Raw genomic sequence first — 57,671 nt, 5'->3', positions numbered from 1 at the left:
TTTGATATTTTACCTGCTTAATGAAATTGTTTTAACCATATGCCTGAAGCTTAATGTTCCCCGCACCCACCAGTTGTTCCTGTTTTTGTTTGGAATTGCCATAACCACAGTTGTATTTACCTATTACCACGAATTTACACTGTTTTACCTGTTATGGGCGTTGCTGGTATTGATAAGGGCCTATAACTTCATATACTATAAAGAGCAACTTTTTGCCACCTCGTTTTTAGGGATTGTATTTGTTTGCGCCCTGATAGCAGCTATTAAGCTTAATCATTTTGAAGATTTAAAAGAGCATGAAACCAGGAAAGCGCTGGTACAAAAACTGGAGATTCCGGATGATGCTACTGCCGATTACATTTTTAAGAAGGTAGAAAATCAAATCATAACTGATACTGCCATAGTACGCTATTTTACCAACGGTCTGCACAATGGCGATTACCTTAAAACCCGTTTTCAAAAGCTTTATTTTGATGGGTACTTGTCAAAGTACGAGTTTAAGGTTCATGAATTTGATGCTAATGAAGAACCTACATCGGCCGATAAAAATTATTCGCTGAGTGTATTTAAAGATCTGGTACTATACAGTTCGTTTAAGGTATCCGACTATTTTTACCGCGAAAATGAATCGTTTGGCTATCAGAATTATTTTGCAATATTGCCGGTAAATACCAGTAATAAGCAATTGGGCACCATTGTAATTGAGCTCAAATCCAAGCCGCTTCAAGTATCCGGTACTTTTCCCGAACTGCTTATTGATGGTAACATAAGCCCCGAAGATGATTTTAAAGATTACTCATATGCTTTTTACAGCGATAATAAACTGCTGAGCCAGCGCGGTACTTACGTTTATTCGCTTGATAACAGTGAATTTAAAGGAGAGCTAAAAAAATACACTGAAAAAACCACCAAAAACCACAGCACCGCCTGGTACGAAAGCTTTACAACATACAATCACCTGGTATATAAGCCCAGCGAAAGGAACCTGATTGTTGTTAGCCGGGAGGAAAACTCACTTTATTATGCTGTTACCTCGCTTACCTTCTTTTTAGTTGTAATACTGATATTCAGTGCGGTTATTATCACTTTAAAATGGTCATGGGCCCGCATCAAGATTTTTAATATCGCCGAAGATGGGCTAAAGATAAACTTCAGGATAAATTTTGACAAGGTGTTGTACAAAACCCGCATCCAGATCTCGATGATACTGGCCGTGGTAGTTACCTTGGTGCTTGTTGGTTTTATTACCTTTTTATCCATCAGTAACCAGTACCACACCCAGCAGGAAAAAATGATCAGGGATAAAATAACCCGTATCGCATCGGCATTTGAAAACGGTCTTTTTACCCAATACGTTGAGCATATTAATGAAGAGAGCCAGGTTCATTTTAATGAGCTTGCTAATACTTACGCAACCGACCTTACCGTGTTTGATACCAATGGCGTTCCTCTGTTAACCACGCAGCCCAAAATTTATGAAAACGGCCTGGTAGCTAAACGGATGAACGCCCGTGCATTTATCTTTTTGAGTAAACTGCAAAAAACCGAATTTGTAAACGACGAAAAAATAGGCGAGTTGAGTTATAAAGCTGCCTATGCCCCAATAACACTTACATCATCAAACAAAACCGTAGCCTATATCCAACTGCCTTACTTTAGTAATGAAACGGATTACCGTGAGCGCATAAGCTCGTTACTTAACGTAATGATAAATGTTTACGCTATAGTATTCATTGCCATAGGCTTGTTTGCTATCATTATAGCCCGGCAGATAACTGCGCCGTTAAACTTTATACAGCAAAGTCTCAGCAAAACCATCTACGGTAAAAAGAACGAGCATATTAAATGGTCGCGCGATGATGAGATCGGGGCATTGGTTAAAGAGTATAATAAAATGATATCGGCGTTGGAGAACAGTGCGCAGCGCCTGGCGCAATCTGAACGTGAAAGCGCCTGGCGCGAAATGGCCAAGCAGGTTGCTCATGAAATTAAAAATCCGCTAACGCCTTTAAAACTGGGCTTGCAACTGCTTGATAAGTCGTGGAAAGATAAAGACCCTAGGTTTGATCAGAAGTTTGAACGTTTCAGCAAATCATTTGTTGAGCAGATTGAAAGCCTGTCGTCAATAGCTTCAGAGTTTTCGGCATTTGCCAAAATGCCCGATACCCGCATTGAGCAGCTCAATATTTTTGATGTGCTGAACCAGGCGGTTACCATTTTCAAGCAAATGGATAACGTGCAGATTACTTACCAGCAGCCCGAAAGCACTTTTACTATCAATGCCGATCGCGATCAGTTGTTGCGCTGTTTTAACAACCTGTTAAAAAATGCTATTGAAGCTACCCCTCCTGATAGGAAATGTATCATAGATATTAATTTCCTGGTAACCAGCAAAAACATACTGCTCACTATTAAAGATAATGGGAACGGGATCCCCGAAGACATGCGCGAAAAGATCTTTGAGCCAAACTTTACCACCAAAAGTTCCGGAACAGGTTTAGGTTTGGCATTCATCAAAAACTCCATCGAAAATGCCAATGGCAAAATATGGTTTGAAACAACAATGGGCATAGGCACCACATTTTATTTGAGCTTACCGGCTGCTTAAAGGCAAATAATAAGATGTTTGTTTCGATTTCATTTGGCCACCGGGGAAAAACCGTCGGAGGGCTGCTGTGTAACCATAAGTTTTAAATAAAAAATATTATTTCGATAGAGCATGGGCAGGGCTAAGCATTGGAGCGAAAGAGAAATCTTATACACCCTGTTAAGTCGCTTTACATAGTTTAGAGCCGGATGTATAAGATTTCTCCTCACCATCCGCACGTTCCCCAGCAGGTTCATTGAAATGATATCTTCTTTTAATTCATCATAATAATTAAAAGATGTGGGTACACGGTAGGCCGGGAGGGGGTATGATCGTAACTACTTATTGATCACTTTAAACCGTTGTTTTTCAGCTACAGCCATTAAGGGCCTGAAACCGGGCTCGGAAGTGCCTTCCTGGTTATAAAGCCAAAAAGGGTCTTCATTAAACCTCTTCCAGTCGGCTTCCATGGTTACTTTAAGTTGTGTATCGGCGGTAGTCCATGTTTCCGTTGGCTCTGTTGCCGGTTGCTTAATGTCCTGCAATTTCACACGCTGTTGTTTTGCATAAAGGTGCTTCAATAAATTATAGCAGGTTGTAAACTGGCCGGTTGCCACAACGGCTGCTTTGCTATTGTCTTTACGCTGATATTTATCGAACCAGAGGGTAGTAGCCATCATTCGGGCTTTTTCTGCAATACCGATCAGCGCAGCCGAAGGTGGGGCCCCTTTATCAAGTTGCTGTTCGGCGGCTTCATCATCCGGATTGGTTGTTTTCTGCTGTATAACAGGAATTACGATTGCGGCTTTTTGCTTTACCATGCTCAGGTCATAGATAGCGTTGCTGACAACCAGGTAATGCGTTGCCGGATCGGCATAAAGCTGGCTATAATAATGCGCCCTGATTTGTTTGAGGTAAATATCAGAGGTGATCATCAACACTGATTTTAAGCGGGCAGTAAGCATCTGGATAAGGGCACTCAGGCGGAGTTTTAAAAAATATTCCGCATAACTTAGCAGCATCAGGCTCCAGGTCGATCGTTCGCGGTTGGCACTTATACGGGTTATCAGGAGTCTGACCTGAATGGCAAGCCAGCTTACCAGTGCCAGTAATGATGGAATAAAAAGCAGGTACATCCACCGGTGCCAGCCTGCAAAGAGGGATATCAGGATCATTATAGGAAACAGGAGGCCCAGGATAAACAGCGACCAGGTAATACCGTTAATCGTGGCTTTGCCGGGGATGCTCTTTTTTTCCAGTGGAAGGGTATAGCTGTCAATCAAGTAGCTCGTTACATCGGTGATCAGCAACAGATCAAACGGAGGACGGGATTTTTCCTTGCGGCGCTGGTTGGCAAGCAGGATGCTGTCGATGGCCTGGTTATCGGCAATACCACCGTCCATCAGGCCGAAACGCTTGGGATTGTCTTTGAAATCGTCGTCCCCAAAAATGTCGTCTGGTTTTTCATCGGTAGTAAAAGGATTGTTCTTGAAGTTTATTGCCTCATTTAGCTCTTCTGGTTTGAGGCCGGCATGGGTAAAATCTTCCGGGAAGATCAGCGGCTCAAAACCACCGGGAAAACAAGAGGAGCTTGCCAGGATATCCGACAGCTTTAAACGCCAGGCCGCATCCAGATCATTGAAATAAATATAGCCGTTACCAACCTTCCCGTTATTAAGGGTCGGGTGCTGGGATTGAAAGCGAAAACTTAACCCGTTGGCAAATTCGGTAGAATTTACGCAGATCTCTTCAAGATGTGTTTTACCCAGGTGATCAGTATACAGCTTAAAATATTGATCGGGATAAAGTAATTCGTCATAGGCCATGGAAAAGGCATTGATCAGGTTCCGGCTTTTATCTGGTCGGGTTTGCCAGGCAGCGTCATGATTAAGGATCTCAAAGGCCCTTTTAATTACTTTTTCGCCGTCGATAGCATTTAATAGCCGATGATAGATGGTTGAAAAAGAATCGCCCCGGCATACTCCTGCACTGTAGGCAATATTGGTAATACTGCCGCCAGATGTTGAACTCATGAACGTTACGTTTTGTAACAGGGTGCTATTATCATACCCGGTATTGTTCAGATAAGATAAAGCACCAAGAGAAAATGCCGCTGCCCGGTACCCTCCGCCAGACATGGCCAATGCAATATTTTTCATAAAATGGGTTTAGGTATTCATTGTGTTAATTTATTGAAAATTAGTATATTAATATATAAAAATAAATTATTTATTTTTTTGTGTTATGCCGGATATGATCGCGCCGAAATTTTCTGAGTGCAGTACTTATTTAATAGATGTAATACTACTCAACCCTGTTAACACGGGGTTGAGTAGTATTACTGTCTCTGCCGGTGTCTGGGTTTTATCGGAGATAGGTTAATGTGCCAAAGCCCAGCTGATCATAGCCGCCACTTGTAGTGCCATAGTTGCCGCCGCCGCCTTCGGGACGCATGCTGGCAGCATAAGCGGCAATATTGGGAGAGCTTAGTCCGCGTAATTGTACATAATGTGCGTAGAGCAGCTCCCAGCTTGGCCGGCGGTCGCCGCGGCCCGACGCTGAGATAACCGTTTGCGATTGTGCTGTACAGTTGGTGCCATTACCCCAGTTATAAGTAGTAAAAGGAACCGTATTGTTCAGATTGTATGAGGCTACGTACTCACACATACCCTGAATGCGGGGGCGCACATCATTCCAGGGATTGTAAGCAAAAAGGTCCTGTCCCTGGTTAAAAGCCATTTGACAAATAGCTCCATAAAGAGATACATCCAAACAGCTGTGGCCCTGATCGCGGCCGCTTTCCTGACATTGGGCAATACCGCCCTGATCTGTATAAGCAAATGGTGCTACATGGCCGTAAGCACCATTGCCGGCCCCGCTTTTGAAATAGGCAATTGCTTCATTAAACTTAGCGGTGTCATCACATAATACACCAATAGCAAGTATGCTGGCCATATTGCAGGCATCCCAGTTAGCCCAGTAATTGGTAATGCAGGCACCGTTATGATTGGTAAGAAAATCATGATTTACCGGGTAAAACACGTTCAGCATCATATTCTTGAATTGGGTAAAATCGGCAGCTGCCCATCCGCTGTACGAACGCATAATTTCGGCTGCGTTTGCAAATTCATAGCCATAAATACCGGCTGCAAGAAAACGATCTGCCGAACCCTGAATGGAGGTTAGGGTGGAGGACCATGCATTCATGATCTGGACAGCTTTATCTGCGTTAGCCGTAGTGCCTGCTATTTTCCAACGCAGCGCATTTTGATAAGCTGCAGCGATATCATTATAAAGTTTTGAATAGTTTTCCGGCGATCCGCTGCCCCGGTAAACAATTGCCACAGGCCCTTTCATGGCATAGGTTGACGAAGAATGTGAATTGGCCACAAGTGTGTCCCAGCCTGATTTTTGCGGTTGCGTGTTTGAATTGACCTTACTGATCATCCTGGTGAAATCCGCAGCGTTGTGCAGCAGTCCCGGATGTGCAAAAGTGGTAGCCTGGGTAGCGAGGCGTGCCGTGCCCGCATTTGGTGAGCTAACCTGCAATTGTGACTGATTAATGTTGGTAGCACCCTTCCTGCATGAAAATAACGCGCAGGGAAGCATAGCCAGTACGGCTACGTAAAGTTTTGTTTTCATTTTAAGTAAATTATAGGTTTATAAATACTGACAGAGACAGTACACCTATAGACAATGTTGAAACTTATTGATACTCTGTTTACTATATATTTTAGGTGTCAAATCATTTGCAGTTACAGCCGCTTGTTACATAGTTAGAAAATACACTATCGCAAAAGTTTTAATCACAAATGATTTTTAATTTTTGATTAAAACATGCATTTTTAGCCTTGAGAACGATTTAGCCATTTTGCTTTTGATTTACATTTTAATGGCCGGTTGACATCTCACAAATTTCGCTCTTACCAGAAACCTAAAGATCATACCTGTAACACATGATTAAGATTAAACTGTTGAGCATCGGCTTAATTGCCCTTGCCGGTAACGTACTTGCCCAGGAAAAGGCCGTACCTACGCCGCATTGGCGACCTGCATACCATTTTACGCCACCGGCAAACTGGACTAACGATCCAAACGGCTTGGTATTTTTAAATGGGGAGTTTAATTTATATTATCAGCATAATCCATTTGAAAATAAATGGGGGCACATGAGCTGGGGGCATGCCACAAGTAAAGACCTTATTGCCTGGAAACATCTTCCTGTTGCCATTCCTGAGGTTATTACAAAAGATACCACTACCTGGATCTATTCGGGCTCTGTTGTATTGGATAAAAGCAATACCAGCGGGTTCGGCATCAATGGCAAACCGCCGCTGGTAGCCATTTTTACAGCCGATCAGCCTAAGCAGAAAAAGGAATCGCAGTTTATTGCATACAGCAACGATGGCGGCTTAAGCTATAAGCAATATCTGCACAACCCGGTTATTGATCTTAATATGCATGACTTTCGTGATCCTAACGTTTTCTGGTATCAGCCAACGCAGCAATGGATCATGACTGTATCGATGGTTGACGATCATATGGTTCGGTTTTACGGCTCAAAGAACTTAAAGGACTGGAATAAACTGAGCGACTTTGGCCCGGCAGGCTTTACAAAAAATGGCTGGGAATGCCCTTCGTTGTTGCCCCTTGTAGTTGACGGTAATCCTGCGAATATCAAATGGGTACTTTTTGTTTCTTCAGGGGGCGAGCATGGCCCGCTGATCCAATACTTTGTTGGTGATTTTGATGGTACTACATTCGAAAGTGTTAACGAAAGTAATAAAGTATTAAAAGTTGACTATGGTGATGCTTTTTATGCTGCGATAGCCTGGCGGGATGCCCCGGAAAATAAAAAGATACTTTTAGGGTGGCTGCAAAATGGCCGCCAGGAAACCTACCCATGGAAAGGGCAAATGTCTGTTCCGCATGATCTTTCGCTAAAAACTACAAACGATGGCTTGGTTCTTAATCAATTGCCTTCTGTATTTGTAACCGGGGCGCTGCATAAGTATGCTACAGGAAAGGTTATTGAGAAAAAGAATATCGATATAAACGGTGTCGGGTTAAAATTACCGGGAGATGGAAATGCTTATTGGATTGATGCGGAGTTTGACACCAGGAATGCCAAGAAGGTAGGTTTTAACGTTGCCGCAAAAGCCGGGACGGATAAAAAAGTAACAGTAGGTTATGATGCAGAAAAGCAACAGCTTTACGTCGACTGCACGGGTTCAGAAAAAAATAATAAGTCGCCGGAAAATTTGATACAAACGGCTCCCATGAAAGCGGTAAACGGCATTGTTAAAATTAAGGTATTACTTGACAGGTCATCATTGGAAGTGTTTGGTAACGATGGTGAAAAAGTGATCTCAACCATGATCTATCCTGATAAAGACGCTACTGGTTTAGCTTTGTTTTCGGAGGGTGCAGCTGTAGCAAAAAGTTTAAAGATGTGGAATTTGGATAGAGGAAATTAAACGGGAAAGGGGGGTAAGAAGGCCATTGCAGGATTATCTTATTGTTTAAGCGTTGCCAGTATACCCGCTGCATTCTTATTTTTAGGATCGATCTCCAGTGCCTTTGTATAGTTTTCTGCAGCGCGAACCCTGTCGCCTTTTTTGAAATAACATTCGCCGATTAGTTCATAGCCATATGACATATCCGCAGCTTTGCCATTTAAACCAACAGCAACCGTGAATACTTTAACCGCGTCATCCAATTTATTCCGTCGCTGCAAATATTTACCGGTGCTGATCAGGTCAGGAATCTCTGAGGAAAAATCATATTTATCCGGATGGTTGGCTTTCAGGTCCCGGTATAAAGCAAGCCCCTGATCAGGATCAGCGAGTACCTTAGTCCTTATTTCAAGGTAAAGTGATTTTTTCGGCACTATAACAGGTTCGCCTTTCAGGGCTGCTAATATAGCGAACTTAATCCCGTAAACTTTCATTTGCTGGTTGTTGGTCATCATCACAATGGTTACCTGATCTTTTAAGTTACTGTAGTAAAGGGCTTCGTAATTGTAGTTAGATCCCTGGTGCTGGTGCCATATTAACTCGCCATCCTCTATCCCTGATGTTCCCAGGCTGCTTTCGCCCCCCGGAAAGTTAATCGCCAGTTCATTTACCGATGCCTTGGAGATCACTTTATAACTGTTAATGCATTCGACCCATTTGTACAGGTCTGTTACAGGCAATCGAATCCAGCCGGTCATGTATGGGGGATAGGGTGTTGCGTGGTATTCGCTGTCAAATGCCTTTGCTACATCTTCTGAATTTAAGGAGTAATCAATTGCTGATGAGGTCATGCCACAGGGAATCAGGATATTATTTTTAATAAAATCCCGGTAAGGCATGCCGCTTAGTTTTTCGATGATGCGCATCTGCAGGAATACATTGTAATGGTTGTAGATGTATGCTGTGCCCGGTTCAAACCTAAGCGCTTTCAACGACATCAGGTTAGCCTGGATCACACTGTCAACCTCCGGTGAGCTGACTTCAAAGGGTGGGATACCGCTCGTATAATTGATCAGGTTCCTGACCTTGACTTTGGCCGACCAGGCGGGTAAATCCGGTAAAAATTTACTGATCGGATCATCCAGGCCAAGCAGGCCACGTTCCTTTAAGATCATGATCCCTACGCCGTTGAATTCTTTGCTTATCGAACCGATGTCAAAACGGATGTCGGGCGTAAGCATTTTTGTCCTGCTGCCATCGGCATATCCCCAGGAGCGCTGATAAATAACCTTGCCTTTTTGCGCCACCAGGATATTGCCATTGAATATACCCCGCTCATTAGCTGTGTGCATAATAGAGTCGATTTGTTTGTAGATACCGGACTGGGCCCGGGATAGTTTAACGCAAAAGCAAACAAGTAGTAGCAGGAGAATGTAGCGCATATCTGTTTTTACTACAAGACTTAAAACGAAGCAATTTGGTTACACACCCTTTAGAATTTTGATCGACTTAAATGAAGAATAAGAGATAAACAAAAAGCCGATTTTTCAGTCGGCTTTTTGTTTATCGGAATACGCAATACTACTTTTGTGATTCAAACGGTCTTTATGGTTGCTTTTTATTAACTGTCCATTCAGCCATCTGGAAATCACGGCTGCCATTATTAACCTTGATGCTTAGCCTGTAAAACTTGTAAGCCACATTATTATTAAAGTGGTACAGGATCCGCTGAAAGCGGTTGGCGAAAACTTCGTTGTTTTTGCTGTGCAGGTTTATCCAGCGTATGCCATCCTCGGAGCCCTGAAGGATCCATCCTTTCGGATCACGATCGGGCGAGTCATTTGCCGATGTCATGGTATATGCTCCTGCAACAGCGGGCGTTTTAAGCTCATATTTCATCACCAGGTCGCCGGAGAACCCCGATTGGAAAAATTTGGTATTCGGGTCGCCGTCAACCACTTTTAGTGAGCCCTCATTTGCATTTGGGCCGCCGCCATTATCACGTGATACGGTAAATGTACCGCCTATGGTAGCAAAATAGCTTTCACCAACTTTGGTGCGGTCAAAGTTTGGATCGGCAACGTTCAATATTATTTCGCGGGCAGCCGAATATCCCTGCGAATTTCTGGCTGTTAACGTTACATGATACAAACCATCAAAGGCATACCTGTGCTTAGGTGCTTTTTCGGCCGATGTGCTATCGTCGCCAAACTGCCATAGGATATCTTTGTAATTAATGGATGTACTGGTGAACTGATAACTCAAAAAATCAACACTATCTGTTCGTGCTACTGTAAAACCTGCAATGGGTTTGGGCTCATCCGGTTCGGGTTGCGGTGCAGGTTTATCTTTTTTACACCCGGCAAACAACAGGACTACTGTTGAGAATACCGATATAATATGCAAAATCTTTTTCATGTCCTTGTTTTCATTAATCTGTTAGTAGCTTAAGGGGCCGGAAATAGCTGGCTTTGCGGTATTATCCTTCTTCCATTGATACCGGCAGATGGTACCTCAAAAGTTAACCGGGCGCGCTGACCGCCTACATTCTCACGATGATCAGCTTCTATTTTATAGCGTTTTCCGCGCTCCAGGAATATTTTGGCTGTACGGCTGTCCTTATCCCACTCGGTGGTGAAATCATTGATAATGGCCTTGCCGTCTATATATAATCTTGATCCGTCGTCCCATTCATTTTGCCAGAATACGTACTCGCCTCGAACGGGGGCAAGAAACTCACCGGTCCACCTTGTTGAGAAATTATCATGACTAATACTTGGTATAGCAGCTTGCCAAACGCCATCATTAGGCCAGTCAATAGTGGGTTCTATTTGTACCAGATCAGGCTTCCTGCCATCAAAATCAAGCTGCTGATTATTGGAGAAATATTCTGCTTTTAAACCAGTTCCGTTGCCGGTTATGTACGAGTTATTATCAAGGTTAACCTCGGGTTGTACCAATACGATCAGTTTGCTGTTTGTTGGATGCAGGATGTGTTTTGACGGATTGACCAAACTTACTACAAAGCCAAAGCGTTTATTGGCAGCAATGTTTGCATCAAAAACCGGCCAGCCTATTGATAAACGAATAACCGCGGTACTGGCATTGGAGTTTACCCTGATCATGGTATCGATAGAAAACTGATCGGCGTTAAGCGCGATGGTGTTATCAGGCAGCACTTTTTTGCTTACCAGATCGGTTATCGTATCCATGTTCAATTTTACACTAACATTGAACGCTCCTGCCGGTACACCTGCCAGGTTTACAGTTAGCGGAATGGTGATACCTGCAGGCGATGTTGTATAGTTTTTTTGATAATCAACATCCATAATACCTCCGCCATTTAAAAGCGACACGTAATGGATATCGCTTTCTTTAATAAGCTTTTTGGTATCAAGCACCACCAGGATATTTGATTGTGATCCTTTGATCTGGTTGCCCTTGCCCGGATCGGTAAGTTTAAAGGCAAAGGCTACATTTTTGCCATAATTAGCTTCTATGGCTGATAACCTGATACTTGCAACTGATGTCGCGGTATCTGCCCCAAATGATACGTTGATAACACCGGGGTAATCAATTGCCCCGGCAGGCAGTACGACTGTATTTTTAAGGGTACCATTTGCTATCAATTGGGTTACGGTATCATTGTTAAACGTTATACCCACCTGAAATGCTTTAGTTGCCGGGCCTGATAAGGATATTTTAAATGGCACTTTAACTATTTCGTTACCGGTACTTACATCTCCTATATTGGCTCCCGCGCCGGAAATATTCCTGTCGGTATTTTGAATTGGTTTCAGATCGTCAAGAGCGTTGTTTTTGCAGGCGGCCGCTACCAGGATCATTAATCCGATAAGCAGAACATATCTGTATTTTTTCATCATCAAATAATTTAGTTTGTAATGGTTAACATCTATTGATCAAGCCAAACGCGGCCGTCAAGCCCCCAGGCCTGCCTATTAGGTATCCTGAACCAGTTTATGATCTGTGCCGGGATATCAGCCGTTTGCGGAACAAACTGGGCAAGCGCTCCTGCAGGCGGCGGACAGATCAGGTCATTAAAATCTTCCCACTGGTAATTGCCTTTTAATTTAAAGTCGCGGGCCTGCGGGCCTACGTCCCTGATCCTGTCGCCCTGGCCGTCTGTGCCCGGCCAGTAAGCCGCTAAGAAGGTGTAGTAAGGGTGGCCTTCGCTGATAGATGTTTCGCAGGCATAATTTCCTATCACAGCATCGGGCACATCAACCTTGAAAAATCTGATATCTGTTACATACACATCTGGCGTACCATGCCCGTTACCATTTAAATAACCCAGTTTTAGCTTGCTATTGTTGCTGAGACTCCCGGAGGCAGTTATTTCCAACTCATTATTAAAAACCCCGTCGGTGTAGGTTCTGATATATCGTTTGCCTGCCCGTATCTCACATTTAACAGAAAGGTTTTGCCATCTGCCTTTTTGAAGGTCGCCGCCGCGGCATTGATGATAATCATTATCCTTTGTGCCCCTATATTCAAAATACCAGTAAGCATCTTCGAGGTAAATTACCCAGCCAACTCCGGGATGACCTGCTGACCATTCCGGTCTTTTACCCAGGATACTTGGCCAAAAGAATTTATCCTCATTTTTCTTAACCTTTAGCTCAATGGTGAACTTAGTAGTGTCATCGATGTTAAAAATATCAGCGGTATCAATTTCGGCCCTTATACCAGTGTCTTTCAGACGCACCGTACGTCCCAAGTACCTGTTGCCGGTAAATGGTTTGCCTATTACCCTTTGTTTATATTTTGGATTGTAATAAATAGTAAATGTATTGGCGGCAGTATTGCTGAAAACGGTATTATCATTTTCATTAGCCGGGATATTAAATTTACCACCGCCGCTTGATGCAATCACCACCAGCCAGTCTTCATTGGCGTAGTTTTTCCTTTTTTTCAGGGCATTGACAATCTCGCCTACGTAGCCGTCAAACTTTTCAATGGAGGCTTTATACTGCGACGAAGAATTATCAAATCCATATTTGGCACCGGCTTCTTTGATATCATTAAAATGGCCAACTATCAATTGGGCCGTATCTGTATTCAGGTCATTAACTACAGCGGTTTTAATTTGCTCGTCTGTATCATATAACTCGCTCACAGCAGCACCCTGCGTTAACTTGTTTTTGAAAATAACTGATGAAGCAAATGAAACGATTTTGGCATTTGGTTTTTCTTCTTTTATCCTTTCAAAAAATACCGGGTAAGTTGCCAGGTTGTTCCCGGTAAAATCATCCGATAAGATCTTGTGTTTTTCTTTCTTCACACCGGTTAGCATATTGGCCCAGTTGCTTACATCACGGGTCGAATCCGGATCGCTCAAAGCAACCCAGCTGTAAATTGAATTGGGCAGTAAAGCTTTAATATTAGGCACATTAGCGCTATTGACCGATGAACCTCTTGCCCCGTCAACAATCAGGTACAAAACCTTACGTTCGCCGGATGTTGCTTTGGCTGTATCGGTATAATTTTTATCGGGCAGCGTGCGCACAAAATCCTTATTACATGATATTGTAGCAACAGCTAATGCACAGATAATTGAAAAGATGACCTGTTTGTATTTTTTCCTGTTCTGCATTTCTTTATAGATTATAGGGTCTCTTAAAAATTTATTCAATGGTTACGCGAATGATATTGCTGACCTGAATGTTATCAAAACGGTCAAAGCCGCCAATCAGCAATAAAGCCCGTTTGCCATCTGTCGATTTAGTTTCAATAATGTCAGACAGGGTACCTGAGAATGGCCCGGTGGTATTGTAATTACCGGCAAGTTCGCCTTTGGTATTCAGTACCATAAAGCCATTACGGGTAACATTGTCATATTTTTTAAAGCTGCCGCTAACTACCACCAGTCCGTCATTAAGCTGGCGGGCAAAACCGGGATAGCCTCCTTCAAATGTTTTAGCTACAAAAGTTTGATCAAGACTGCCATCCAGGTTAACCAGCGCTATGCTAATGGCCGTTTTGCCATTATATGTTCTGAAGATCCCTGTTATCAGATACTTTTTGGTTACCGGGTTGTATGTTAAGGACGAGATACTGTTATCGGTACCCGTACCTGTTTTAAAGGAGTCGTCAATAGTTCCATCGGCACTTAAGCGAACCAGGCGACCCGCGGCTTTGGAGTCAAAGGTGGTAAAGCTTCCAAAAAGCACCAGTTTTTCCAGCTGGTCAGCATCGGTATGCATGTAGGAGTCAACGGGGCCATTTGCCGAAGGCAGGCCTTTATTGGTTGCTATGTTGAAACGATACGTTTTATCCAGTGAGCCATCCAGGTTAAAACGGGCTACCTGCCTGATCTCCGTACTGTCCAGGATCACCGTATCACGGCTAAAATCATGATTATGTTCAGTATAAACCCTGCGTACATAGTATCTGAAACTTCCGGTTGCCAGTATTTTGTTCTGATGCTTATATACTTTACTTATATAGTCATTAGTGCCACCATTAAACCGTGGAAAGTATTTGGTTGTATCTGTTTGTGAGGGGCGCCTGTAGGTTTTCACGCCAATGGTATCAATACTGCCATCAACATTTAAAGTGGTGATGTTGCTGATGTTTTCTGTACGCTGATTGTAACCGCTGAAGCCACCCGCAATAACGTATTTTCCACCAAGTTCAATAACCCTTGATAATGATCCGTTTGCTGCTTTGCCTGTCCGGAAAGTGCGGTCAAACTCGCCATCGGCAGATGTTCTTACTATGCGGTTAAGTGGCGTGATGATACCCTTGTTATCATAGTTGGTAAACCAGCCCAGTACCAGGTTCCGGCCATCGGCAAGGGGATACACCTGGTTTACAAAGTTATTTGCTCCGGCTGTAGCCCTAAAGGAAGGATCGATATTAATTAAGCCCGACACTTTAAAAAGCGGTCCGAGTACTAATTGGTCATCAATGGCAATTGAGGTAATACCTGTACTCCCGAATGGGGGCACCTTAACTTTAATGGTTGATTCTGTTACTTCAATGACCTGACCGGGTTCGCCGTTAAACATGAACTTTATTTTATCTTTATAAGGGACCAAGCCTGTGGCTTTAAACGTTACCTCAGTACCTACCGCTCCGTTTGCCGGTGCAGGTATCGCGTCGCGGCTTAAGGTGACGCCCAATGGTGGCTTTCCATCCCCATAGGGATCAGAATAAATTGTTTTATCCTTCTTGCAAGCTTCTATTGTAAGTAAAAGCAGGATAAACGTGATGATATGGTTAATTCTTCTCATATTTCAATTCGTTACTATTGAAAGAATATTGTTAATAATGTTTTACTCGGAAGGGTGAAGACCTGCAAAGTATATTTCCTGGTAAAAGTCATCCTGGCTGAACCCAAAATAGGCTTCGTTATACTGCAGGGTATGCACTATACCATTCTTGGGTTTAATATCTGAAGAGGAGATTTTATTACGGAAAACCGCGTTTTGCGCATTATTAATGTCATAGATATAACTAATTTGCAGTGTACGCGGGCCAATATATTTGATGTTATTGGCGTCGCCATATATTACGCCAATGTTTACTACGTCGCCACTATAGGAATAATAAAGTGCTCCCGGATATTGATTTTGCAGGTCATTATCTATTTGCGGATAATCTTTAAGGCGGTTAATACCCTTGAACATATACCGTTGCAGGTATTTTTTCCATATGGCAGAGTCGATATCTGATAGCTTTTTCACAGTGTCACGCCCGGCATCAAACAAAAATTTATTTAAAGAGCCCCTGGTTTTGTTGTTGCCTATGGTTCTTTTGATAACATCATCATCGGGTGCAAAAAAGGTAAAGTCACTCTTGCGGAATGTTTCTTCCATACCGGCCAGCTTTACGATCTGGGCAATGGTATCAAACGGTACTGCTTTATCTTGTAAATATTGAAGCATATCGGCGGGGTAATCGGCATTAGCCTTACCGCCGTCTTTATAATACTCGTCGCGTTTACAGCCGGTAAGCACCAGTAATAACCCGGCTAAAACAATAATTATATTTTTCATATCTCTTATCATTACTTTTTAGGAATAGGTTAATTACCTCCGTTAACCCAGTACATGTTTAATGACATAAAGGGGTTATTAGCCAGCGCGTTACTACTGATTGGCCAGGTCCATGCTCCCCGGTTAAATTTGTCAAGTGTCAACACATTGTATGACCACTCGCTATTCATGATCCTGCGGGTACGTACCAGGTCAAAGTAATGGTGCCCTTCACCCATTAGTTCCCTTGATCTTTCCAGGAAAATGAAATCCTTCAGGTCCTGACCGCCGCCGCCTGCATAGCGTGATGCTTCGGCCCTGTCCCTCACTTTATTTACCAGGGCAATTGCCTGATCATCCTGCCCCAATTCGGCCAGCGCCTCTGCACATAGCAGTATTTCACCTGCATACCTGAATATCATGAAGGTGTTATCGGGGTTGGCATCTTCTTCGCCGGTTGCGAACGAGTTTTGGGCAAATTTTAGCATCATGAATTTTCCGTTATCAGCATAGATATCGGAGTTAAACCATATAGTAGCGCGCTTATCGGCAGTGCCCGGGTATAGTTTTTGCATGTACTCGGCCCTGAAATAGGCAAAGCTTATGCGGTGTGTATATTCAGGCCTTTTATAAGGATAGTGCAGAAACATATCGCCAATAGGAGCAACGTTGGTGTTCTGATCGCCATAGTTAATACTGCGGTAAAATTCAAACAAGCTCTCGTCCGACCGTCCTTTGATAACTGTAGCCCACTCGTTTATAGGTAGTAACCTGAAAGCATTGCTCTTAATCAATTCCTGCCCAAGATCTGCGGTTTCCTGGTAGTACTTGATTGCATTGGGTTTATCAAAGCCTGCATTCCACATGTTCATGTTCATGATAAGGGCAATAACGCTGCCTCTGTTAGCCCTTACGCCTTTTAAAGCCGGATCGGCATAAGTCCATGGTAAGCCGTCCTTGTATTTTTTAAGATCAGCAATGCATTTATTTAAGACTGATACCATGTTTTCGCGCGGTAAAGCTGTTGAATGATAGGCATCGGTATAATAGGGCACATCACCGTAAAGCCTTACCATAAAGAAGTATGCGAGTCCGCGTATAAAAGCAGCTTCACCTTCAAACTGCTTTTTTTCGCTTTCTGATACGCCGGGTACACCTGCTTCCAGTTTCGAAATAAGGATGTTGGCACTCTGTATTACCTGGTAATAGCCGGTCCAATCGGTGATGCGATAAAAGTTGTAAAAATTCCAGGGTGGGTTACCATTGATAAGCCCAAGCAGGTCATTCCTGCCTAACACCTCTACATATGCACGTGCCGGCCCATTATCTGCCTGAGGTTCAGATAAAACCTCGCCTGAGCGATATTCGCCCGTGGCGCCAATAAAATGTGTTTCGTTGATCTTGCCAAAAAATGTTCTTGACATATCATAAATATTGGCCACAACGTCATCTTTTGACTGGTAAAAGTTATTCCCTGTTAATTTATCAATGGGCTGTACGTTCAGAAACTTTTTACAGGATGGTAAACACAAGCTTGCTGCCGCTGCTAAAATGTATATAACACTTTTTTTCATGATCTTGAGTTTTATTTACTTGTATTGAGTTCGATATTTAAACCTAAATTATAAGTGCGCGGTACCGGGTACCCGCTTGATATATCCCGGCCCAGCGATGTTACGTTTTCGGGGTTGGGGCCATTGTATCCTGAAAATGTGATCAGGTTGTTGGTTGAGAAATAAACCCTTACGTTATTGAATCCGAACTGCCGTACAAACTTTCTGTCGAACATGTAGGATAGCGTAACGGTGTTGATCTTCAGGTATGATCCTTCTTCCTGCCATAAACTTTGATCGGAGCGAAGCGGCCTGATCTGGTTGAACCTTGAAAACGAATAGGGGTTAGGGTATTTGGATTGATCGCCTGGTTTTCGCCAAATATCCAGGTCATCCAGCGGAACCGCCGCCAGCAAGGCATAAGGGTCGCGCATGATGGATAAACGATCTGATAGCGCATTATTTAAGATTGTTCTCTTGGCTGTATAAGTGGCATAAATATTCAGTCCGAAATTTTTATAGTTGATATTGGTGGATACACCACCTGTAATTAAAGGCTGCGAGTTACCGGTTATTTCATAATCACGGTCATCAAGGATATAATCGCCGTTAACATCTTTAAACCTCGGGTCACCGCCCTTGAAAGCCAGCCCGCTGGTTTGATATTTTTTACCGGTTACAGGGTCTACAGGTACATCGGCATCGGTTGAATAAACACCCTGGTTAACCAGCAGATAGTTCGACAAGGTATTTTTACCCACCCTGAAAACGATGTGCTGATAGTTGTTGTAATCAAATTTGATATATTGTCCGTTATATTCGGCGGGTAACCTCAGCAGGTAATCGCGGTTAATAGCGCCATTAAATGAAACTGTCCAGTTAAAATCCTTGGCGGTTAGCGGCCTTACCGTTACCATCAGCTCATAGCCATAGTCGGCAATGGATACATCATTGCTTGATTTTTTCTGAAAACCGGTGCTGTTAGGTAAAAACCTGTCGAATAATAAATTATCAACCTTTTTGTAATAGGTGTCAAAGCTCAGGTCGACTTTACCCTGCAAAAGCGTCATGTCAAACCCAAGGTTGTATTGGGTGGTAGTGGTGGGTTTTAATGAAGGGTTTGGTACAAATTCATAGTTAATGCCGATAGTTGGATTGTTGTTGAAATTGCCATTCAGGTTGTACAAGCCGTAAATACTTTGCAAACTGCCGGTTGGTACAATGTTTTGCCCCCAGGTTAACCTTAAACCGCCTGATGTGAGCCAGTCCCAGTTTTTGAACCAGTTTTCCTTGTAGTAATTCCACCTGAAACCGGCGGCAGGGTTTTTAGAATACGGGTTCTCCAGGCCGTTGGAGGATGTACCATCCAAGCGGTAAGATAGCTCCAGAACATACTTCTTTTTATAATCGTAGTTAAAGGAACCAGCAAATGATGCAATAGTGGCATTTTTGTAGTTTGACAATACGCCCCCGCCCCTTGAATTATAAGAGTCGGACCCTACAGGCCCCTGCAACTGGTCATTAGGTATACGGGTTTGCCTGATGATGCCGCTTTGACCGCCCTGTTTATATATTTCATTAAAAGTATTAATGAATATGGTATGATCGGCACCGAATGTTTTGGCATAAGTAAGCGCGTTACGGTTATATAATGTGTAATTACGGCCTGCATAATCATAGATCTGCGCGAACTGGGCATTTGCGGCCGCGGGCGTAAATGTCGATTCGGCATCCGAAGTGTAATCGTAACTGATGCTTGAGGAAAGCGCCAGCCCCCGGATAAACTCATAGCGACCATCAATATTAGTACGAATATTTCTTGTGCTGTTGCTATTTTGTGTTTGCAGGGCCGATGTAACGCCATCAGGTGAAAGATAAAAGGAAGGGGGAGGCAACAGGGTGGAAGCCTGCCCGTTCGTGGCCACACCTTGTTGCAGCAAACCTACACCATTACCCTTAGCCTGGCTTCCCAACGAACCGAATAATGAGCCAAAGAACCTGAATTTATCATTCGGCTTAAACTCCATGTTCATATTCAGGTTATACCTGTCAAAACCAGTGTTTTTGATCACTCCCTTTTCCGAATAATATCCCATGTTCACTTTATAGTTGAAGCGGTCGTTACCCCCGTCTAAGGCTACGTTATGGCTCTGGTTGTGTGTTGTGCCGTAAAAAATAGATTGCCAGTTGGTTGAGTTATTCCAATACGCATTCAAGCTATCGGCCAGGAAGCCTGTTTGCCCCAATCTCCTTAGCTCATCAATAATGGTGGCATTAGATAAGATCTGCTGAATTTTTGCCTGGCGCTCGGAATTACCGCCCAGCGTTGCACGTAGTTGCGGAGTAGCGTTAACAAAGAAGTTGCCGGTATAACGAACCCTTGGTACTTTGGAATTTCCGCGTTTAGTGGTGATGATGATTACACCATAAGCACCTCTTGACCCGTACATTGATGTTGCCTGGGCATCCTTCATCACCTGTATGCTCTGGATATCCTCAACAGGGATCAATGATAAAGGACTCACGCCCGGTCCCTGCGTTTGAAAACCAAACTCAGCCGCTTTATCCGCATCCAAGGGTACCCCGTCGATAATGTACAGTGGAGATGTAGGCTGCAGAAACGATTCGCTGCCACTGCCGGATACACTCAGGGTTGACAAACCACGTACCTGAACCGAGCCTCTGAAGCCGGGAGCGCCGGTGTTGTTCTGAACATTTAAGCCGGCTACTTTACCCTGCAGCAGGTTTTCAACGTTTGATGTTGGTACATCCTGAATATCCTTGGCGGTTATCGTAACAGAAGCACCGGGAGTTGATTCTTTATTCCTGTTCTGATAGGCAACAATGACCACTTCATTGAGGCCTTTCTTGTCTTCAGTCATTGTAACCGTTACAGTTTTTTGTCCGGGTTCAAGTTTTACCTTCTCTGTAACAAAACCTACAAACGTAAAAGTAAGTGTGCTGTTAGCCGGTACAGAAACGGTAAACTTTCCTTTATAATCGGTTTGTGTTAAGCCTTTACTGCCCATGTATATATTTACGCCGGGTAAAATTTTATTGGTTGCTTTTTCAACCACCGTACCCGTAACCGTTATATTTTGTGCCTGTGCATCAACCTTTGTGCAGGAGAAGATTATGCAAACAGCAAGCACTATATAAAATAGTATGTGTTTTCTCATCGTGATAAGTTTTAATTCGGTTATTCGTCTTCAAACTTTGGATTGTCCTTCAAAAAATGGAATACTATCTCCCAATCACCTTTTTTGTATATGGCGAAATCTATCCCGAAACTTGCCACTACCCGGGTGCCGCCGAAACCGATTCTTGAATATTTAAATTCGGCGTGGTCTCTGGTTCCTCCAGGGGCATAAACTGTTGGGATCTCTACTAAAGGAATAGGATAAGCGACATCGTATTGCACATAGGTTGCAGTTTTTTGCATGTTAAACCCATGTACTATTTTATCCCAGGCTGTTTCGTTCAATAAAGCCGGGTTCATCTCTACCGAATCCTTATTCAGGAACTTGAACCTTAACGAATTACCTGTGCCGCCGGTAAATGGACGGATGTAAACTACCACATCCTTTTTATCGTCATTGCTCTGCAGCGGGATGTCAGTTACCTGGCCTATTACCCCATTTAGAAATGGCCTGATATAGTTTCGGCTGGCCGGGTTATAGGGCGTTTTGGGGTGAGGCGCTGGCCCGCCTGAATAAATGTTAAAGTCGTCAGACGGCTCATAAGGGCGTTCGCGGAATGGCCGCACCTGCAGATCACGAATTATAGTACTGCCTCCAGTGTTAGTTATCTTTACATCGAAATAACGCGTATCCTGCGGAAAATTGGTGCTGTCGGCCGGCCTCGGCGTGATCAGCGCATTGGTGGAAGAGGCCCACATGATAAACTCGCCCGAAGAACGCACTTCAAATAGGGGGTGATCTTCCAGTTTGCGTTTTGCTTCTATCTCGGCCAGGCTTTTTTCAAGCCCGTTGTATGGGGCTGTCCATACATAGGTTGGCTTTTTTTGAAAAAGATCGGTTACTGGTTTACCATCACCAAAACGTGCGTTGATGATCTCAAACTTGAGCGGCTGGGTTGAATTATCTCCATTAAATCCTCCCATTAAAGAGGTCCGGCCTAAAATTGGTTCAAAAACTTTATTGGCGTAGTTTACATTGTTACTCAGATAATCCTTCTCATCCGGAATTCCGTACATCTTTTTACAACTACTCAGCGCGGCTGCAACAAACAGCAGAGCTACAGATCCCATTTTTATGAATGCTCGCATGTCTTTTCGTTTTTTTATCGCATTAATATTTTGATCTTCCATACTTTACTTCACTTTATTGATAGTCCATTCAGCCAGTTGGAACAGACCTCCATCACGCAGCTCGGTAATATCTACCCGGTAAAATTTATAAGCTGTGGTATTGGGGCATCTGAAAACTTTTGTCTGGTATCTTTCCTCAAAAAAGAAGTTGCTCCTTCGATCTAACTCAGTCCAGATTTTGCCGTCATTTGAACCTTCGTAAGTCCAGGCCCTGGGATCACGTTCAGGCGCGTCATTGGCAGATGTGAGGGTGTAAACACCTGATACTGCAGGCTCATTCAATTCAAACTGCATCCATAACCGCCCCTGCAGTTCGGCCAGGAACTTGGTATGGTCGTCGCCGTCAATTACTTTTTTAGAACCTTCGCCGTTATCCGGACCACCATTGTTATCCCTTAAAACGGTAAGCTTACCACCTATCTGGGTCATCAGGTTTGGCGGTGGCGGAACAAAGGTTAAACGCGATACAAATTCATCAAATCCGAAAATGTGATCGGGGCTCAGCACATGAACAACACCATTTTTAGTGCTGATATTATTAGAACCGGTTGTAGTGGTTGCCCAGTTTCTGATAAACTTACTGCGTTTGGTGTTGCTAAATTCAATAACATCGGGGCCACCACCGGTAAGTCCGGAAGCTGAGATCTTGGAAACCTTGCCATGCATGGGATATCCGAAACGTACGCTCAAAAGATCGAGCCCATCCTGCAGCAGCAGGGAATCGGTTGTACGTTTGCCCCTGATAATGTAGTATGACACCATAGTATCCAGTTGTACGCCATCAACCTTTGCCAAAAACAGCGGGTCTTTGTCGCTTTGTCTCCTTAGCGTATTCAGGTTATTGATTGCCAACTGAAAACTTGGGTTGGTAACAGCAAAAAGTGTAACATTACTATCCATGAGCGTTTCCTGCAGGCCCATCCTGTTTATTACAGCCAGCAATGAATCATACACACCGGGTTTGCTTTTCAGATATTCATAGGTGTTACCGGCAAATTTTGAGTTTGTGCCTGTGGCGTCATGATAACCGCCATCCTTTTTACAGGCTGTTTGCAACAGGGCTGCAATCAACACCGGCGTTAAGGCACTCATATATTTTATCAACTTTTTCATATATGGTCAGTTTATTTCCAAAATGGGTTTTGAGTTAACAGGTTATTTTGAGCGATGAGCTTACGCGAAACAGGCCAGTAAATCCCCCCTGAATTGATGAGTTTGACGAATGCCGGGTTGTTTTGCTTGATCTTATTATATCGTACCAAATCATACCAGCGGTGGCCCTCGCCCATAAGCTCGCGGTGCCGCTCCTTAAATATCAGATCGATAATATCCTGGTTGCTGTCGATTACATTGTCTGTCATCCCTCGTCGGGCCATTATAGAAGTTACTTCAGTTTGCGCGCCGTTCACATCTCCTAAAACAGCCAGCGCTTCGGCACGCAGTAACACGATATCTTCTATCCTTGTAAAAATCAAGGCGCTGGTGAAGTATCGGAATGTTGGGTCAGAAACACCCCCTTGTATTACTTTTATTTTGCTGAAGATGGGGTACTTGCCATTGATATTGGTGAAGTATCTTTCGGTACGGGGCTGGCCAAGTGTATCAATACTAAAGCGTTCATCTTTCGGCATGTCAAATATTTTAAGGATGGTATCCTTAGGCATGTAGATATCCGGTACCTTTTTATTCACCACGGGTTCGGCCAGGGTTAACTCTTCCAGGTGGCCGGCTACAGATCCTTCAACGTGTCCCCAATCTGAGTTAAAACCAAACATCTGGCTGGTATTCTTATTAAAAAAGAACCCGTTTGATTTGGTAAGGTCTTCGGTGCTTTGAAAGTTGATGCCACTTTTGCTATAATTATCTTCAACAAACTTTGCGTAGGTAGCTACATCGGTATAGTTGCCCTGCCACGCCGCTAAATGGGCCAGTACTGCGTAAGCCGAGTTTTTTGTGGCTAAGGCTCCACCCCAGCGTGTGGCATCTTCATTATAATAATTACCAGGCTGCTGCACATCGTTATTGCTATACACAAACGGCAGATCGGCCGCCGCTTTAAGCATTTCCTGCTGGGCCCAGACTAATATTTTGCTGCCGCTTTCGCGGGGCTGGTTTTCAAACTTGCCATCGTGCGATGCCGTGATGAAGGGCACATCTCCCCAAATCCTTACCATATAGAAATAGGTAAAGGCTCTCAGGAAGCGAACCTGGGCTACATCAACTATCATATAGTTTTCTGTATAGCGCTTATCGGCTGCTTTTACATCGCCAATGCGTTCAAGAAAAATATTGGCGGCATTAACTATGGCGTAAAATCTTGTCCAGTCGCTTAAGGCATCAACAGTAGGGTAGGATGCGTTGAGCTGGTTACTTGAAATTGCTTTCAGGTCCTGCCGGTTTGGACTGATAAATTCGCCGGTACGTACATCGCCATAAAGCCAGTGGCCGTCGTTATCAGATAAAGCGGCACGGGTGAGCGCGTATACGCCCAACAAGCCGGCACGCGCATCTTCAAGCTTATTCCACATGTTTTTTTCGCCCACAACCCTCGTTGAATCAATATCCAGTGTTTTATTACAGCTTGTTATTGCTGCGCTAAACAGGACAAGGACGATACATAATGTCTTTTTCATTTTTACAACATGATTTTTGTGATCGTTTTTCATATCATAATTCCATTTTTACACCCAGGGTATATGTTCGTGGTATAGGCAGTCCATAACCGGTATCATAACCATCGTAGTTTACCAATTCGGGGTCCTGCCCTGTATAAGGTGTTATGGTGAACACATTATTCGCTGTGGCATATACATAGAACCGGGTTAGCTTAATTTTCTTTAAGCGCATGGCTTTGGTTAGGTCATACCCGATAGAAACCGTTCTTAATTTCAGAAATGAAGCGTTTTCAAGAAAAAGGTCCTGATCAACACGGTAGGGGATAACAGTGCTCCATGGATTATACAGTGGGTATTTGCTGTAGTCGCCACGTTTTTCCCAGAAGGTGATCTCTTTAACAGAGTTTACATCGCTGTTCCCCTCGCGGTTAATAAAATCAAACCGGTTGGCCATTTCCTGGTGTATCAGGTCGCGCCCCAGGTTGAAATACATGTTGATGGTTAAATTCCAGTTGCCGTATCTGAAATTATTATCATATCCACCTGAAATTTTGGGGAAAGAATGGCCTTTTAATACCTTATCATTATTATCAATTACATTATCGCCATTGATATCACGCCATCTTGGGTCGCCGGCGTGCAGGGCGATGCCATTGTACTTAAGTGGTTGTCCGTTTACAACAGGTACTTCGCTTTCCGATTTATAAATGCCATCATTTATCAGCAACCAGTACTGATCAACCGGGCTGCCTACTTTTAATAGCCTGTTATCAACAATGATCTGATTTAGGCCTCTTGGCAGTGCTTTTAGCTTATTGGTATTATGATTCAGGTTTAAAGAAGATGTCCATCCAAATTTTGTGTTTTGGATGATATTGGCTGATATAGATACGTCAATGCCAGTATTATTTACAGCCATGCCGCTTTCGATAGACTGTTTGTAGCCATACTCGGCAAAAGCAGGGATGCCTATCAGCAAATTCTTTTCCTGTTTCAGGTACCAGTCAACTGAAAGGTGCAAACGGTTATTCAGGAAGCCGGCATCTGTGCCTATATTAAGCTGATTGGAGTATGACCATGGTATGCCGTAACCGATCCAGCCGGTAGAATATGGCCTGGTAAGTACACCAAAAGCATTATAGCCAGGTACAGTCAGGTTGCCGGTATAGCCTACCGAAGCGGTGTATTGAGGCCCCTGCGCATAATTATCAAAGGCGTTAAGGCGGCCTAACCTGCCAGCGCTTGCCTTTAAAATAAGATCACTGACAATAGTGCTGTTATTTAATACCTCTTTCTTAATGTTCCAGGCTGCAGATATCACAGGCGAATAAAACCACCTGCTGGTAGGCTGCGCGTTTGATGACCCATCGGCACGTACCGTTGCCGAGAGGAAGTATTTTTCTTTGAATGAATAATCGGTTTTTGCATAAAATGAAACCAGGTTATGCCTGATCTTATCCAGGAAACGGAAGGTTAATTCGCGCGGAAAGGCGGTAGGGTTAAGATAATTGGGATTATCAGATCCGTCGGGATTTTTGGGATTTGAATCCAGCAGGTCTATCTTAATATAGTCATTCACCCCTTTGTATGCATAGGCATTACTATACTTATAAATATCCCACTGTGTTGATTGTCCAAGCTCAAAATGGAAGTTGTTTACTTTGTTTAAAGTTAGATCATAAGTTGCCCTGTTATCGGCCATTATCCTTTGGCTAAAGCCAAAGTAATTGGAAGCATAGCTGTTGCCCTGTAAAAGGGTGCGCGCGTAAAACACGTCGCGGTACCCTTCGTTATAATCTACGTTAAAGGTGGTCACGAATTTAAATTTCCCGAGATCGAGCCCTATTTTAGCATAGCCATCAACAATATTGGTTTTGTTGTTATCGAAGCCTTTTTTGTACTGTGCCAGGTAATCGGCATAATACTCTTTGTTGGGTGGCAGTGGGGCACTGAGATCGGGGAAGTAGTTGATCTGGGCAAATCTGTCGCGAAGATATTTATTACGTTGCCTGTCGAGCCGGTTGGCATTTACCATGGTCGAAAAAAGGAGCCATTTGAGAGGCTTCATGTTGATATTGAACATGGCGCTATAACGGTTTAGCACTGTTCCATCAGCAATACCATTATTCTTCAGATCCCCCAAAGAGAAACGGAAGTTAGCACGGTCTGTTCCCCCCGAAATACCGAAGTTTATGCCGTAAACTACCGCATTACGATAATAAAGATCGCTCCAGTCAGATTTCCCGCTGTAAACATTATTTAATGAGTCGCTCAGGTAGATGGGATAGTTTTCATCATCCGAATACCTTCCATTTGTAGTATACAGATCATAAAAGCGCTGTCTGAAAGCATTTTCATACTTGCCGTTTATGGTAGTTACATGAGGGCGCTGTGCCAAACCTATATACGAATCAAAAGTGATGCTTTTGGCGGCGATAGGGCTTTTAGAGGTTAAAATGATAGCGCCATTAACTGCACGCGGTCCGTAAATTGCCGTGGCCGACAAGTCTTTTAATACCTCAACCGAGGCAATATTATTCATATCGATACCGGCAAACGGGTTGGTGGCTGTTCCCATCCTGTTATAGTCATATAGCTGGATATCATATGCAAACGGGTGTTCTGTTACCAGTGGAATACCGTCCAGCACAACCAGGGGTTGTGATTGGTAAACATCCCGCGGAGAAAGAAGCGGCATGGGCACTCCTCTTATAAACATATTTTGAACAGTGCCGGGTTCACCAGAGGGTTCCTGCACATAAAGCCCCGCAAATTGACCTTTTAAAAGTTGCTGCAGGGAAACGGCCGGGAATTTGGATAGATCATAAGGCTTTTTGGTAACACTATCTGCAAGCTTATTATATAAGGTACGCCTGATAATAATATTTATACTATCTTTTAATAACGAATCTTTTGTCGTTGTATCCCGATGGATGTGGAGCTTACTGTAAAAAGCGGGATCAGGACGTTTTAATTTAATTGTTTTACCCTCATTCCCCTTAGCTAAGCCTGTAAGTGCATTTGCGGTAATTGCTGCGAAAACCACAAAGCACAGCCATAAGTATCGCATAATGAATGGATCTTTTAGTTTGTGAAATAATTTTTTGATTTAACGGCCACATGTTGCTGTGCCTGCAAATGAGTTATGCAGATAACATGCGCCTTTACATTAGGTAGCGCGTAATTCTTTTTTCATAGTGTTGGTTTACAAGCGAAAAGAACAAGAATTCAAAAATAATCTGCAGGAATATCTTTGATAGCGGTGCATAGTTATACACCCTCGGGTTTGTCATTTAAAATGACCATACCCAAGTCGTTCTTTTCACTTTTGGTGATTAGGTTAAATAATAAAGTCTTGATGCCTAAAACCTCAGCATGAGATTTTTTGGTGGCGCAGCCTTATCAGATGAAAGGTTTCTGAAAGATGTGGTACAGGTAAATCAGGTTTTTCATGTCAGTGATATTGGTTAATTTATTAATTACGTAAAGTCTCGAAACAAGCAGGTCAGGTGGCTTAAACGATTAAGCAGTAACGTATTTTTATAGCTGGTTTAAACAAATATAATTAACAAAAACGTTTTACCAAGTAATATCATGAAAATATTAAATTTTTGCTATTTCAAATGGCAACAATCGATCTCAATTAAAAAAATGGTAAAAAAAGTGTTAAAATATTGGTTTTTTTTGACAATATATCATAAAACATGTCTTGTGAATTTTTGATAAAATGCTAAAACGATGTTACTGAAGATTAAAAATCTGTCATGAAATGTAAGAATTACATTTTTAGTTAAAGTATTGTGCCTATTGCTTTATAATCTTATCATTGATAACGAACTGCCTTTTACTATAACAAATTGTTGACTAGCCGTATTCGCTGATATAATAACAGCAAATCAGGGGGGCAAAACATGGCAAGTAAAAGGTGAACATTCCAGATATTTCTATATAAGAGGAACGTATTCTTTCTATTTGCAGCCATTATTTTCTTTATGTTTCTTTTTATTTCGCAACAGGATGATACTTATATAGTACATGCCCGTCAAGCAATTTGCCACGGTCGACATTTAAGCTATCATGGTGATAGAGACAAAACGGTAGCATTGAGCTGACCTTCTCTAAAAAGGAATTGTTCAATAACTCATTTAGTATCTACATCGGGATACCCGTCTTGCCATGGAACACGATTGGCGAACATCCCTTGGTTTGTGGAGCAGCAAGAATTTTATCAAGATAAACGCTGTCGGTCAATTTCTCGTTAAAATCTAAAACTTTTTTACCCTGCATCATACATTCATCGTATTCCACTTTGTTACCTGTTCGGATTACGCGCATGTATTTCATTATCCCCTTGCCAAGGTCTTGTTGTAAGTAAATAAACTCTTTTTCCATATGTTAATGATTATTTGAGCTGCATATATGAAATAAGAATAGAAAGTTTTAAAGAAAAACATAAACAGCAGAAAAAGGGTGTCAACCTGAAGCGGAAAATAACTGAACAGCAATTACTTTTTCTTTGCTATAACTTCTCTGCCTGATCCATGATCTGGTTAACGGATTTTTATTGGCAGAAAAAAAGGAAACAACTCTGAAGTGTTGTTTCCTTAAGTAGCGGGGAGCAGGATCGAACTGCCGTCCGTTAGCCAACGGATATGAGTCCCTCGCTCTGATCATCTGAGGTGTTGACTTTTCCAGCAACTTAAATCCTCGAATGAACTGCCGTCCATTCGAGGATTTAAGTTGTTTTTCGCGTCTCATGGCTTCTGATTTTGTCGAAAATTCCTCGGTATAAGCAATCACCCAAGGACGATATTTAATAGTATGGCCCTTGGTTGCTAATTCATTGTGGGAAAGAAAACGATTATATAAATCGGAAGTATAGCCAATATAAATCTGATTAAAGGTTGGAGAATATAAAACGTATACTGTGAACATACCGACAATATACAAGAAAAGCCCCTTAAAAAAGGGGCTTTCTGCCAATGTAGCGGGGAGCAGGATCGAACTGCCGACCTTAGGGTTATGAATCCTACGCTCTAACCATCTGAGCTACCCCGCCGTTTTTATTTTATGGCTCTTTTTATGGTTGGTAAAAAGAGTGGCCTTGCCTTAAAACAAGTGGCCGTCCCTAAAAAGGTTTGCAAATATAGTAGAAATTCGTTTTCTTTAGAAAAAATGTTTCATTTTTAGTTTTGTTCCTCTTTTTTTAAGTGTAAACCGAATGTCCGAAAAGAAAAAATTTACCATTGAATACGAGATAAAGTCATCTCCGCGTATCCTGTTCAGCTTCTTAAGCGAGCCTAATGGCTTGTCTCAATGGTTTGCCGATGAGGTTAATATTCGTGACCATGTTTATACTTTTACATGGGATGATGAGTCGCAAAAAGCCAAACTTTGCTCAGTTAAGGAAAACAAATCCGTACGTTTTAAATGGCTCGACGATGATGCGCAGTATTATTTTGAAATGGAAATATTGCAGGATGAGCTTACCAATGAAGTAGCGCTTGCCATTACTGATTTTGCTACCGAAGATGCCATTGCAGAACGGAAGCTGATCTGGGATAACTCTATCGATTACCTCATAAGTGTATTAGGCGCCTGATAAAACTTTATTTTAGCTAATTTTGTACGCTGAGCTGTTTTTGCACGTTAATGGATTTTAACTGTGCGCCCAACTGTTTTGCCCTGTTAATTGCAAATAGCACTAATGAAGAAGATCCACCTTTTACTCCTTAAATCATTTATAAGGCCTTTTTTGGTTACGCTTTTCATCGTGATGTTTGTGCTGCTGATGTTGTTTTTGTTTAAATACATTGACGATCTTATTGGCAAAGGCTTTGCATGGTATACCATACTTGAGCTGATGATGTATAATTCGGCAACCAACGTTCAGATGGCCCTGCCGTTATCGATACTACTGTCGACTATTATGACTTATGGTGCGCTTGGTGAAAATTATGAGCTGGTGGCAATCAAGGCTGCCGGTATTTCATTAAGGCGTGCTATGTACCCCATGATCGCTGTTGTTACCATTCTTAGTATCGCCGCGTTCTTTTTTTCGGATTATATGCTGCCGGTAGCCAATCTGAAATATTATTCGCTGTTGTATGATGCGCGTAAACAAAAATCGGCCGATTTGCTGCCGGAGGGGGTGTTCAGTACCAGCTTTCCCGGCTATACAATCCGTGTAAAACGTAAAGACCCCGACGGGCAGCGTTTGTACAATATCATGATCTATCAAAAAAGCCCGAACGGTGATAATAACAATACCGTAATTTTGGCCAGGGAAGGTACCATGTTCCGTACCATGGGCGACAAATACCTGGTATTGCGTTTAAAGGATGGGGTAAGATATGAAGAAACCGCTTCCGAAAACGCAACCTATAATACGAGGCAGCGCCTGCTTCGTCAGCGCTTTAAGGAAACTGAAACCAAGTTTGATCTTTCGGGTTTCAAGCTTGCCCGTACTAATGAAAGCGAGTTTAAAACCGCATCGCAAATGATGAACATCAGGCAACTGCGGCATTATCTCGATTCGTCTCAGCATTCTGTTGATAGTAACGTGATGGTGAATTATAAACTGGTTACACCGTATATCAAATACTATTCAATACCCACGCAATCAAAGGCTATTAAAAATTATAAGGAGTTTGATCCTAAAAAAGATGCCTTTCAGGGCCTTACTTTATCCGAGCAGCAAATGAGCTTGAGTAGTGCAGCATCTGAGGTGAGATCTATTAAAGATGTTATCAGGAACCGGAGCGACAGGTATAAAGGCGATTCGGAAAATATCCGCAGGTACTTTGTGGAGTATCAGAAAAAGTATAACCTTTCGGTAGCCTGTTTAGTACTGTTTTTAATTGGGGCACCATTGGGCTCCATTATCCGTAAGGGAGGTTTGGGGTTACCGGTAGTGGTTTCGGTAGTGTTTTTCCTTATCTACTACATCATTACCACCATTGGCGAAAAGTCGGTTAAAGGCGGGGATATTAATAAGTATCTGGGGATGTGGATCTCTATTATTACGCTGCTGCCTATTGGCCTGTTCCTTTCGTATAAGGCGGCTACTGATTCGGCCTTATTTGATATGGAGATTTATAAGCGTTTTATAAATCGCGTAACAGCAAAATTTAAACCCAAGGCAACCCGTCACACGCATTAGCGGTATATTAATAAACGCCATATTATAAAAGCAATATCATTTTACACAACGCCGACCCAAGTCATGGTAATATGCGTTAAATTTGATTTAGATTAAACAAGCGTTTAGGCGCTACCCAACAAGCCAGTAAATAATGTTAAACACCATACAGGAAGCGATCGAGGAAATCAAAGCAGGTAAAACAATTATCGTAGTTGATGACGAAGATCGCGAAAACGAGGGCGACTTTTTAACGGCCGCCCGCAATGCCTCCCCCGAAACAATTAATTTCATGGTTCGCCACGGCCGCGGCCTGGTTTGTGCTCCTATTACAGCGCAACGGGCGCGTGAGCTTGATCTGATGCCGATGGTAAGCCACAATACCACATCGCACGAAACTAATTTTACAGTTTCTGTCGATCTGTTGGGTCACGGCTGTACTACTGGTATCTCCGCAAGCGACAGGTCAAAAACTACCCTTGCACTTATCGATCCCGCTACTAAGCCCGAAGATCTTGGTCGTCCGGGACATATTTTCCCGCTGATAGCTAAAGATGGCGGCGTGCTGCGCCGCACCGGCCATACCGAAGCCGCTATTGACCTGGCTGTTTTAGCCGGTTTGGAGCCCGCCGGTGTTATCTGCGAAATTATGAAGGAAGACGGTGAAATGGCCCGTTTGCCGGATCTGCTGGAAATAGCCAAAGAATTTAACCTCAAAATAGTATCTATCAAAGATTTGATCGCTTACCGTTTGGAGCATGAATCAATGGTGAAACGTGAGGTAGCTGTTAAAATGCCTACCGAATGGGGCGACTTTGATATGATAGCCTATACCCAGGTTGATACCGGCGAAAATCATCTTGCCCTGGTAAAAGGTACCTGGGAGCCCGGCGAGCCAATTTTAGTTAGGGTGCATAGCTCATGCATGACCGGTGATATTTTTGGTTCATGCCGTTGTGATTGCGGTCCGCAGTTACATAAAGCAATGGAGATGATCAGTAAGGAAGGTAAAGGCGCTATTGTTTATATGAACCAGGAAGGCCGGGGCATTGGCCTGATCAATAAATTAAGGGCCTATCACTTACAGGAAAACGGTTATGATACTGTTGATGCCAACCTGAAGCTGGGCTTTAAAATGGATCAGCGCGATTATGGTATCGGCGCACAGATCCTGCGCAGCCTTGGTATCACCAAAATGCGCCTGATGAGCAACAATCCTAAAAAACGTGCCGGCCTTATCGGCTATGGTTTGGAGGTAGTTGAAAATGTGCCTATCGAAATTGCATCAAACCCACATAACGAAGCTTACCTGCGCACCAAACGCGACAGGATGGATCATGCTATTATGCGCGATCATTGAGCTGAAAGCGGAAAGCTCAAGGCTTAAAGCCAAAAGCTAAACGGGCGGGATATAATATAGTAAAGAGGCTGTATCATAACGATCAGCTTCTTTGTGTTTTCAGATACTTAAGCGATATATAGTTTCGGTTGAATTAACTTTATTGCAAAATAGGGGTTAACAGGGTTAACACAATTTAGCGCTAATTTTTTATTAAATTATTTATAATCAATCAGTTAAATGATTTTTATGCTAAAAAAGTGTTAACCCCTCTTTTGTTTAAATATTTTGATTCATAAGAAATAAAACGTCAGGTCGATCAATTTGATTTGTGATACAGCCTCTTTAGTTTTATGTATTTGTTGAGAAGTTTTGAGCTTTCTGCCTTTAACTTACTGGTCATCATCTTCATCCGGTTTTGTTGCTGGTGTGGTAGTTGATGTTGGTATTGGTGCAGGATTAACCGGTGCGGTTTTGCGGCGGCCCTGTCTGAAGATATTGCGGATAAACTCTCCAAAAGTGTCAAAATCCCGTTGGTAAACCAAGCCAAAGCCATTAACGTATTGTGGTGCCAACACATCGGTAAGGCTGCTTAATGTTACGTTATTCAAGGCACGATACGAATAACGTGCTGTTAAGTTGCCGTCGCGGCGTATTTTATATAGTGCCTCAAAGTCTTTGGTAAGATTGTTAAACCGCTGATTAAACAGGTTACTGTTATTATTATTGAAAATATCGTTTGATCCGTTGTTGCTGAATAAGCTTCCGTTAAATGATAGCCTGCTATCAAAGAAACGCAACGAAGCACTTGCCTCATTAAAAGAGCGGATATTTAAATCGAAGTTTTTGATGTTCGATTGCGAGATCAGGCTGTTGAGCTTATTAAACGCAAATTCGCTCACGGCTTCGCCTGCAGTTCCCAGCACCTGGTTGGTTAAATTGTTACTGTTTGAGGTAAAGTTACGGCGAACAATAATACTTATGGCCTGTTGGCTCCTGTTATTGGCATCGGCCAGGTAAGTAGCCAGATCGTCTTTAACAGAAGGATCGGTAGGGAAGTTAAAGTCAAAATCAATATTAGGCTGCAATAACGATTTGGTGAGGATCAGCTCAGCCTGTACCAGTGTTTGCTGTCCGGAGGTAGGGGTTTGTAAACCTGCTGCAGTATATAACGGCGCTTTGCTGGTACGTACCTCGTAAAGGGCTTTAAGGTTGATCTCAGCGTTTGACGGGTTGCCTGTCCACCTGATAGTACCGCCCTGGCTTACTGTAAAGTTTTTACTGATGAAGTTTTTGGCCGTAAACTCAAACTTACCCGAGGAGATTAAAAAGTCACCATACATTTCAAAATCGCCCAGGCTGTTGATATTCAGCTTTAAATTACGTGCAACGCCGCTGCCTTCCAGCTGGCCGTAATCGGTGGCTATTTTTACAATGGTTTTTTCATCAGCACTTAAATCAAAATTGAGGGTGACCCCGTTAAATGCACGGACTTTGGGCGCAACTTTGGCGGTGTCACTATGGCTTACAAACTTAATAAAATCGTAATCGCTGGCGGTTGATGACGTATTGAGGGGGATATTAAACACGGTGCCAGCATTGGTGCTTGCGGTAATATCAATTTTCATGTTATCAACCGGACCGTTAAAGTTAAACGTGCCTGTGCCATAAGCTGTACCAAAATAGAGGTGATTATCTTTAAAGGTGGTATTCAGGGCCATCAGGTTATCGGCTTTAAGGCTAACATTAATATCCGGATTGGATAGGTTATTCAAGTCTACGGTGCCATTGGCGGTGCCGGTGCCTTTATGAATATCCTTCAAAACCATGTCTTTAATGCTGATAACACTGTTATTTACGTCCAGCTTATTATTAACGGTGTAGGCCGTTTTTAAATAGTTAACGGTAAGACCGGTGTTGATAAGAGTAACGGAACCATTAAGCTGCGGGTTTGAAGGCTTGCCTGTAAGCTTCAGATCGGTTGAAACGTGGCCTTTTACATCCGAAACAAGGTCTTTGATAAACGGCTCAAATATAATGGCTTCGGTTTGGTTCATTTTGATATCAAAATCAAGATTATCATCAGCTTGCTGGCCAAACGAGTAGGTGCCCCCAATATTCATGGTTTCCAGTCCGCGGTTAATGATATTCATATTAATATCGGCCTGTTTACGGTCGTTGCCAAGCGTAGTAACCAGTTTCACATTGCCCACGAGTGTTTTGTTCATGGCAAGTGAATCGATGGTTAAATGCGAGTCGATCCCCGGAGATTTAAGTACTGAGGTCATTTTAACATCGCCATCCAAATAGCCCTTTAAGTTGACGCCCGAAGTGCGCGTGAGCTGATTAAATGTACGCATGTTAAACTTTTGGAACGAGAGCTTCAGCTGATCTGCCGGATTGTCGGATATAAACCCGTCAATAAATACCTTTTGTGGCCCGTTGGAAAGCTCAAATCCCGATACCTGGGTTTTGCCATCCAATAAGCGGATGCGTACCTGCTCCTGGATCTTCCATTTCTCTTTTTCAAGTATTACATCTGATGGCAGCAATTTTAGTTTGGCGGTGGTATCGCGCCCAAACTCAACAAGGCCGTAAAGGTCAAGCTGGTTAACCGCGTTTTTATCCGAAAGCTTAACGTTAAAGTTAAGACTGTCGTTTTTGAGGAAGTTGGTGATGTTGATATCCTTGATAAAAAGGCTATCTGTAAGGTCAACTCGTCTCAGGGATAAGTTGAGGCCCAGCATGCTTTCGGTCGTGTTTTCGTCGATAATGAAATCATGGAAAACAGTTTTGCCATATTTAAGCGTTTTGATATAGCCCGATAATGTGGCTGTTTTCTTTTCCGAGTTAAATTGCCCAACAAAGGTTCCCTGATCAGGAATTTTCAGATCCGGCAGGAATATCGCTGTAAGCGGATCGAGGTTTTTCAGGTTCAGGTTAAAATCAAACTCCTCGGGCTTAGGCGGTACGATGGTTGTTTTAATAGATGGGATATACTTTTTAACAATGGTTTTAAAGTACGAGGGCAGCGTTGCCAGGTCATATTTACCCTTGATGCTGCCATCGGCAAAGTCGGATTTTAGAGCTATAGTGCGGTTATTGCCAATGCCTTCGGCTGACAGATAAAGAGAATCAAGCGCATAATTATTTCGCGGATCGACTACCCTTGCCGGCGAGAACAGGATGTTGCCCTGAATATTGGCCAGGTCATCGCCTTTAAACTGGGTTTTAAGCAGTGTGGTGATAGTTAAAGTATCTTTGGTGAAACCGAGCTTGTTCAGATTAGCTTCTTTGATATCGGCAGTAAGGTCATATGTTGGCAGGGTTGGCCTAAGGTCAACTTTACCTTTCAGGTCAAGCTTTACATTTTTATCGGTGATGGTTATATGCGCATTGGCCAGCCTGTTTATAAAGGTGCCATTAAGTGTAAGCTTGTTATAGGTGTAGTTGTTGTAAGTGATGGACGCAATTTTAGCATCCACTTTTTCGGTAAGGCTTTTCAGTGCATCGCCGCTGCCTTGTATGTTTGAAGCAAAGGTGGCCCTGCCCAAATCGCTTTGATCAAGCAGGCTGCCTAAGTCAAAGGCATAGGCGTTAATCCTGCCGCTGTAGCTTGGGCGGTCGTTTTTATCAATTTTGAGGTTGATATCAGAATCAAAACGACCGAGTGCGGTTTTGAAAACACCGTAGGCTACAAAGTCATTTTGTGAGCCGGTAAACCTGCCCGTAAAATTAAAATTGCCAAATTTGGATAGGATAGAAGGTGCTTTTTCAGTTGGCGTTCCCGAAAAATGGCTGATCAGGTAATCGAGATCTTTTTTGTTGGAAGCAACCTGGTCAAATTTTAGTTCGAGGAAAGCGTTGTCCCAATCGGTAAGGTTATGGAGCCTGAAATCACCTTTAACAAAAGTAGCCTGACCGCCGCTAATGGTTACTTTTTTGGCGTTGAGATTGTTTACATAACCCTTGGCCTGCCCGTCAATGCCCAAATCAAAACTTACTTTTTTTAGTGCACTGGTAAAGTAGGCAATATCCGATGATGAAATGCGCGACGATTTAAAGTTGGCGTCCATGTGCACCTTATTCTCAAAATTGTCAAAATCATCAAATGATTTAAACTTCATCCAGAAAAAATCCTTCAGGTCTGATCGCGGGGTTTGTATGGCCAGATGTTTGAGCAAAATCTGGTTGGTATCAATGGTAGCGTCTGAAGCAAAGTGTTTTACCGTAAAGCCACTTTTTTCATGCAGGCTCAGGCTTTTGATATTGCCTTTAAACAGGTGGTTCTTTAAATCCATACCCTGTATTTCGGTACTGAAATGCTGCACGTCCAGGTCGTTAAAGTTAACCCCGGCTATTACGGTATCGCGCAGGCTGTTCTTGTACCTGAAGTGGAAATTATTGATTGCAATAGTGCCAAAATTTAATGTCCAGGGTTTACTTGCTGTTGTTTTTGTGGTATCGCCCGAGTTAAAGTAATCTATGACAAATTGAAGGTTGGTCGTGCTGTCTTTTTGCTTTTTGAGATAGAAGGACCCATTATCCAGTTCGATGTTTGAAAAGTTAATGGTACGGCGTTTGATACTGCTAAACAGGTAAAAATCTTCGATATCCACAGCCAGTTTGGGTGTGCTTAGCAAGGTATCCTGTTTTTTATCTAAAATGTAAAGTCCCTCAATAACAACCGAACGGAATGGCCTCAGGTAAAGGCTTTGGATGCCTACTTTGGTTTTCAATTCGCCGGCAAGGTAAGCTGCTGCTTTTTTTGCAGCCCAGGTTTGCACGGGCTTAAACTGAAACGTGAGTAAAAGTATGCTCAATGTCAATAATATGAACAATACCAGGCTCAGGAATATTTTGAGTACTTTTTTAATAACTTTGCACCTTTAATTAGTGAGTTAGCGAATTAGTGAGTTAGTGATTTTTCTCCATTCCTATACAATTATCAAGACGGATTAGTTTGCTTCTCATTAATAAATCACTAATTCACTAAATCAGTAAATCAATAATTAATAAATACGTGCCCGTAATTTTAGGAATCGAATCATCATGTGATGAAACCTCAGCTTCGGTTTGTGTTGATGGCGTGATCATGAGCAATGTTATTGCCAATCAAACCATACACGAGGCTTATGGAGGCGTAGTCCCTGAGCTAGCCTCAAGGGTTCATCAGCAAAATATTGTTCCGGCTGTTCAGCAGGCATTATTGAACGCAAAAGTAAGCAAAAATGATATTGATGCGGTAGCTTTTACGCGCGGTCCGGGACTTTTAGGCTCTCTTTTAGTGGGAGTTTCATTTGCCAAGGCATTTGCTTTAGCCAAAAACATCCCGCTTATTGATATTAACCATATGCAGGCCCATATCCTGGCCCATTTTATAGGTGATAAAAACCCTTCATTTCCTTTCCTTTGTCTTACAGTATCAGGCGGGCATACGCAAATTGTGCTGGTGAAGGATTATTTTGATATGGAGATCATAGGGCAAACCCTTGATGATGCTGCCGGTGAGGCCATGGATAAAACCAGTAAAATTTTAGGGTTGCCTTATCCCGGCGGACCGCTCATTGACAAATACGCACGCCAGGGCAACCCCGATGCTTACAAGTTCCCCGAGCCGCAGATACCCGGATATGATTTTAGCTTTAGTGGTTTAAAAACATCTATCCTGTATTTTATCCGCGACAACGTAGCGCAGAACCCCGATTTTATCCACGAGAATATGGCTGATATTTGTGCATCGGTAGAAAAGCGGATAGCTACCATTTTGCTTAACAAACTGCAAAAAGCAGCGCAGGCATATGGTATAAAAGATATAGCTTTGGCGGGCGGGGTTTCGGCCAATACCGGCTTAAGATTAGGGTTGCAGGCCATGGCCGAACAAAATGGCTGGAACAGCTTTATCCCCAAAATGGAATACTGTACAGACAATGCTGCTATGATTGCCATAGCAGGTTACCATAAATACCTTAAAGGCGAATTTATAGGACAGGACGTTGCTCCGATGGCGAGGATGGCTTTTTAGCCCCCCCGGCCCCCTAAAGGGGGAGATATAGCGTAATAGCTTAAATATAAAATTACTTATAAATATAATACATTAACGTTCCCCCTTTAGGGGGGTAGGGGGCTTGGCATATGAACGCATCAGGATATATTTTTTACATTGTTTTTGTTATCCCATTAATAGCCGCTATGGTTTGGCTTATGCGCCAGGATAAGAAAAAGGGAAAGATCGGGCTTATTGTACTGGCTGTGCTGGTAGTTGGTGTTTTGATTTACGTTTATCTTAACCGCGATGCATTAAACGGCGTAAGGCCGTAAGCATTATTCATTAGCTTTCATTTCTTCGTATGCTTTGATCAGCTTTTTGGTGGCTCTTGCAAGATAAGCTGTTATTAATAATTGCTTCAGGTCGTTGGGAGATACTGTTTCGAGGCGCACCAGCATGTATTTGTAGTTTTGATAGTGCGGGGTAATGAAAAAGGTATGCGGATCAAGCGCCATCCATTTTTCGCGCTCGGTGGTGTGGATGGCCAGCAATTCCTCCTTTTCGTGTATGTTGGCGAAAATCTTGTCATTTACATAAAATGCCGGATGCTCAAAATGCATTTTGGTGGTAACGCCGGGGAGTGGCAGCAAGGTGCTTTTCATAAACTGCAAAAATATGTGCATATCGGTAGCCATACTTAAAGTTAATAAGTTTTCTTAAACGCATCCAATAAAACAGTAATTTCGGGGGGTAAACAGTATCGGCCATGAGCAGCAGTAACCTCCGGAAACTATACGGCAATATCGACATCTATTTGTTCGACCAGTTATTGAAAGGGCGTTTTGACAATTGCCGCACTATACTTGATGCAGGCTGCGGCAGTGGCCGAAACATTGCTTATTTTTTGCAAAATGGCTTTAAGGTTTATGGCGTTGATCAAAGCGAACATGCTGTTGAGCTATCCAAACGGTTATCTGCCGAGCTGTGCCCCAATCATTCGCCCGATAACTTTAAACTGGCCGCTGTTGAAAACCTGCCTTTCGGTGATGAGCAGTTTGATCTGGTAATTTGTAGTGCCGTACTGCACTTTGCCAATGATGCCGAGCATTTCGATAGCATGCTGCGTTCATTGTGGCGGGTATTGAAACCGGGTGGCTATTTCTTCGCAAGGCTGGCATCTGATATCGGTATTGAAACATTAGTACAGCCATTGGGTAACTACCGCTACCTGCTTCCTGATGGCTCCGAACGTTTTTTAGTAAATGAAGAGATCCTGCTTGAGTATACCCGCGAGCTTGATGCACAACTTTATGAGCCCATCAAAACCACCAACGTTCAAAACCTGCGCTGCATGACAACCTGGTGTATGCAAAAACAGTAACTGTAGTTGACAAATTAATTTCTTTTCCTACGTCTACATCATTTCCCGGTTCATCGATACAATGCAGCTATGTATCGATACACAAAGTGTTAACGGCAATTTCGTCCGAAATATTTGCGTTAAGCCTTCGATAACGGTTTATACTGTAATTATTATTAACGCTTAACACACCACCTTATGATTATTCTGCTTTGTGGGTTATCCGGCTCCGGTAAAACTACCCTTGCCCAAAATGTTAAAATGAGGTTATCGGATACTGATATTCCTGTGGAAGTTATTGATGCAGACGTATACCGCCAAAAACTGTTCCCTAACCTGGGCTATAACAAAGAAGATCGTTTTGAAAACATCCGCAGACTGTGTTTTATTGCCAATAAATTAGCCGGACATGGCGTAGTAACTATCATCAGCGCTATAAACCCGTATGACGTGATTCGCCGTGAGCTGATAGCCACCTATCCTGATGTGAAACTGATACACATTGACTGCCCGGTGAAAACATTAATGCAAAGGGATACCAAAGGACTGTATAAACGTGCATTATTACCAGAAGGGCACCCCGATAAGTTAAGTAACCTAAGCGGTGTTAATGATCCTTTCCAGATCCCTTCTTCGCCCGATCTGTATATCAACACCCATATTACGAAGTTAACCGATGCTACAGAAACGTTAGCCGGTTTTATTCTTGATAACTATCAGCAGGTACTAAGCAGACAACTACAGGCAACCGGCCGTTATTAAAACTAAACCATGATCAATACCACAGTTAAATTCACACCCCGGCAAACATTGATTATTGCCGGTATGCACCGTTCAGGTACATCACTTGTAACCAACTGGTTAAGCCGCTGTGGCCTGCAGGTTGGAGAACGTTTATGTGGAAGCGGCATCGGAAATATCGACGGTCACTTTGAAGACCTGGAGTTTTTAAAGCTCCATGAAGAAATCCTTGATCGTAACAGTATTGAAGTATCGGGGCTTACCGATACCAAGGATATTGAAGTGCCGCTTTACCAACTCGAAAAGATGAAGGCTGTTATTGCCATCAAGCAGAATCTTTACGAGCAGTGGGCCTGGAAAGATCCGCGTACCTGCCTTTTTTTGGATACTTATGCAAAGCTGCTGCCAGGCGCCAGGTACCTCGTGGTATTGCGTAATTATCAATCGGTAGTCAGTTCACTGCTAAGGCGTGATTTTGCTGCGATCGACCAAAAGTATATGGCCCGCAATTATGTTCAGCGGATGGCCTGGGCTTATTTCAGGCGACCACGCAGGTTGAAGGCTTTTTATAATGATCATGCCGAGAGTTACCTGAAGGTATGGATCAGCTATAATGAGGCTATCCTGCATTCGTTAAAAAAGCTTCTTCCAGACGATTACCTGGTAATTAACTACTCGCAATTACTTGAAAATGACAGCGAGGTTTTTTCATTTTTAACAAGCAAGTGGAACTTTACACTCAATTACTTTGATTTTAAAGATGTTTACAAGCAGGAGCTGATGAACAAAGCCGACGATATCAGCGATTTTATTACCGATAAAACACTACTGATAAAGGCAACCTATTTGCTCAAACGCTTGGGAAGCTACATGCGTGGCAGCGAAAGCTTTCCGGGAAAGGAGGAGTAGACTACAGAGAGATCGCTTTTAACCACATGCAGATAGAAATAGTATAAATGAAAAATTTTCACACTAATTTTTACGTATTAATCGAATTACACGAATCTTTTTTAATTGAAAATTCGTGTAATTCGATTAATTGCGGATGGTTTGAAAAGCATTCGTGTAGAAATTTTTCAGATGAGATTTAGCAAAACAGATCAAATTATTTTAAACGCGATTTCCCTATAGTAGATTGTAGATAAGCTTTGAATAAGCGTGTACCTGTTATCTATTTATGATAAATCCGAACAGGAGATATGAGCAATAATGAATTACTCAGGTTGCTCGAACTGGTTAGATAACACCATTTTCTTATATGTTATTACTCATCATCGTCAAAATCTGATTCAAAGTCGTTATTTTCAAAGGCTATTGTTTGCTTTACGTAGGCAATATAACGGGCGTTTTTATAAGCGAACCATTTTTCTCGTAATTCGGGGTAATCATGCAGTAAATTATTGAAATTTCTGAATGGCCCTTTGTAAGAAAGTGCATCCGTAAACCGGGTATGGGTAAGTACGTCTTCAATTGTGCTTACAAAGTTTTCCATTACTCTGAATGCTTCACGGCTGGCCATAGGCTCAAAGGCCAAATAATCATCCGGGTTGGCTTCTATTTTTTCTGTTACCTCGCTCCACATATCTTCCATCCCCGAATATTCTAAATTTTCGGGATAAGACTCAAGTTCGCCTGTGGTTTTGATAAAAACAAAGCATGCCTGTATCAAGCCAGCCTGCAATTTCTTTTATTATTTCGGGTTTTATTTCTATTGCCATATCTTGATCTTAATTTTTTCGGGTTGAAATTAATTAAGCTTTCTTTTGTAAAGATATAAGCGAAATATAACATATCGTGCTGTGCAAATAATTTATAACGAAGAAAAGTTTACACTAAAAAACTTTGAAAGGTGAATCAATCCAACCATACTTCAAAGAGGGAAAAGTGTTGGTGTTAATTATGCACGTCGCCGGGCGATGATTTGATAAGCTAAACACGTTGTGATTAAAGAAAAAATATTCCGTAATCATTTGTGATTTTCTATAGCACTCATCATCAACCTAAGTAAGGTAAATCTTCAAGCCTTATTTGTAATTAATCTAAATAAATATAACTTTGCGCCGAAATCCGGTGTGTGCTGGTCGCCAGAAAATTTTGTGGCCCGGATCAATTAATGCAGATCCTTTTAATCAATTTATTATTTAAGTAAAATATGGATTTTACAAATACCCCTATTTATGCGTTTGATAAACCTGTAACAATAAACGTTAAAAATAATTTCAACAAGTTTTTTACTTGCCTATTGGCACTATTGCTTTTAAATATTAACGTAAAAGCTCAAACTGGCACGGGCACTGCAAAAGGTTCTGTAAAAACTTCGGACGGTAATCCTGCCGAGTTTGTCAATATCATTTTAACCAATACCAGGTTTGGTGCTACTGCCGGGCAAACCGGACATTTTACCATTAAAAATATTCCGGCAGGTACATACACCGTGGTTGCAAGTTTTATTGGCCTGCAAACTCAAACCAAAGAAATTATAATCACTGCCGGTGAAACCACTACAGTGAATTTTGTTTTGACTGAAGGCGCGAAGGACTTGCAGGAGGTTTATGTGAAAAGTGCCAAACACAACAAATTTCTGAAAAAGGAAACTGAGGATGTTGCGCGTTTGCCCATCAAAAACCTCGAAAACCCCCAGGTTTACAGCGTAGTTACCAGCGAACTGATGAAAGAGCAGGTAGTAACCAGCTATGTAGATGGGTTTAAAAACATTCCTGGTACAGGCGTGCCGCTGGTGTATAACAATGGGCGTACAACCCTGCTGTCGCGTGGTTTTGTTACCGGTAATTTTATCCGTAATAGCGTTGCTGGCTATAACTTTAATAGTATCGATCCTGCCGATATTGAAAAAATAGAAGCGATCAAAGGCCCTACTGGCACGCTGTTTAACAGCAGCCTTGCTTCATTTGGCGGCTTATTTAACCGCGTTACCAAACAGCCCAATGAAACGCCCCGCACCGAAATTGCTTACCAAACGGGCAGCTTCGATCTTAACCGCCTTACGGCCGATGTGAATATGCCTTTGAATAAGGATAAATCGGTACTGTTCCGGGTAAATGCAGCATTACATAATGAGCATAGTTTCCAGGATGCAGGTTTTAACCGTGGTTTTTTTATTGCGCCAAGCATTACTTACATTGTTAATGACCGTTTAACAGTTGACGTAGACGCCGAAATTGGTAACTCAAATGCGACATCGGCATACAGGCTTGCACCCGATACTAAAGGAAAAATCTACAATGTTAAAGATCTGGGTATTGATTACAAACGTTCATTTGGTAACAATAGTGTTGATTACCTGAGCCGGCAAATTGACCTTTATTCATTAATCAATTACAGGATTTCTGATAAATGGAAATCCCAAACCATGTTTAATAAAACCTTTTCAACTACCAAAGGCATGGTTACAGCATTCACCCTTGTTGACAGTACCAAACAAATAAAACGCCAGGTTACCCAGGAGGATTATCCGTATTATATCACCAACGTGCAGCAAAACTTCATAGGCGATTTTAAAATCGGGCAATTCCGTAACCGTATTGTTGCCGGCTTAGAATATTACAATCAGAAAAGTAATAATACCAACATTACAGTAAGCACTCCATCTATCAATTACCTCGATCCGGGAGCCGCTTATAATAGTTTTACGGCAGATAAAGTTTCGGCCCTCGTGGCCGCTGCTGCACCAAAGGCAGGTGATTATGTTCAAAATAACCAGAGCTCTTACGCGGCTTACGTGTCAGATGTGTTTAATATTACCGAACGCCTGAATGCCATGGCCAGCATCCGTGTTGATAGGTTTGTTAATAAAGGCGCTTATACTCCTGCCGATGGTAAAACTACCGGAAATTTCAGCCAAACGGCATGGTCGCCGAAATTTGGTTTGGTTTACCAGGTGGTTAAAAACCAGGTATCATTATTCGGAAACTATATGAACGGCTTTAATAATGTGAGTGCAACCAGCTTTGATAACACACCATTTAAACCTCAATATGCCAACCAATGGGAAGCGGGTATAAAGGTTGATGCCTGGGACCACAAAATCAGCTCGACTGTGAGCTATTACGATATTTCGGTAACCAACACCACCATGGATGATCCGGCCCATCCAGGCTTTTCAACCCAGGCCGGTACGCAGCTCAGCAAAGGCATCGAGGCCGAATTAATTGCGAATCCTTTTAATGGCTTTAATATTGTAGCAGGGTTTGCATATAACAACAGCAAAATTACCAACGCTGCCCCGGGTACGGGGCTGCAGGGTTTACGTCCGGCTAATTCAGGTCCGGCCCGATTGGCCAATGTATGGATGAGTTACCGCATTACCCATGGTAAAATCCAGGGTTTAGGTTTTGGCGTGGGCGGCAATTACGGAAGTGATTCATATCAAACCAATACAGCAACATTCAAATTTACCATACCCTCATATACTACGGTTGATGCTACGGTATTTTACGATCGCCCAAAATATCGTTTAGGATTTAAGCTGGACAACCTGACCAATGAAAAGTACTGGTCGTTCCGTTTGGCCCCTCAAAACCCAACCCGCGGGACTTTAAGCCTGAGTATTAAATTTTAAAAGTAATATTATTACTGACACAAAAGACTTGCCTCATTTATGAAGTAAGTCTTTTGCGTTTTAAATTAATTGTTGCTGTAGAAAGGATAGTCGATGTAACCACGTGCATCCCCTCCGTAAAAAGTATCCCTGTCATAAGCGTTAAGCGGCAGGCTTTCTTTTATCCTTTTAACCAGGTCCGGGTTAGATATAAAATACCGGCCGAAGGCAACCAGGTCTGCATCGCCTTTTTCAATAATATCTTCGGCATTATCGGGCTGAAAGCCACCGGCTGAGATAATGTTGCCTTTAAAAATGGCCCTCAGGTTTTTGGATGCTACCGGTTCAAGACCTTCGGCAACTTCATAACTGCCATTGATGCGTGGTTCAATAATATGCAGGTAAGCCAGCCCAAACTTGTTTAATTGTTCGGCAACATAGCTGAAAAGAGCGACTGGGTCACTATCATGCATAGAGCCAAATGTTCCGCTTGGTCCCACACGTACACCTACGCGATCGGCACCGAAAACAGAAACTATAGCTTCGGTTACTTCTAAAAGCAGGCGGGCCCTTTTTTCGATAGTGCCGCCATATTCATCTGTTCTTTGGTTTGAGCCATCCTGTAAAAACTGGTCTATCAGGTAGCCATTGGCACTGTGCAGTTCTACGCCATCAAAACCGGCGGCAAGCGCACGCTCTGCACCTGAACGGAAATCGGCAACAATGGCCTTAATATCCGCTACGGTAGCTTCGCGGTTAAGCGTTACGGGCACCCAGCCTTTAGGCGTGTAAACCACATCGTCATGAGGGATTACAGATGGGCCAAGAGGTAAGCCGCCGTCGGGTTGCAAATCCACATGCGATTGACGGCCACCATGCCACAATTGTAAAAAGATCTTACCACCTTTATTATGCACGGCGTTAACAACTTTTTTCCAGCCTTCGGCCTGTGTATCATTGTATATGCCCGGTGCTCCGTAATAACCTTGTCCGTTGGTTGATACCAGGGTGGCTTCGGCGATAATCAAACCGCCTTCGGTTGCGCGCTGGTTGTAATATTCGGCCATCAGATCGTTTGGGATACTGCCGGTAACTGTGCGCATGCGGGTAAGCGGAGCCATTACCACACGGTGGCTTAGTTCAGTAGCGCCGACTTTTATAGGGTTGAATAATTTATTTTGAGATAATGCAAGGCTTTTATCGCCTGTTAGGTCACTTATCCCGTTAACTGAATTTTCCATTTGCTTTGATTAAATTGATAATCAAAGGTCCGGTTAAGTGGCCTGTATAAAAATGAAGAAAACCAAGAAATTCAGTTGAAGTTTTTCAACTTTTTTTAGCCCGTTTGTTGCGGATCTTGCTTAAAAGCTCGTGTGAAACGCCTAAATATGAGGCTAATGCATATTGCGGAACCCGGGAGGCAACGAGTGGGTATTTTTGAAGAAAATTTTCATAGCGCCCGGTGGCGTCGAGGCTGATATCGGCCAAAATACGTTTTTGAAGATAAGCGTATCCGTTTTGAGCAAGGATGCGGTAAAACTTTTCAAATTTTGGACAGGTGTTAAGCAGCAGTTGTTCGTCATCGTATGAGATCTGGATAATTATACTTACTTCCAGTGCTTCTACAAACAGTGTGGCTGGCTGCCTGAAAAAAAAGCTGTTAAAATCAGAGATCCACCAGTCATCAATGCCGAAAGCTACCGTGTGGTCCTGCCCGTCTGCATCAATAAGATAGGAGCGCAGGGCGCCTTTAACAACATAGGTACGATGATTGCAAACAAAATCGGGTTGAACGATAAATTGTTTCTTCCTTACCTTTTTGATCTTTAGGAGCGAAACGTAAAAAGCTTCTTCTTCCGGCGTGAGCTGGATATACCGCTTTACATAGTTCACTATCGCCGAAAAATCATCCATGATCGTCTTTAATTAAACCGAAGCCCGATTGGTTTTCTAATCCCGTGCCTTCGTGTCTCAAATCTAACAACTTTGGGATAAACAAATAGTCACTTTAGCTATGGCTTATCAAATGCTATTAAAACTTTCATAGCCGAAATTTGTATTTCAACTATGAAAGCACTGGTTTTTGAGCAGGCAGGTAATGCCGCCGATGTGATACAACTGAAACACTTAGCTTATCCCAAACCGGCGCCCGGCCAATTGCTCATTAGGGTAAAGGCCTGCCCCATACATCCGGCCGACCTGCTTTTTATTGAGGGGAAATATCGCTATCAACCCGTGTTGCCGCAAATAGCAGGACTGGAAGGCGCTGGTTACGTTGAAGAGGCAGGGCATGATAGCATTATCCCCAAAGGCAGCCTGGTAGCTTTTAGTAAAATAGGAGCCTGGGCGCAATACGTGGTAGTTGATGAGCAGGACGTTGTATTATTACCCGACAATTTCCCGTTACAAAAAGCAGCACAATTACTACTTAACGCTTACACTGCATATGGCCTGATACAGGAAGCAAAAGTTAAAAGCAGCGACTGGCTGCTGCTTACTGCCGGTCATTCAACAGTATCGCGCATAGTAATACAATTGGCTGCAGAAAAAGGAATTTGTGTGGTCGCCACGGTGCGCCATGAGGAGCAAAAAAAAGAGTTGCTTGCATTAAAGGCCGAACACGTAATTGTTCCCGAATCGGGAAAGCTTAAGCAAACTATTGATGAGCTTACCAAAGGTAAAGGCATAAAAGCGGCGCTTGATGCTGTTGGCGGGCCATTAGCTACCGAAATAATTTCATCATTATCGCCAGGCGGGCACCTTATTGCTTACGGTTTGCTTAATCCCGAACCAACTTCATATTTCAATGCCGAAGTTGTTTTTAAAAACCTGGTGATTAAGGGCTTTGGCGTGAGGGGATATGTGGCGGCACTCTCACATGAAGAACGAAGTCATATGATCAGCCATTTGGTACATTCCATTGGCCGGGCCGAATTTCAGCTTGCTGCTTCGGCAGTTTTCCCAACTGAACAGTTTAAGGATGCCTTTGCTTATAATAAAGGGGGTAAGGTTTTATTAGCGTTTTAGCGATAAAATAGTTGTATTAAAATAGTTAAACAAATCGTAAATTTAGCATTAAGCGCACGGATCTCGTACGTACCTAAATTGTTTGTTATGAAAACTATATTAATACCTGTAGATTTTTCCGACACCAATGCCAATGCCATCAAATATGCAGCCGACATGGGTTGCGATATGCCGGTGAAGAAAATCATACTCCTTAAAAGCTACTATACATCGGTATACGAGCAGATCCTTCCTTCGCCCGATTTTTTGCTGATAAGCGCTGATGATATTGAAAATGAGCGGCAAAAAATAGAAGTTCAGCTTAGGGAGCTCATGAAAAAGCTGAAAAACCGCTGTCACGAAAATATTGAAATAGAAACGGTAGTTAGTACTGAGCCTATTATTAGGGCTATACACGATGTAGTTGAAGATCAGCACCCTGATCTGATGATAGTTGGGGGCGATATGGGGCACGAGTTAAGTATGATTGGTGAACAGATCATAGAAATTGCAAAAAGCAGTCCGGTAAAAGTATTGGTGATCCCGCCTGATTGTAATTATCAAAAAATAGAGCAGGCACTGGTACCCTGCGATTTTGAAGCCGTAGCCCGGCTCGGCGTTTTAAAAGGCCTTAATACTTCGCACAGCTGGCTTAACCCAAAGCTGATGCTTCTTTATGTCGATCCGAAGAACAAGCATATTGGTCGGGAGGCCGAGTTTGAAGCTTCGGTAAAACAATTGGTTAACTGCTATGAGTGTAAGCTGCATTATTCGGATGATAAGAATATAGTACGTGGTATACTTAATTTTGCCACAGAACAGCGGGTGCAACTGATCATTGCCCTGCCAGGTAAGCATAGCTTTTTTTATAATTTAACCCATAGCAGCATCACGGAGGCTTTATCTTTAAATGCCAGGCACCCGGTATTGATACTTAAATAAAATTTGTAACGATTTTATCATCTTGCCTTTTATTTATTTGCAGTTGTAATGAATTGTTAATATTTACTGCAAACAGATAAGCATGTATAAACTCAAAGTAATAACATCAACCGTACGCCCGGGCCGTAAAGGGCCCGCAATTGCCAAATGGATAACTGAGGCGGCCAATAACCATGGTTTTGAGGCCGAAATGATTGACCTTGGTGAGCTTAACCTCCCGCTGATGAACGAGCCAGTTCATCCTGCCCTTAAACAATATGAACATGAGCACACCAAACAATGGAGCGCTAAAATTGAACAAGCCGATGCCTTTATTTTTGTAACTGCCGAATATGATTATAGCTATCCGGCCCCGCTTAAAAATGCCATTGAATATTTGGTACACGAATGGGCTTACAAGCCAAGTGGCATTGTAAGCTATTCTATTGGCCCCTTTGCCGGTGTAAGAGCGGTTATGAGTTTAAAAACCGATTTGCTCTCACTTAAAAATGTGGCCCTTGCCGAAATGGTGAATATCCCTCAGTTAAATCAATTTGTTGACGAGGATAATAACTTTACCGCAGACGAGAGACTTGATAAAAATGCCAAAATCATGCTCGATCAATTAGTGCGATGGACAAAGGGCATGAAAGCAATACGGGAAGATAAATAACAATCTATTTAGATAGCTGAAAAATCCTTTGCTTTAACAGGCAGGGGATTTTTTTATAGTTTCAATCAAATAGCGCTCAGGTAGTTCAAAACTTAACATTAAGGTTAAATTAGACACATAGCTTTACGGTAATGAAACCGCAATATAAACTTAAGCTTGTCTTATTGTTTGCTACACTTATGTTTGTGGCAAAGCCTTTTGTTGGTTTTGTGATTTTTAACAGGCAGCACCCTCCGGTAAAGGTTAACATCTTCCTGCTGGAGAAATCGTTTAGCAAACGTATTCTCCAATATCGTGATGGCAGCCTGACATTGATGACTGCCATTCAAAAAAAGCTGGCACATCCTGTTGTCAATTTAAGATTGAGGCTCTCTTTTCTATCGTTGTTATTGTATCCTATGCTTTTCGGGTTCCGAAAGCATATTACATATCACCTCATCAGGTTATTAAACCTTAAAAAGGTTTTATCCCAACCAATTTACCTGTTTAACCGGCAATTGATTGTTTGACAAATTGTAAGGCCATATACTGTCAGTTATTGACAATTTAAATATGGCAGCCCCCGTTTTAACTTATAAATCATTTTACACGGGCCCGGGCCCGTAAACATTTGCTTATGCGGTTTAACTGTTATAAGCGTTTATAATTTGTCAGCATGCCACTTTCCTATTCATATACCAACTTTGATGATAGCGATAAAGAACTATCAAACTTTGCCAAAGCTCTGGCGCTCCCGGTAAGGGTTGCCATTATCAGGATCATTATTGAACATAATAATATTGTAAAGCGCGAAACGCTTTACGAAATCCCCTTTAATACCGAAACCATAAACAAACATGTAGCCGAACTTAAAAATCTGGGGATCCTGAAGGTGTATGGTATCAAAGGCAATGTTAATTACAGCATTGACGAAAATTTGTTTGACCAGATGGCCTATCGCTTTTCGGTGTTATTTAAGAGCGCCCGGCATTTGTTTGTACAGCATATCAATACCGATTATAAAGCCGAAGAAGTTTTGCCGGTAATTAACATGCCCTCAGATATGGTCACGCAAAGTCATTTCGGGGCTTTTATTTATCAATACAGAAATTCGGTTAACATTACACTTCAGGCACTGGCCGACAGGCTTGGTGTAGAAGAAGCATGTTTAACCCAGGTTGAAAAAGGAGAAATGGCCTTTAATCCCGAAAAATTAATGCTGCTTGCCAATGCTTTCGGGATAGCCCCCACTGTATTAAAACGCGAGTATTACAGCTATCGGATTGCGGAGCTGGTTGATGAAAGCGGTTGTAACGAGTCATTGCTGGATAGCGCCAAAGAAAAAATTCACCAGATTCACGCAGGGTAAACATTTTGGTTTACAGTGATTTAATATTGGGGTTAAGCGTCAATAAAACCTTTCTGCGTATATTTAGTTAAGTATCAACTAAAAATAGCTTACTTAATTAAACGCATGGAAAATTTTACAATGCTGCAGTTTTTTGAATGGTATTACCCCGCCGGAGGCAGATTGTGGAATCAGTTAAAAAATGATGCAGAAAATTTAAAGAAAAAAGGGATCGATTCGGTATGGCTTCCGCCGGCTTATAAAGCTGCAAGCGGAGGCTACTCGGCCGGGTACGATGTTTATGATATTTATGATCTTGGCGAATTTGATCAGAAAGGTACCATCGCTACAAAATACGGCACCAAACAGGAATATCTTGATGCCATAGCCGCTGCTCAAAAAGCCCAGTTAAAAGTTTATGTTGATGTTGTGCTTAATCATATGGGCGGAGCCGATGAAATTGAAAAGGTTAACGCCCGTAAGGTTGACCCGGCCAACCGCAACGAATTTATAAGCGATGTTTATGAAATAGGTGCTTATACCAAATTCACATTTCCCGGTCGCAAAGGGAAATACTCCAAATTTATATGGGATTGGCAATGCTTTTCGGGTATTGACTATGATGCTTATAAAAAGGAAACGGCCATATTCAGCATCCAGAACCAATATGGCGAGGGCTGGGAGGATGTGCTTGACGATGAAAATGGCAACTATGATTACCTTATGCTTTCGGACATTGACACCCGTAACCCGAGCGTAAGGGAGGAATTAAAAAACTGGGGCAAATGGTATTTCAAAACTGCCGGGTTTAACGGCTTCAGGCTTGATGCCATAAAACATATGGATCACGGTTTTTATAATGAATGGCTTGATTATATGCGCAGCGAGTTTAAGCACGAGTTTTTTACGGTTGGCGAGTACTGGGCTTTTGAGTTGCCCAAGCTGTTAAAATATATTGAAGCTACCGAAGGTCGCATGTCACTTTTTGATGCCCCACTGCACGATAACATGCACCATGCTTCTAAACAGGGTAAGGATTATGACCTCACTACAATTTTTGATAATACATTGGTTAGTGTAAACCCCGAACGGGCAGTTACCCTGGTTGAAAACCATGATACCCAACCGCTGCAATCGTTGGAGCAGCCGGTAGAGCAATGGTTTAAACCAATTGCCTATGCGCTTATATTACTGCGCGACGCCGGTTATCCATGTGTTTTTTATGCCGATATGTACGGCGCAAAATATACCGACAAGGGCGGCGACGGTGAAGAATACGAAATTGAACTACCTGTGGTTGAGGAGCTGGAAACTATGCTTTATGTAAGAAAAAATATGGCTTATGGAACCCAGCGCGATTATTTTGATCACCCAAATTGTATAGGCTGGACGCGTGAAGGCGATACGGATCACGAAGATTCAGGTTGTGCCGTGGTAATTTCAAACAGCGAGGATGGTTTTAAGGAAATGGAAATCGGGGCCGGGCATGCAGGTAAAGTTTTTGTGGATTATTTGAACAAGCATGATGGGGAGGAAGTAGTGATCACTGCCGATGGCTGGGCTGAGTTTAAAGTTAAAGCGGGATCGTTATCGGTTTGGGGAATTAAGAAGTAAAATCTGTTAAACAGGGCGAACATTTTATACATTTACATTTGTTCATCACGTAACACATACAGCTATGAAATACGAAGAGATTCCCCTTGTAAATAATGAAGCCATCCACAATTTTGAATTGATTGTTGAAGGTCACCGCGCTTTTATCGACTACAAAAAAAGAGACGATAAAATTTACCTCATCCATACCGAAGTGCCGGTTGAGCTGGAAGGCAAAGGTGTTGCATCGGCCATTGTTGAAAAGACATTTAATTATATTGAAGAAAACAATCTGAAACTGGTACCGCTCTGTGTTTATGTGGCATCATACCTGAAACGCCACCCCGAGTGGACCCGGATATTGGCAATAGCGCCCGGACATTAATATATGCGTGTTTTAGTTACAGGCTCATCGGGCAGGTTAGGGGGAGTTACAGTTAAACATTTGCAGGCGCACGGTCATGATGTTATAGGCATCGACCTGATCCCTGCCGAAACAACCGATGTGCAGGTTGATATATTAAATAAAAATGCTGTTTTGACTGCTACTCAAAACATCGATGCAATTATTCATACTGCAGCCATCCATGGTAAGCATTATGAATTGAATTATCCAAGGGAAGCATTCATCGATGTAAATATTTATGGCACGCTTAATTTGCTCAACGCCTGTGTAGCCAACGGCGTACAAAAAATGCTGTACACCAGCACCACATCTATTTACGGCTATGCGATGGTTGATGCTAACCAGGCAGTTTGGGTTGATGAAGAATTGATGATTAAGCCCCGCGATATTTATGACATTACCAAGCAAACTGCCGAGCAGCTTTGTAAAGATTTCTTTTATCGCGAAGGATTGCAAACATCAGTTTACAGGGTTGGTCGTTTCCTGCCCGAAACTGATAACCTCAAACTAAATCATCGCCTGTACCGCGGCCTTGATGAACGGGATGGTGCCGAAGGTCTGCGATTGGCTTTAGAGCAAACTTTTCCGGAGTTCGAGATATTTAACATCACAAGCAGTTCGCCTTTTAAAAAGGGCGAGCTTGCGCAGCTAAAGCATGATCCAGCATCAGTTATAAAGAAACACTATCCGGGTGCTGAAGCTGTTTACCAATCCAAAGGTTGGGCTCTTCCGAAAAGCATCGATAGGGTTTATGTAAGCGACAAGGCTAAACGGTATTTCGGTTATGAGCCGAAGTTTACGTTTGATTATTTATTGAATGATCTTAGAGTCCATTAAGACTTACGAAGTTTTTAAAACTTCGTAAGTCTGGTTTTTAATCCAAAGGAAGAAGACCACTCACCCAATCAACCACTCACTAATAAGGCGAAGTACTCACCGCCGTCCATCCGCCATCAACTACCAGGTTTTGCCCGGTGATATGCCTTGCATCTGGCGATACTAAAAAGAGCACGGCATTTGCCACATCTTCAACGGTTGCGGCGCGACCCATGGGCGTAATGCGGGCCCAGGTTTTTTGATAGCCGGCATCTTCCATAGTACGCTCGGTTAAAGTAGCGCCGGGAGCAACGGTATTTACAGTAATTTGATGCTGTGAAAGTTCAACCACCAAACTTTTGGCCAGCATTTCGAGGGCAGCTTTGGTCATGCCATAAGCGGCAAGGTCCTGGTGGGCCTGGTGCCCCGTAACCGACGACATGAACAAGATGCTTCCCCCGCTTTTTTGTTTTACAATTTGCCTGGCGGCCCTTTGCGCTAAAAAGAAGCTGCCTTGCAGATTAACATTCATCACACTTTGCAGGGATTGGGCCGGATAATTCAAAAAATCGCCAAACAAAGTGATGCCCGCATTGGCAATGGCAATGGTAAGTTTGCCGTAACGTTGAACAGCTTCAGCAACCATTTGCTGTATGAAATCGATATCTGAAGCATCCCCGGCTATCGGATAACAATTACCTCCCAAACTATTAATAGTATCTGCCGCCCTGGTGGCCAGTTCTTCGCTCAAGTCATTTAGTAATACGGCTGCTCCGGCAAGGCTTAGCTGTTTAGCTATCTCAAAACCTATGCCTTGTCCGGCGCCGGTTATTATGGCTACTTGGCCGCTAAATTTATCAGTTATCATTTTTTAGGTTGATGGTTGGTTAATGGCCACTTGTCATTTCGACGAACGCGTGCGTGGGAGAGTGCCCGGCGTGAGGAGAAATCTTATACAAGCGATACGCAAATGCGTGGCGTATAAGATTTCTCCTCGTCCCACAGCGCAATCCTTCCCCTATCGTCGAAATGACAGTTTTATATGTGTTAATGTGAATCCCTCAAAACTTCGCTTCCCGAGCTTCCCTTTAAAAAATCAAGATCAGCCCCAAGATGTGCCTGTTCCACATGATTTTGATATAAATAAGTGTATCCGCGTTTGCTGATATTGTTATTTAATACCAGTTTTGATTTTCTTTCGGCTATCTCGTCGTCGCTAACTTCAAGATGCAGCGTGCCGGCGGGTACATCAAGTTTGATAATATCGCCATCCTGTACCACAGCCAATGTTCCGCCGATTGCCGCTTCCGGCGATACATGCAGTACTACGGTGCCAAAACCCGTACCGCTCATTCGCCCGTCGGAGATGCGCACCATATCGGTAATGCCCTGGTCGGCCAGTTTTTTAGGGATGAGCATATTGCCAACCTCGGGCATGCCGGGATAGCCTCTGGGGCCTGCATTTTTCAATACCAAAACGCTGTCTTTATCTACATCCAGCCCAGGATCATTGATCCGGTGATTAAAGTCTTCTATGTTTTCAAATACTACGGCCTTGCCGGTATGCTGCATTAAATGAGTGCTTGCAGCAGACGGTTTGATCACCGCTCCGTTTTGGCAAAGGTTGCCTTTAAGTACAGTTATGCCTGCTGTTGGGTTAAAAGGATTATCAACCGGAGCTATGAGCTCGCGGTTAAAACATTCGCTGTTTTCATAGTTGCGTGAGATAGGATGCCCGCTTACGGTTATTGCACTGCTGTTAAGCTGTTCATGGAGCTCTTTCATCAGGGCTGGCAAACCTCCGGCATAATAAAAATCCTCCATAAAATATTTGCCTGATGGCTGCAGATTGGCCAGCAAAGGTATTTTACGGGCGGAGGTATTGAAATCATCCATATTCAGATCAATCCCGATGCGACCTGCTATCGCCAGCAGGTGAATAATAAAATTGGTAGATCCGCCAATCGCAGCATTAACAGTGATGGCATTTTCAAAAGCCTGCCGGGTAAGAATGTCCGAAGGCTTGAGGTCTTCCCGTACCATGTCAACAATGCGGCTGCCGGATAAATGCGCTAATACTTTGCGACGCGAGTCGGCCGCAGGGATGGCAGCGTTCTCTGCCAGTGAAAGTCCCAGCGATTCAACCATGCAGGCCATGGTTGATGCCGTACCCATTACTGCGCAATGCCCCTGGCTTCGGGCCATACAGGCCTCGGCAGTATAAAGGTCTTCATCGTTCATTTGCCCGGTTTGATGATCGGCAAAAAAACGCCATATGTCTGATGTTCCAATATCCCTTCCCCGGTATTTGCCGGTTAGCATGGCCCCGCCCGAAACAACAATAGTTGGGATATTAACACTACACGCGCCCATCACCAGGGCCGGCGTGGTTTTATCGCAGCCGCAAAGCAACACCACGCCATCCAGCGGGTTGGCGCGAATACTCTCCTCAACATCCATACTCACCAGGTTTCTGTAAAGCATGGCAGTAGGTTTAACCAAAGTTTCGCCTAATGACATTACCGGAAATTCTACCGGATAACCTCCCGCCTCATAAATGCCGTTTTTTACAGACTGCGCCAATTCCCGGAAATGAGCATTACAGGGCGTAAGTTCCGACCATGTATTGCAGATCCCAATTACGGGTTTACCTTGTAGCTGATGTGCCGGGATGCCCTGGTTTTTCATCCACGCGCGGTATATAAAGCCGTCTTTGCCCTTTTTACCAAACCATTGCCGGCTTCGTAGCGGTTTATCCTCCATATATTAGATGTGTTGTGTTTATTCTGGTTATTTAACAAATATAGATTTCTGTAAATCGTTTTAGGTATCGTAAACGAAAAGTTGGAGTTCTTTTTACTTAATTTAGATAGGCAAAGCATATCCGTGATGAAGAAGGTATTGGTACCATCCATATTGCTTTTATCGCTGAAGGGAGGGTTTACGGGTTTACGGCTTATAAATAACAATAAAATACTGCCATTTGATAAGGTTATGGGCGTTCCTTGCGGCCGGGCTATCCGCTCATACTGCACGGGCATTAGGCGCGGGCCGGTATCCGCTACTATCCCTAACGCTGGCATTTGCGGCTTGCTTTAAACTTTTTCTTATTGAGGAATAGTGAGTTATAGGGAATGGGTTAAAAATGGGTAAAAATAATTTGGATGAAAAGGAAAAGTGTCTACCTTTGCAGCCCGCAAACGAGGGAGCGGGGATAGTTCTTTAAAGGTTGAGAGTGAGTTAGGGAAGAGGAGAAAAAA

At 42.9% G+C, this 57,671-nt stretch carries 43 protein-coding genes and 1 tRNA gene (1 of these 44 running past the window's edge); 20 read left to right on the top strand and 24 right to left on the bottom strand.

Features of this window, described 5'->3' with window-relative positions; translation table 11 throughout:
• Positions 1-2,608, top strand: partial view of a sensor histidine kinase gene (locus AC59JO_RS20535; protein ID WP_497307633.1) — the 3' portion only. Its footprint begins 1,127 nt before the window's first position; the window shows 2,608 of its 3,735 coding nt (coding positions 1,128-3,735); its start codon lies beyond the left edge, outside the window; it ends in the stop codon at positions 2,606-2,608.
• A gap of 317 nt (positions 2,609-2,925) precedes the next feature.
• Here the strand turns inward: AC59JO_RS20535 and AC59JO_RS20530 are convergent, their stop codons facing one another.
• Positions 2,926-4,746, bottom strand: coding sequence for a patatin-like phospholipase family protein (locus AC59JO_RS20530; RefSeq protein ID WP_497307631.1), 1,821 nt, complete (start codon positions 4,744-4,746; stop codon positions 2,926-2,928).
• Positions 4,747-4,951: 205 nt separating this feature from the next.
• Positions 4,952-6,229, bottom strand: a complete 1,278-nt coding sequence (locus AC59JO_RS20525; RefSeq protein ID WP_497307629.1) for an alginate lyase family protein — start codon at positions 6,227-6,229, stop codon at positions 4,952-4,954.
• Between the two features lie 314 nt (positions 6,230-6,543).
• On the opposite strand from AC59JO_RS20525, the gene AC59JO_RS20520 reads away from it, so the two are divergent.
• Complete coding sequence (locus AC59JO_RS20520) at positions 6,544-8,064, top strand: glycoside hydrolase family 32 protein (protein WP_497307627.1); 1,521 nt, start codon at positions 6,544-6,546, stop codon at positions 8,062-8,064.
• A gap of 38 nt (positions 8,065-8,102) precedes the next feature.
• On the opposite strand, the gene AC59JO_RS20515 is transcribed toward AC59JO_RS20520, so the two are convergent.
• The 15 genes from AC59JO_RS20515 to AC59JO_RS20445 all read right to left on the bottom strand — a co-directional run bounded on the left by AC59JO_RS20515 (position 8,103) and on the right by AC59JO_RS20445 (position 29,600).
• Entirely contained in the window at positions 8,103-9,395 is a 1,293-nt protein-coding gene (locus AC59JO_RS20515) for a serine hydrolase domain-containing protein (protein WP_497307625.1), read from the bottom strand.
• A 253-nt stretch (positions 9,396-9,648) separates the two neighbouring features.
• On the bottom strand, positions 9,649-10,461 hold the full coding sequence (locus tag AC59JO_RS20510; RefSeq protein ID WP_413670820.1) for a PKD domain-containing protein: 813 nt from the start codon (positions 10,459-10,461) through the stop codon (positions 9,649-9,651).
• A 29-nt stretch (positions 10,462-10,490) separates the two neighbouring features.
• A complete protein-coding gene (locus tag AC59JO_RS20505; RefSeq protein WP_497307623.1) occupies positions 10,491-11,924 on the bottom strand; it encodes a PA14 domain-containing protein in 1,434 nt (477 codons plus the stop codon).
• 32 nt (positions 11,925-11,956) lie between these two features.
• Positions 11,957-13,657 carry an alkaline phosphatase family protein gene (locus AC59JO_RS20500; RefSeq protein ID WP_497307621.1) on the bottom strand — a complete coding sequence of 567 codons (1,701 nt, stop codon included), beginning with the start codon at positions 13,655-13,657 and terminating at the stop codon, positions 11,957-11,959.
• A gap of 31 nt (positions 13,658-13,688) precedes the next feature.
• Positions 13,689-15,299 (bottom strand): DUF5008 domain-containing protein, encoded by a 1,611-nt coding sequence (locus AC59JO_RS20495; RefSeq protein WP_497307619.1) that lies wholly within the window; start codon positions 15,297-15,299, stop codon positions 13,689-13,691.
• 42 nt (positions 15,300-15,341) lie between these two features.
• A complete protein-coding gene (locus tag AC59JO_RS20490; protein ID WP_497307617.1) occupies positions 15,342-16,064 on the bottom strand; it encodes a hypothetical protein in 723 nt (240 codons plus the stop codon).
• A gap of 29 nt (positions 16,065-16,093) precedes the next feature.
• On the bottom strand, positions 16,094-17,617 hold the full coding sequence (locus AC59JO_RS20485) for a RagB/SusD family nutrient uptake outer membrane protein (protein ID WP_413670825.1): 1,524 nt from the start codon (positions 17,615-17,617) through the stop codon (positions 16,094-16,096).
• A gap of 11 nt (positions 17,618-17,628) precedes the next feature.
• Positions 17,629-20,775 (bottom strand): SusC/RagA family TonB-linked outer membrane protein, encoded by a 3,147-nt coding sequence (locus AC59JO_RS20480; RefSeq protein WP_413670826.1) that lies wholly within the window; start codon positions 20,773-20,775, stop codon positions 17,629-17,631.
• 20 nt (positions 20,776-20,795) lie between these two features.
• Positions 20,796-21,884: a DUF5007 domain-containing protein gene (locus AC59JO_RS20475; RefSeq protein ID WP_413670827.1), complete on the bottom strand. Its 1,089-nt coding sequence runs from the start codon at positions 21,882-21,884 to the stop codon at positions 20,796-20,798.
• A gap of 45 nt (positions 21,885-21,929) precedes the next feature.
• Positions 21,930-23,039 carry a discoidin domain-containing protein gene (locus AC59JO_RS20470; RefSeq protein WP_413670828.1) on the bottom strand — a complete coding sequence of 370 codons (1,110 nt, stop codon included), beginning with the start codon at positions 23,037-23,039 and terminating at the stop codon, positions 21,930-21,932.
• 11 nt (positions 23,040-23,050) lie between these two features.
• Positions 23,051-24,559: a RagB/SusD family nutrient uptake outer membrane protein gene (locus tag AC59JO_RS20465; RefSeq protein WP_497307614.1), complete on the bottom strand. Its 1,509-nt coding sequence runs from the start codon at positions 24,557-24,559 to the stop codon at positions 23,051-23,053.
• 34 nt (positions 24,560-24,593) lie between these two features.
• A complete protein-coding gene (locus AC59JO_RS20460; RefSeq protein WP_497307612.1) occupies positions 24,594-27,611 on the bottom strand; it encodes a SusC/RagA family TonB-linked outer membrane protein in 3,018 nt (1,005 codons plus the stop codon).
• Between the two features lie 1,082 nt (positions 27,612-28,693).
• Complete coding sequence (locus AC59JO_RS20455; RefSeq protein WP_413670831.1) at positions 28,694-28,933, bottom strand: hypothetical protein; 240 nt, start codon at positions 28,931-28,933, stop codon at positions 28,694-28,696.
• Between the two features lie 81 nt (positions 28,934-29,014).
• Entirely contained in the window at positions 29,015-29,476 is a 462-nt protein-coding gene (locus tag AC59JO_RS20450) for a GIY-YIG nuclease family protein (RefSeq protein WP_497307610.1), read from the bottom strand.
• A gap of 50 nt (positions 29,477-29,526) precedes the next feature.
• A tRNA-Met gene (locus tag AC59JO_RS20445) sits at positions 29,527-29,600 on the bottom strand.
• Positions 29,601-29,762: 162 nt separating this feature from the next.
• Here AC59JO_RS20445 and AC59JO_RS20440 point away from each other — a divergent pair.
• The 3 genes from AC59JO_RS20440 to AC59JO_RS20430 all read left to right on the top strand — a co-directional run bounded on the left by AC59JO_RS20440 (position 29,763) and on the right by AC59JO_RS20430 (position 33,042).
• Complete coding sequence (locus tag AC59JO_RS20440; RefSeq protein WP_497307608.1) at positions 29,763-30,143, top strand: START-like domain-containing protein; 381 nt, start codon at positions 29,763-29,765, stop codon at positions 30,141-30,143.
• A 105-nt stretch (positions 30,144-30,248) separates the two neighbouring features.
• Positions 30,249-31,703, top strand: a complete 1,455-nt coding sequence (locus tag AC59JO_RS20435; RefSeq protein WP_497307606.1) for an LptF/LptG family permease — start codon at positions 30,249-30,251, stop codon at positions 31,701-31,703.
• Positions 31,704-31,836: 133 nt separating this feature from the next.
• A complete protein-coding gene (locus tag AC59JO_RS20430) occupies positions 31,837-33,042 on the top strand; it encodes a bifunctional 3,4-dihydroxy-2-butanone-4-phosphate synthase/GTP cyclohydrolase II (protein WP_497307604.1) in 1,206 nt (401 codons plus the stop codon).
• Between the two features lie 371 nt (positions 33,043-33,413).
• Here AC59JO_RS20430 and AC59JO_RS20425 read toward each other — a convergent pair whose 3' ends face one another.
• Positions 33,414-37,844 carry a translocation/assembly module TamB domain-containing protein gene (locus tag AC59JO_RS20425; RefSeq protein ID WP_497307602.1) on the bottom strand — a complete coding sequence of 1,477 codons (4,431 nt, stop codon included), beginning with the start codon at positions 37,842-37,844 and terminating at the stop codon, positions 33,414-33,416.
• Positions 37,845-38,044: 200 nt separating this feature from the next.
• Here AC59JO_RS20425 and tsaD point away from each other — a divergent pair, with 200 nt between their 5' ends.
• Positions 38,045-39,046 (top strand): tRNA (adenosine(37)-N6)-threonylcarbamoyltransferase complex transferase subunit TsaD, encoded by a 1,002-nt coding sequence (gene tsaD / locus AC59JO_RS20420; RefSeq protein WP_413670836.1) that lies wholly within the window; start codon positions 38,045-38,047, stop codon positions 39,044-39,046.
• Between the two features lie 110 nt (positions 39,047-39,156).
• Entirely contained in the window at positions 39,157-39,342 is a 186-nt protein-coding gene (locus AC59JO_RS20415) for a hypothetical protein (RefSeq protein ID WP_413670837.1), read from the top strand.
• 3 nt (positions 39,343-39,345) lie between these two features.
• Here AC59JO_RS20415 and AC59JO_RS20410 read toward each other — a convergent pair whose 3' ends face one another.
• On the bottom strand, positions 39,346-39,705 hold the full coding sequence (locus tag AC59JO_RS20410; RefSeq protein WP_497307599.1) for an MmcQ/YjbR family DNA-binding protein: 360 nt from the start codon (positions 39,703-39,705) through the stop codon (positions 39,346-39,348).
• Between the two features lie 71 nt (positions 39,706-39,776).
• On the opposite strand from AC59JO_RS20410, the gene AC59JO_RS20405 reads away from it, so the two are divergent.
• The 3 genes from AC59JO_RS20405 (at position 39,777) to AC59JO_RS20395 (ending at position 42,020) form a co-directional block, all read left to right on the top strand.
• A complete protein-coding gene (locus tag AC59JO_RS20405) occupies positions 39,777-40,391 on the top strand; it encodes a class I SAM-dependent methyltransferase (protein WP_497307597.1) in 615 nt (204 codons plus the stop codon).
• 177 nt (positions 40,392-40,568) lie between these two features.
• Positions 40,569-41,132 carry an adenylyl-sulfate kinase gene (locus tag AC59JO_RS20400; RefSeq protein WP_497307595.1) on the top strand — a complete coding sequence of 188 codons (564 nt, stop codon included), beginning with the start codon at positions 40,569-40,571 and terminating at the stop codon, positions 41,130-41,132.
• A 9-nt stretch (positions 41,133-41,141) separates the two neighbouring features.
• A complete protein-coding gene (locus AC59JO_RS20395) occupies positions 41,142-42,020 on the top strand; it encodes a sulfotransferase (RefSeq protein WP_497307593.1) in 879 nt (292 codons plus the stop codon).
• Between the two features lie 355 nt (positions 42,021-42,375).
• Here the strand turns inward: AC59JO_RS20395 and AC59JO_RS20390 are convergent, their stop codons facing one another.
• Positions 42,376-42,792 (bottom strand): UPF0158 family protein, encoded by a 417-nt coding sequence (locus AC59JO_RS20390; protein WP_497307591.1) that lies wholly within the window; start codon positions 42,790-42,792, stop codon positions 42,376-42,378.
• 471 nt (positions 42,793-43,263) lie between these two features.
• Here AC59JO_RS20390 and AC59JO_RS20385 point away from each other — a divergent pair, with 471 nt between their 5' ends.
• Positions 43,264-45,690, top strand: a complete 2,427-nt coding sequence (locus AC59JO_RS20385) for a TonB-dependent receptor domain-containing protein (RefSeq protein ID WP_497307589.1) — start codon at positions 43,264-43,266, stop codon at positions 45,688-45,690.
• 65 nt (positions 45,691-45,755) lie between these two features.
• On the opposite strand, the gene AC59JO_RS20380 is transcribed toward AC59JO_RS20385, so the two are convergent.
• Both AC59JO_RS20380 and AC59JO_RS20375 read right to left on the bottom strand, forming a co-directional pair.
• Entirely contained in the window at positions 45,756-46,910 is a 1,155-nt protein-coding gene (locus tag AC59JO_RS20380; RefSeq protein WP_497307587.1) for an alkene reductase, read from the bottom strand.
• A gap of 85 nt (positions 46,911-46,995) precedes the next feature.
• Entirely contained in the window at positions 46,996-47,583 is a 588-nt protein-coding gene (locus tag AC59JO_RS20375) for a Crp/Fnr family transcriptional regulator (protein WP_497307585.1), read from the bottom strand.
• 153 nt (positions 47,584-47,736) lie between these two features.
• On the opposite strand from AC59JO_RS20375, the gene AC59JO_RS20370 reads away from it, so the two are divergent.
• The 8 genes from AC59JO_RS20370 to AC59JO_RS20335 all read left to right on the top strand — a co-directional run bounded on the left by AC59JO_RS20370 (position 47,737) and on the right by AC59JO_RS20335 (position 54,432).
• A complete protein-coding gene (locus AC59JO_RS20370; RefSeq protein ID WP_497307583.1) occupies positions 47,737-48,696 on the top strand; it encodes a zinc-dependent alcohol dehydrogenase family protein in 960 nt (319 codons plus the stop codon).
• An 87-nt stretch (positions 48,697-48,783) separates the two neighbouring features.
• Positions 48,784-49,617: a universal stress protein gene (locus AC59JO_RS20365; RefSeq protein WP_497307581.1), complete on the top strand. Its 834-nt coding sequence runs from the start codon at positions 48,784-48,786 to the stop codon at positions 49,615-49,617.
• A gap of 82 nt (positions 49,618-49,699) precedes the next feature.
• Positions 49,700-50,269: an NADPH-dependent FMN reductase gene (locus AC59JO_RS20360; RefSeq protein ID WP_413670848.1), complete on the top strand. Its 570-nt coding sequence runs from the start codon at positions 49,700-49,702 to the stop codon at positions 50,267-50,269.
• A 131-nt stretch (positions 50,270-50,400) separates the two neighbouring features.
• Positions 50,401-50,778, top strand: coding sequence for a hypothetical protein (locus tag AC59JO_RS20355; RefSeq protein WP_497307579.1), 378 nt, complete (start codon positions 50,401-50,403; stop codon positions 50,776-50,778).
• 146 nt (positions 50,779-50,924) lie between these two features.
• Positions 50,925-51,617 carry a helix-turn-helix domain-containing protein gene (locus AC59JO_RS20350; protein ID WP_497307577.1) on the top strand — a complete coding sequence of 231 codons (693 nt, stop codon included), beginning with the start codon at positions 50,925-50,927 and terminating at the stop codon, positions 51,615-51,617.
• 105 nt (positions 51,618-51,722) lie between these two features.
• Positions 51,723-53,210 (top strand): alpha-amylase, encoded by a 1,488-nt coding sequence (locus AC59JO_RS20345; RefSeq protein ID WP_497307575.1) that lies wholly within the window; start codon positions 51,723-51,725, stop codon positions 53,208-53,210.
• A gap of 64 nt (positions 53,211-53,274) precedes the next feature.
• The gene (locus AC59JO_RS20340; protein WP_413670851.1) at positions 53,275-53,574 is read left to right on the top strand and encodes a GNAT family N-acetyltransferase; all 300 of its coding nucleotides are present in this window, start codon (positions 53,275-53,277) and stop codon (positions 53,572-53,574) included.
• A 3-nt stretch (positions 53,575-53,577) separates the two neighbouring features.
• Entirely contained in the window at positions 53,578-54,432 is an 855-nt protein-coding gene (locus tag AC59JO_RS20335) for an NAD-dependent epimerase/dehydratase family protein (RefSeq protein ID WP_497307573.1), read from the top strand.
• A 79-nt stretch (positions 54,433-54,511) separates the two neighbouring features.
• Here AC59JO_RS20335 and AC59JO_RS20330 read toward each other — a convergent pair whose 3' ends face one another.
• Together AC59JO_RS20330 and AC59JO_RS20325 are read right to left on the bottom strand one after the other, a co-directional pair.
• Complete coding sequence (locus AC59JO_RS20330) at positions 54,512-55,279, bottom strand: SDR family NAD(P)-dependent oxidoreductase (RefSeq protein ID WP_413670853.1); 768 nt, start codon at positions 55,277-55,279, stop codon at positions 54,512-54,514.
• Positions 55,280-55,458: 179 nt separating this feature from the next.
• Positions 55,459-57,174: an IlvD/Edd family dehydratase gene (locus AC59JO_RS20325; RefSeq protein ID WP_497307570.1), complete on the bottom strand. Its 1,716-nt coding sequence runs from the start codon at positions 57,172-57,174 to the stop codon at positions 55,459-55,461.
• 126 nt (positions 57,175-57,300) lie between these two features.
• On the opposite strand from AC59JO_RS20325, the gene AC59JO_RS20320 reads away from it, so the two are divergent.
• Positions 57,301-57,510, top strand: coding sequence for a hypothetical protein (locus tag AC59JO_RS20320; protein ID WP_497307568.1), 210 nt, complete (start codon positions 57,301-57,303; stop codon positions 57,508-57,510).
• The last annotated feature ends 161 nt before the right edge of the window (positions 57,511-57,671 follow it).

Source organism: Mucilaginibacter sp. A5337 (assembly GCF_059690695.1).
The sequence above is the reverse complement of the archived record's forward strand: the minus strand, read 5'-3'. Positions and strand labels throughout refer to the sequence as shown.

Coding starts and splice junctions, on each gene's coding strand:
- AC59JO_RS20530 (WP_497307631.1), bottom strand. CDS start 4,746: ATGAAAAATATTGCATTGGCCATGTCTGGCGGAGGGTACCGGGCAGCG.
- AC59JO_RS20525 (WP_497307629.1), bottom strand. CDS start 6,229: ATGAAAACAAAACTTTACGTAGCCGTACTGGCTATGCTTCCCTGCGCG.
- AC59JO_RS20520 (WP_497307627.1), top strand. CDS start 6,544: ATGATTAAGATTAAACTGTTGAGCATCGGCTTAATTGCCCTTGCCGGT.
- AC59JO_RS20515 (WP_497307625.1), bottom strand. CDS start 9,395: ATGCACACAGCTAATGAGCGGGGTATATTCAATGGCAATATCCTGGTG.
- AC59JO_RS20510 (WP_413670820.1), bottom strand. CDS start 10,461: ATGAAAAAGATTTTGCATATTATATCGGTATTCTCAACAGTAGTCCTG.
- AC59JO_RS20505 (WP_497307623.1), bottom strand. CDS start 11,924: ATGAAAAAATACAGATATGTTCTGCTTATCGGATTAATGATCCTGGTA.
- AC59JO_RS20500 (WP_497307621.1), bottom strand. CDS start 13,657: ATGCAGAACAGGAAAAAATACAAACAGGTCATCTTTTCAATTATCTGT.
- AC59JO_RS20495 (WP_497307619.1), bottom strand. CDS start 15,299: ATGAGAAGAATTAACCATATCATCACGTTTATCCTGCTTTTACTTACA.
- AC59JO_RS20490 (WP_497307617.1), bottom strand. CDS start 16,064: ATGAAAAATATAATTATTGTTTTAGCCGGGTTATTACTGGTGCTTACC.
- AC59JO_RS20485 (WP_413670825.1), bottom strand. CDS start 17,617: ATGAAAAAAAGTGTTATATACATTTTAGCAGCGGCAGCAAGCTTGTGT.
- AC59JO_RS20480 (WP_413670826.1), bottom strand. CDS start 20,775: ATGAGAAAACACATACTATTTTATATAGTGCTTGCTGTTTGCATAATC.
- AC59JO_RS20475 (WP_413670827.1), bottom strand. CDS start 21,884: ATGCGAGCATTCATAAAAATGGGATCTGTAGCTCTGCTGTTTGTTGCA.
- AC59JO_RS20470 (WP_413670828.1), bottom strand. CDS start 23,039: ATGAAAAAGTTGATAAAATATATGAGTGCCTTAACGCCGGTGTTGATT.
- AC59JO_RS20465 (WP_497307614.1), bottom strand. CDS start 24,559: ATGAAAAAGACATTATGTATCGTCCTTGTCCTGTTTAGCGCAGCAATA.
- AC59JO_RS20460 (WP_497307612.1), bottom strand. CDS start 27,611: ATGCGATACTTATGGCTGTGCTTTGTGGTTTTCGCAGCAATTACCGCA.
- AC59JO_RS20455 (WP_413670831.1), bottom strand. CDS start 28,933: ATGGAAAAAGAGTTTATTTACTTACAACAAGACCTTGGCAAGGGGATA.
- AC59JO_RS20450 (WP_497307610.1), bottom strand. CDS start 29,476: ATGTTCACAGTATACGTTTTATATTCTCCAACCTTTAATCAGATTTAT.
- AC59JO_RS20440 (WP_497307608.1), top strand. CDS start 29,763: ATGTCCGAAAAGAAAAAATTTACCATTGAATACGAGATAAAGTCATCT.
- AC59JO_RS20435 (WP_497307606.1), top strand. CDS start 30,249: ATGAAGAAGATCCACCTTTTACTCCTTAAATCATTTATAAGGCCTTTT.
- AC59JO_RS20430 (WP_497307604.1), top strand. CDS start 31,837: ATGTTAAACACCATACAGGAAGCGATCGAGGAAATCAAAGCAGGTAAA.
- AC59JO_RS20415 (WP_413670837.1), top strand. CDS start 39,157: ATGAACGCATCAGGATATATTTTTTACATTGTTTTTGTTATCCCATTA.
- AC59JO_RS20410 (WP_497307599.1), bottom strand. CDS start 39,705: ATGGCTACCGATATGCACATATTTTTGCAGTTTATGAAAAGCACCTTG.
- AC59JO_RS20405 (WP_497307597.1), top strand. CDS start 39,777: ATGAGCAGCAGTAACCTCCGGAAACTATACGGCAATATCGACATCTAT.
- AC59JO_RS20400 (WP_497307595.1), top strand. CDS start 40,569: ATGATTATTCTGCTTTGTGGGTTATCCGGCTCCGGTAAAACTACCCTT.
- AC59JO_RS20395 (WP_497307593.1), top strand. CDS start 41,142: ATGATCAATACCACAGTTAAATTCACACCCCGGCAAACATTGATTATT.
- AC59JO_RS20385 (WP_497307589.1), top strand. CDS start 43,264: ATGGATTTTACAAATACCCCTATTTATGCGTTTGATAAACCTGTAACA.
- AC59JO_RS20380 (WP_497307587.1), bottom strand. CDS start 46,910: ATGGAAAATTCAGTTAACGGGATAAGTGACCTAACAGGCGATAAAAGC.
- AC59JO_RS20375 (WP_497307585.1), bottom strand. CDS start 47,583: ATGGATGATTTTTCGGCGATAGTGAACTATGTAAAGCGGTATATCCAG.
- AC59JO_RS20370 (WP_497307583.1), top strand. CDS start 47,737: ATGAAAGCACTGGTTTTTGAGCAGGCAGGTAATGCCGCCGATGTGATA.
- AC59JO_RS20365 (WP_497307581.1), top strand. CDS start 48,784: ATGAAAACTATATTAATACCTGTAGATTTTTCCGACACCAATGCCAAT.
- AC59JO_RS20360 (WP_413670848.1), top strand. CDS start 49,700: ATGTATAAACTCAAAGTAATAACATCAACCGTACGCCCGGGCCGTAAA.
- AC59JO_RS20355 (WP_497307579.1), top strand. CDS start 50,401: ATGAAACCGCAATATAAACTTAAGCTTGTCTTATTGTTTGCTACACTT.
- AC59JO_RS20350 (WP_497307577.1), top strand. CDS start 50,925: ATGCCACTTTCCTATTCATATACCAACTTTGATGATAGCGATAAAGAA.
- AC59JO_RS20345 (WP_497307575.1), top strand. CDS start 51,723: ATGGAAAATTTTACAATGCTGCAGTTTTTTGAATGGTATTACCCCGCC.
- AC59JO_RS20340 (WP_413670851.1), top strand. CDS start 53,275: ATGAAATACGAAGAGATTCCCCTTGTAAATAATGAAGCCATCCACAAT.
- AC59JO_RS20335 (WP_497307573.1), top strand. CDS start 53,578: ATGCGTGTTTTAGTTACAGGCTCATCGGGCAGGTTAGGGGGAGTTACA.
- AC59JO_RS20330 (WP_413670853.1), bottom strand. CDS start 55,279: ATGATAACTGATAAATTTAGCGGCCAAGTAGCCATAATAACCGGCGCC.
- AC59JO_RS20325 (WP_497307570.1), bottom strand. CDS start 57,174: ATGGAGGATAAACCGCTACGAAGCCGGCAATGGTTTGGTAAAAAGGGC.
- AC59JO_RS20320 (WP_497307568.1), top strand. CDS start 57,301: ATGAAGAAGGTATTGGTACCATCCATATTGCTTTTATCGCTGAAGGGA.